Raw genomic sequence first — 57,671 nt, forward strand, 5'->3', positions numbered from 1 at the left:
CAGCATCGCTTCGCCGATCAATGTGAAAAATCTTCCCGCTGGAATCTACCTGGTGAAAATATCTTTCCAAAACGGGGCAGTCGAAAATCGTAAGGTGATTATTACCCGCTTATAAGGTAAATTTTATTAATGAAGCGAAACAGGACCTTTCCTACTTTTGGAAGGGTCCTGTTTCGCTTTCCATGGCATTGCAGCTCCACAGGAATTTACGCTCTTTAGCCCTGATTGTTAGCATGTGGTTGGATACCTAATTCATAAAAAACGTTGTGGATTCTTCAAGTGGATTAAGATTCAAGCTTATTTATTCGTTTTAAGCCATGATCACTTGGTTTAAGTAATAACAACAACGCTAACCGTTTTTACGATAAATAATTAATTATTTTCTTTCATTGATGTTGATGAAACGATACTTAATATTGCATCTCATATGATCAGTATTGTTCCATATCAGGCACATGTGCCATCTCAGTTCCGCGAGATCGCCGGTTCACTTCACGAAGCAACAAAAGCGCGGGATATATCCATTTGTCACATAGGCTCCACAGCTGAAATATGGGTCGCTTCCATTAATTGGTCACCTTCCCACACTGATCTGTAATGCAACTTCCTCCAACCGCCGCACTGGAACATCTGATCAAACATTTTCTCGTCATTGATGTGGACGACATTCCGTACCGAAACCTGAGGATGTTTTCGGATGGGAACACCGGGATGGTCTTCAATTATAAAGACCCTATTCTTATCCGGCAACATAACACACCGGCTGCAAGCCTTCCGTCTTCCTTTTTTTATGGTCCTTTTCACCATTTTCAGGACCTTACGGCCACAGGAAAAATCGGTATTCTGGTGGTCGTTTTTCATCCTTTCGCTATTTCTTCTTTGCTAAAAACGCAGGCCACTAGTCTTATTGATCAGGTTTTAGATCTGGAAGATATCTATTTTCAGGAAGCCGTCGATTTGTCGGACCAGATACATCATGCTCAAACCAACCTGACCAGAATCGCCTTGATCGAAGATTTTCTTCTGAAAAAGATGGCCGATTTTAAGCCCGCAAACAGCAATGCACTTCAAGCGGTGAGGCTTATTCAACAGGGCAATGGCGATATGCCCGTTCGGGTCATTTTATCCTCACTGCAAATCAGTGAAAGGAAGTTGGAGCGCGTTTTTCAGGAGTACGTGGGGTATTCGCCCAAGAAGTTTGCAGGCATTACCAGAATCCAGTATTTTCTGAAACTATTGCGTCAAAACCGACCTGCAAATTATACAGGCCTGGTGTATGAGGCAGGTTTTTTCGACCAGGCGCATTTGATCCGGACTATGAAAAATATTTCGGGTTTAACGCCGGGCGAGTATCTGGACCAGCCCAAGCTGCTCGCGGCCAATTTTTTGGAAATACCTTTATGACTTTTTCGCAATTGTCGGATTTGTACAATCAGAGAAGTTTGAGTGCTGGTAGCTTTGGGTATTCATTAAAATTGGACAGAATTTATGGAAAATTTGAAAGTCGCGACGGCGCAGTTTGAAAACCGTAGTGGAGACAAAACTTACAATCTCGAAATGATCGATACACTTTCGCGGCAGGCTGCGAAGGAAGGTGCGAGGGTAATCGCTTTTCACGAATGCTCGGTGACGGGTTATACATTCGCACGGAATTTGTCCGGGGAGCAGATGCTGGCCATTTCAGAAAGCATCCCCGACGGTCCCAGTGTACGGAAATTGACTGAGATTTCACACGCAAACAACATTACCATCCTGGCGGGTTTATTTGAAAAGGATGCAGAAAATAACATGTATAAAGCATATGTGTGTGTGAATGAAAATGGGCTGGTTGCCAAATTCCGCAAACTACATCCATTCATTAACCCGCACCTAAAGCCAGGCAATGAGTATGTGGTATTCGATTTGTTTGGATGGAAATGTGGAATTCTGATCTGTTATGACAACAATATCATCGAAAATGTGCGGGCAACAAAACTGCTTGGAGCTGACATTATTTTTATGCCTCACGTGACGATGTGCACGCCGTCTTCGCGCCCTGGTGCCGGTTTTGTCGACCCGGCTTTGTGGTTCAACAAAGAAAACGACCCCACCACCCTGCGACAGGAATTCGACGGACTCAAAGGGCGGAGCTGGCTGATGAAATGGCTCCCGGCCCGTGCCTACGACAATGCGATTTACGCCGTCTTTTCAAATCCAATCGGGATGGACGATGATCAGTTAAAGAATGGCTGCTCCATGATTGTAGATCCTTTCGGAGACGTTGTAGCAGAATGCCGCGCGCTGGGTAATGACATCGCGATTGCTACCCTGGTTCCTGAGAAGATAAAAGCAGCAGGCGGTACCAGATACCTTAACGCCCGCAAGCCGGCTTTATACAGTGAGATCATCGGTAAGGCACATGTCTCAGAACAGAAGGTGGTTTGGCTTTAAAGCTGGTCAGGTTAGGAGCCACATGCGCCTTTAATCTTATTTGGTGAGATCCTAACCGCAATCTGTCAGGTTCTTTGAACGAGCCTGACAGATATCTATTCCAAGATACACAACGCCATTATTTTTTGTGCCAATCATATCTTAACCAACCATAAAAACTTAATATAGTTTCAGACGGGAATAATTACTCATCTAAAAACAAACACCTTCCTGATCATGTCGGAAAGGTGTTTTTGTGAGTAACAGATGATTGGTATAAACAGCGATGATGCCATTTTTAACCTCACATTCTGTTATGATTCCTGTCTCAAAGCTATCTGCCGGAACTCACAGATTTTAGTTATTCTCCTGATGTGTACATACTGAAATGTCGATTTTCTGGCCGACTGGGGATATGGAACTGTCAGAAAAAAATAGGTTGTACACTAAATCGTGCAATTCAGCTTCGGTTAGTATCTTTTCGTCCGGAGCCTCTTTTTGACCAACATTTACTTTTAACACATCTTCTCCATGTGCATCCACTTCCGGTTGCCCGCCAATCTCGATGCCGGATTGGTGCAGGTGATGAGTCACGGCATCATTAATTATACTTTTTGATTCTTCCGAAAATGGAAATTGACCAAACTTTATCATGGTTAATAGTTTATGATTGCTGATGTTATGAAACTGAGCTGTGGATGCTTTTCGGCACCGTCAACTTTTAATGATATTATCCCGCGAGATGATTTAGGGAAATAAAATATCACATTTACTTATTCAAATACTTTCTCACCGCCGCTGCGGATGTACCCACTTCCCGCACAGCTTGTTCCAGCTCTTCCCTGGTAACATTCAGCGCATCGGTCCAGTAAGCAACCTCGTAATCTTCTTTTACATTGATACGGCTACTATCGGCCACTCCTTGTTTTGTTTTGTCGTCTGCCATGGCTTTTCACGGTTGGTTGATGTGATATTCATATCAAAATCCGTACCAGTGTAGCAGTACCAGCGGGTGAATCAAATAAAGCCCAATTCAGGGCTTTTCATACGTGAACCTGTATTCAGGATTGGGTATGTTTTTGGATTCAGAACAATTAATTCTGATGGTTAAGGAGCAACGGCCAGCAGATCTGCTCCCTTTTTATGCTGTAATTTCCAGGAAAACCTGGCGCTTACGGGATGGTGGTCGGAGAGTGGTTTTCCATTATCCAGAAATGAAAAATTTTCAAGATGATATTCAGAAACAGTGAATTGAATCAGTTCATTGCTGCGGTAAAAAATCTTGTCGATTGATTCGGCCTCTCCCGTAATTTTAAGAATATTACTTTCCGGCAATTTTTTGTCCGCAGCCGGTATGTGATTCTTGTTTTTCAGTTCCAGCCAGGCATCGTTAAACTCATTTTCTTTCAAAAACTGATGCACATTGTCATAATGATAACTGTAATGCGCATTAAAATCACCCATGATGATCACAGCCTGATCCTTTGAATTTTCCCTGATAAACTTTGATAGCTGAATCAGGTTTTCACGTCGTGCCCCGGCAGCTGACAAATGGTTGTAAGCATTTGCGTGAATATTGTACAGATGTATAAAGAGCTTATCTGCAATTTCAATCCTTGAAAAAGTGAAACCTTTCGGAGTGAGACAATCCGCACCGGTACAGTTGTTCCATGGAACGTGCCGAACCTGATGTACCGGAAATCTCGATAAAGTGTTCAAACCATCACCAAACGGAACGCCGCCTTTGGTCCTGGTGCGAAACGGGTGCGCATTACCCGAATGATAGAGTTGCCTGTTGTAATTAAAATCCTCCTGCACATTCACAATGTCGAAGTTGTTGAGTCTTCTTCCTATTTCCGCTATGCTTGGTGCGCGCCTTGTTGCAGCACTGGAAATGATCTGCGGCAAGCCAGCGATGTTGTATGTCAAAACAGAGAATTCTCCTGAATCCTGGCTCTTTAGATTTATACTGGTATGGTCGGTTTGCCTCAGTTCCGATTGCTGTTTTGAGAAATCCGGGAAGGCGGGAGAGAAAAAGAGGAGTGTGGCGAGCGCGGACTGTGCTGAGAACCGTCCAAGAAATCTTTTATTGTAAGGAGATTTCCGAATCATATGCTGAGGTTTTGTTTACCAAAATTACACCTGCATTATGACCCGTGAAGTGTACTTAGATTAACATTTTATTACCAATAAGAGAGGCGTTGTCAGGATTTCAAAACCAAAAATGGCGGTCATTTCTGACCGCCGGCAATCTGCAACAAAAAAGTGGGCGCATACACTGCAAGTACTTATTTGTGGTTGTAAAACCAACACAGGTTAATTCCTGATATTGCGCTGCGATCATCTTTTTGATAAATAGAATGTAGCAGATGTATACCTGCTGCGAATTTCATAACGTCGCGTTCCGATAATCGGATCCTGCAAAAAGAATGAAAGAGATTGCGCCATGAAGGTAAGGCAAAAGCGAAGCCAAAAAACAGAGGAAACACAATGATAATATTGGAGCCGGCGTGTGAAGAAAAGCGGAACAAATGCGATTGCCTAGTCCATCTTTTGCTTTTAATAAATGAATGGCACCGTTAAACGGATCTCTATTGCGGAGCTGTGAGGGAGAAATTAATTTGGTGCTGTTAAACTGATTATTGCACCCTGAACCGTGAGACAGGAAGTATTGACTGTACAGTTATCAAATCTTGGAATCAACCGCAATAGCTAATATGGACCAAATTGTTATTTTAGATCGGCAACCCATGCTACGTTTGGGATTAAAACTCCTGTTGAATGAGAAATATCAGGAGTTCAGTATTCGGGAAGCGCACAACTTTGACGAGTTCTGCGGGTGTCTGCAACCTGATAACGACGTGTCTATTTTTATCCTCGGGTTGGATCCGGAAAAGGAAAAGACTGATCTGCGGATAATCAGGAACATCAAAAGAAAATTCCCTGATGCCCGGATTGTACTGTATGCCGACAACATGGAATCTATGGCGCTCATGATGTGCTTCCGGGCAGGTATTGCCGCATACATACCTAAGCAAAGTACCGAAACGGAATTGATCGAATGTTTACAGTCCGTTCGCTGCAAAAAACGGTACTTGTCCTCTCAGATTTTAGTACAGCTTACAAAAGATCCCGGGCAATACCCGGGCTTCCTGCTCCCGCAGTCCGGTTTGCGGAGAGGGGACATTAAATACCGGCGGAAATAGAACAACGATTTTTATAATGAGGTCTTGATTTTGAATCAGAATTTGAAAGTCAATGCCAGTTGTACCGATCGTATTATCTGAAAACAAGCATGTAATGCAATAAAAATGACACGGCGGTTGATGAATTACTCCATCAGCCGCCGTTTCATTTGCCAGGATCCTGTTATCCTTTTTATTGGTAATTAGGATGTTGTTTCAAATTGGGATTAACGTCCAGCTCGTCCTGAGGTACCGGGAACGCGTAGCTTTTTTCAGTTGGCTTAAAAGTGGTAATTCGTTTGATAATGGCATTCTGCCGCTTCAAATCAAAGTACGCATGGCCTTCCTCACAAAGCTCCCAGGAACGCTCCTGAATGATGGCTTCTCTCAGCGATTCTTTTGTCATAGAGCCTGGTGTGAGCAAGGGGAGTCCTGCTCTTTCTCTCACCATGTTAATCCCTTTTACAGCTGCCGCGCTCGGTCCTTTTGCCTCGTTTTCTGCTTCTGAGTGCATCAGCAACACATCGGCATAGCGGGTAATTGGCAGGTTTGTAGCGTAGTCACCTGTGCCTGTTGCTTTGTTGTCATCCATATTGATGAATTTGTTAAAGTGAGGCAGAGTGATTGTTTTTGGATACTCATACACCGTTCCGTTTCCTCTGATATCACTGTAAGAAACGACAAACGTTTTGTTGCGTCTTTTATCTTTTGCATCCATAGAATCAAAGAATTTGGTCTCAGCTACCAGAGAAGACCAGCCATCCAGCCTCAGCTGGTTACCGCTGCGAATGCCGGTGAAAGTCGGAAAATCTTTTCCCAGGCCAATCCCGCTTTCCAGTTCCATGCTGAAAATATATTCTTTCGCATGTTCATTGGCGATGGTAAAAACATCACTGTAGTTGGCATGAAGGCCGTATCCATACGCAGTGTTGTTGATAATCTTGTTGGCTTCATCAGCAGCAAGAGCCCAATATTCCTGTTTGTTCCAGGGCTTTCCGGCTCTGGTCAGATAAGCCTTTGTGAGCATCGTTTGCGCAGCTCCGGCTGTTGCCCGACCAATATTTCTGCCCGTTTGTACAGGTGGTAAAACCGATAGCGCATATTTAAAATCGTCAATGATCAGTGCCCACACTTTTTCGTCTGTATCGGCATTGGAAGGATAAAGATCCTCATTGTTTTCAACCACTACGTAAGGCACATGATCGAAGAAACGCACCAGTGTCAGATAGGCGAGTCCACGGAGAAATCTTGTCTCCGCCACAATCTGCTCTTTGTTAGCCGGGTTAACATACGTGATCTGATCCGCATATTGGATGACCGTATTTGCGCGGTTAACCATTTTGTATAAACCACTCCATATTGTTTTGAAGCCGGTAGAACTTGGCGTCCAGGTGTATTGATCCAGCTCCGAACGCCACGCTTCACCCGAGTTGTTGGGCCACGATGACTCACCCGGATATTCGCCAGCAAGCCACACCTGCCTTCCCCAGCAATCGCCTGAGTGCATCGCATTGTAAACTGAAATAACACCCGCCTGCATGTCTGCTTCGGTTTTGTAAAAATTCAGGGGAGTAAGCGTATCGTACACTTTTTCTTCCAGGAAACTCTCGTGACAGCCGAACATGCTCGTCAGAAAGAGTGCTGAGGAAATCCATATTTTGAAATTCTTTTTCATCGTCATATTTTTTAATAGCATTTACATCTGATCAAAAACCAACATTAACACCAACCATGAAGGTACGTGCGGCAGGGTAGGCGTTGTAATCCACACCAAGCTGAAGATTACTGTTTCCCGGCGAATTCACCTCCGGATCAAATCCGGAATATTTGGTGAAAGTGAGCAGATTCTGGCCTGTCACATATATGCGGCACGAGCTGATACCTTTCGCAGGTTTGAAAGTGTAGCCAAGGGAAGCGGTTTTCACTCTTAGGAATGACCCGTCTTCGATCAGCCAGGACGATTGCAGCAGAAGCGGGTTAACTGTTACACGTGCACGCGGAATATCCGAAGTCGGGTTGGCTGGTGTCCAGCGATCTACTATTTCCTTTCTCTGATTTCCCCACGGACCGGATACGTTACTTTCTGCTCTTTGTACGTTCAGGATGTCATTTCCGTAAGTTCCCTGCATGTAAACCGACAAGTCAAATCTTTTGTATGAGAAGTTGTTCGACCAGCCAAATATAAAATCAGGATTGGGGTCACCAACAATCATTCTGTCTTCTGCCAGGTTGATGGATCCGTTTCCGTTGCGGTCAATGAATCGGGCATCTCCAAGTTTATCATTTGCTGCGGATCTTGGGCCTTTGTCATACTGCTCCTGATTTTGGAACACGCCATCATATTGAAGCAGGTTCCAGACACCGACCGGCAAGCCTGGTTCAAGCCAGCTTCCGTTTATTTTCAGGTGACCCGATATTTCTTCCTGGGTGGAAGGTGTGTAACCCGGGATCTCCAGAACTTTGTTCCTGTTTAATGACCAGTTGATCTGTGAGTTCCATTTGAAATCCTTCACCGAAATATCACCGCCAATGCTTAGTTCAAGTCCTTTGTTTTCGAGACTTCCGATGTTTCTGAAAATGGATGGGAAACCGGATGTTTGCGGAATGCTGACGTTCCAGAGCAGATCGGTCGTTTTCTTGTAGTAATAATCTGCTACAAATGTCAGACGGTTCCCAAAAAGATCGAGGTCAATACCAACGTCTGTGGTAGAGGTCGTTTCCCAGCGAAGGTCCGGATTGGCAATATTTCCTGGCGCCAAACCTGAAACGAGGGCACCGCTTAAATCGTAGTTGTAAACGTTCAGGCGCGCAAGAGAGCGGTAGCCCGCAATATTCTGATTACCTGTTTTTCCATAACTAGCCCGCACTTTCAGGTTACTGATCGCATCAATATTCTGTATGAACGACTCCTCGGACAACTTATAGGCAACGGCCACAGAAGGGAAAAAGGCCCATTTGTTGTTCGCACCAAATTTAGAACTACCATCCGAACGCCCTGTAACCGAAAGCAGGTATTTGTTATTGAATGTATAGTTGATCCGGCCCAGGTAAGAAACAAGCTGGCTTTGGTTCTTCCATGAAACAGGCGTGGTAAACACCGCACCTGCGTCCAGTTTGTCGGCTCCGTAAAGATCCGTCAGGAAATTACTTGAAGATGCACTAAACAGCTGATCTCTATCCATTTGTAATGTGTATCCAGCCACAACATTGAACAAATGTTTATCAAATGCTTTGTTGTAAGTAAGAATGTTTTCGTTCAGATAGGATAGGGAACGGCGGTTCGACTGGCCGGCTCTGCCGTTGGCATTGTAACCGTTCACAGTTTGACGGGGCTCATAGGTTTCCCTGTTGGCATGAGACATATCGGTACCCACCGAAACCTTCAAAGACAAATCCGTGATGATGTTCCAGGTAAGTGCCATGGTTCCCATCAGCCTGTCCACGTTCTGAAAATCTTTGTTAAACAGCACAATAGGAACAGGATTGTGTACCGTGGAGCCGCCGGGCGTTGGATTGAGTCTCGTGTAAGATCCATCCTGCTGAAATATAGGAACAGTTGGTGGCATAATAAGGGCAGCGTTAACCGTGTTCGCATTGCCGCCGCCATCACCTTCCGACCGGCCATTGTTTCCCCATACCTTGCTTGCAGTAAGGTTGGTGGTGAACATGAGATTTTTGTTCAGCTTGGTGTCAATGTTGGCTCTCACCGATGCCCGCTTAAAATCGGATCCTTTAAGAACTCCTTTTTGGTCAAAATAGCTGCCGGATACCGCAACTCTTGTAATGTCATTACCTCCCGAAATGTTTAAGGTGTGATTTTGAATAGCCGCAGAACGAAATATCTCATCCTGATAGTCAACACCTTCTCCCATGGTTGCCGGGTCAGGAAAATTGTAAAGATCAGCCGGATTTGGATAGGCAGGTGTAGCCACACCATCATTTGCTCTGGCCTCATTCACCAGTGTTGCAAATTCCCTAGCGTTCATCATATCCAGTTTTTTTATCACCTTCTGTACGCCATAATATCCGTCGTAGGTTACGGTAGTTTTTCCGGCTTTTCCGCGTTTGGTGGTCACCAACACAACACCGTTTGCTCCGCGTGAACCGTAAATCGCTGTGGCAGATGCATCCTTTAATATTTCCATGGAAGCGATATCACTCGGATTGATCGACGCAAGCGGATTCTGACCAGCTCCGTTCCCACCCGCAGTTCCGCCGGCGGTAATGGGGTAGCCATCAATGACATAAAGTGGTTCGTTACCGCTGCTTAATGAATTGCCGCCACGAATCCGGATGGAAACACGTCCGCCCGGAGCAGAGGAAGCCTGCGTCACCTGAACTCCCGCCGCACGGCCCTGAATTGCCTGATCGAAAGAAGTAGTCGGCAGTTTTTTAAGATCTTCCGCTTTTATGGAAGATATAGCTCCGGTCAGATCACTTTTTTTCTGCGTTCCGTAACCTACAACTACAACCTCTTCCAGTGCTTTGTCGTCTGTTTTAAGTTCCACATTCAGGCTGGTTCTGTTTCCTGCCGGAATTTCCTGCGTAAGGTAACCCACAAATGAAAACACCAGTATTGCATTCGCGTCCGGAACGTCTATCTGATATTCTCCGGAAATATTGGTGGTAGCACCTTTGGAAGTACCTTTTACAATGATGTTGACACCCGGCAGTCCTTCACCTTTTTCATCCGTTACTTTTCCGGTAAGAGACTGAAATGCTGCGGGCTTTTCCACAGGTGTCAGGACAGAGGATTCCTTCGCTTTTTCCTCTTTTTTAATGACAATATTTTTCTTAAAAATCTTGTAAGACAGTGGTAAATCCTGGAAAAGCTGATTCAAAGTCTGGTCAATGGTGGCATTTTTAATGTTGACAGACACGAGCCTTGACGTTGGCAAATCAAGCTTGTCGTACAGGAAAAGGTAATCAGTCTGGCTTTCAATGGCTTTGAAAGCTGCTTCGATCGAAACATTTCGTTTTTCCAGCGAAATTTTCTGGCTGTACCCGGTCGCGGTTACTTGCGATAGGGTCGCTATGAGCAGGAGCGTTACCAGTTTCATCGTCCTTAATAGTTTAGCAGGTATGGCCAGCCGCTGAGACTTTCCACGCCGTAGTAAAAGGTTTATTTCCATATATTTGTATGATTTAGGTAAGACAAAATTGCTTTGTGAAAAGAGTCAGATTGATGAGCCTGAGTTATGTTCAGGGGAAATGTTCGCAGCATTTTCCCTGTTTTTGTTTCAGGTCAAAAAGACAGTTAGCTCGGCGGTTTCAATAGTATTTTCATCATTCAGGGTTTAGATTGTTAGTGGGGAAATTTAACGTTCAGCTATATACGGTTAGGGGTTTAGGAAGAGACTATAATTTTTTTGTCTTCGATTTTACAGTTTACGCCGGCATATTTCAGCATTTGAAGCAACTCCGAGATGTTAACATCCATAGACACCTTTCCGGTAAATTTCCGGACGGGAATTGTGCCATCATAGCGGACGTCGATGTCATACCAGCGCGCAGCTTTCTTCATCACTTCCTGAATGCTCGCATCCTGAAAATAGAATAATCCTTTCTTCCAGGCTATCACTTCGTCAATGTCTGCTTCCTTTTTGGTCATTGTACCTGAAAGTGCAATGGACGCCTGTTGCCCCGGTTTCAGCATCATGTTGGCTTTTTTATTAGTCAGCGAAACGGAACCTTCTACCAAAGTGGTTCTGAAATCGGCTTCATCTGCGTACGCCATCACGTTAAAACTGGTACCCAGAACTTCAATTTCGGTTTCCCCGAATGATACCCGGAACGGGCTGCTTTTGTCTTTAACCACCTCGAAATAAACCTCACCCGTTACAGCGACTTTCCTTTCGTTTTTGGAAAAGACAGCCGGAAATTTTATCGATGAAGCAGAGTTAAGCCATACCTTGCTTCCGTCCGGCAACACAATTTGATATTGTCCGCCTTTGGGCGTTGACAGCATATTCATCTGAGCAGAAGGCTGAATATTCTGTTGACCGGATGCGTGGTAAACCAGCTGGCCGTTTTCCTTTTTGTTTACTTCCGTACCGCCCTGCCTGGCAAGAACGCCGTTTGAGGCACTGTCAAGTACGATGGTCGAGCCATCCGCAAGCGTGAGCATGGCGCGGTTGCCGCCAGGGGCGAAATCTGTTACAACGGACTTCTCAATGGCGACCTCTCGTACTGCGGATTTAGATTGAAACCTGTACAATACTCCGAATCCGATAATCAGGAAGATCGCCGCCGCCACATAACGCCACCAGTAAAAGACGGAGATCGTTGGTTGCTCTGGTGGTTGTTCTTCTTCCCCGCCTTCATTTGCTGGTCTTACGATACCATCAAAAATACGGTTGCTGTCTTCTTTGGTGAAAAAAGGATTTTCCAGTTCTGAGTTTTTCCAGGCTTCATGAAGCAACCCGGAAAGTTCCGCGTTGTTTTCCGCATCCTGTACAATCGACATAAACTCTCTGGTTTCAGCATCAGTTGCTTCTCCGGAGTAATACTGTTTGAACAGGTAAGCGAGCCGACTGGAAAAATCCTTCATATAACAACAATTATTTCCGCGTGATACAAAATGATGCGTTTGTATCTAAGACAGAAAAAGTGTTAAAAAAGGGGGTATTTAAATGTGATTATTTTTAAATAAAGTAGGATATAAATAAAATAAAACTGATAGTCAGCCTCTTACGAATGTAGCAGGTGATTGATTCGGTAGAGATTTGCAGGTACTTTTTCACCGTTTCGCGCGACAAACTGAGACGATCCGCTATTTCGGAGTATTTCAAACGTTCGTGCCGGCTGAGTAAATACACAAGCCGTTGCTGGGGTGGGAGGCGGTCAATTGCTTCATCGACAAGAAGATATCGCTCATGGTCTGCTTCGGGTTCTTCAATTTGCAGTTCGTAGCCTACTGCGCCGATCTCGGTGGTTAATGCTTTTTCACAGGCGATTCTTTTAAGACAGTTTAGCGCATGATTTTTAGAAATAACGAAGATATAAGCATCAAAATTGGTGACGGCAGACAGGGAATCTCGGTTAGTCCACAGTTTTAAAAATATGTCCTGCACCACTTCTTCCGCCAGCTCGTGGGATTTGGTGATTCTGAAAATGTAGGCTCCAATCCTATGGTGATACTCATTAAAAAGCCACCTGAATGCCCTCTCATCCCCGTTTGCAACGCGCGGCAAAATGTCCTTTTCGTCTATGGCAGGTGCTGAGTATGACATTTTCTAAATGGTCATTAAGGAAGACAGAAATCCGGATCATATTTTTCACTTAGGAAAACAAATGTAAAGGAAACCGGATTAATTCTAAATTATTTATAGTTAAAATAGTACTATAACTATTTCTATAATCTACCTGCGAGTTCTTAGCAGGTACAGATTCAGATGTAGCGTACTAATTACAAATACAGGATCAGCGGTTTTTTACCCGAAATTTCGAATTAAAGATTAACACTTTTCAAACCTTCCTAAAACAAAAATGAGATCCCGGATACTCAGGATCTCATTTTTGCTTGCTTTGAAAACTATTTTATATCTTTCAGTAATTCTTCGATGGCTTTTTCGAGCTGCTGGTCCTTGCCGGTTGCAATGAGTGCCGGATCATTTTTAACCTCAAAACCAGGTTTGGTTTCATTGTTTTCCAGCCATTCTCCTGCTTTGTTTTTGGCGCTGATCGGCACAGCTCCCCAACGTGTTCCGTCAGGTAATGCTTCCCAACCTGCAAAGCTGCAAGTTCCCGGAACCGGCATACCTACTGTTTTGCCAATTTTAAGATCGGTGTAACCGCATGAGAAACAGTGACCGTCGCTGTAATTGGCTTCGTTAAACATGGCAAGCGTTGGCTTTGTCCAGCGGAAAGTAGGTTCAAGACCAACCGAACGATCCGAAGTTGCGTAGGTCAGGAATTTATCGCCGGTAAAGAACATCGCCAGATCGGCAACGAGATCCCCTCCGCCGTTGAATCTTGTATCCACTACAACACCTTCTCGGTCTGCATATTTACCCATCATTTCTTCGTACACGCTTCTGTATTGTCCGTCGTTCATACCCGGAATGTGCACATAGCCCAATTTGCCTTTCGACAGGCTATCTACTTCCGCCTGGTTGCGCTTTACCCAGCGTTTGTAGAGCAACTGATTTTCTTCCCCAAGAGAAATGGGTTTCACCGTAATTTGTTCACGGTTTTTCGATTTCGGATCCAGAACTTCAAGCAAGGTGAATTTGCCTGCTTTGCGGTTCAGGTAACGGGCAATGTCGCGGTCGGCAACGATGGTTTCTCCGTCAATTTTTTCTATGATGTAACCCGGTTTTACAGTGAATCCTGCTTTATCCAATGGTCCTTGCTGCAATACTTCTGAGATAAGGATACCTGCGCCGGTATGGTTATAATCCATCAAAATGCCCAGTGAGGCCGTGGCGTCGGCTTCCGGTACAGTTCTGCTGTAACGGGCTCCTGCGTGAGAAACATTCAGCTCTCCGATGAGTTCTGACAGCAATTCCGCGAACTCGTAACTATTGCCAACGTGCGGCAACAGACCGATGTATTCTTTTTTCAGAGCTTCCCAATCCGCGCCGTGCATATCGGGTGTGTAGAACATTTTTTTAGTACGTAACCACACGTGCTCAAACATGTAGCTGCGTTCTGCTTCCGAATCAACAAACATATCGCCTTCGATCTGGATGGCTTCTTTTTTGTTTCCTTCCGGTGTAATCTTGGTAATTTTTCCGCCTGCCAGGAGGAACAGATTTTTTTGTTCTTTATCCCAGATCAAACTACCGCCGCTGCCTTCCAGCGACATTTCCATTTTGGTTTCCTTCGTTCTCAGATTGGTGCTCCAGAGGTTGGCGTTTTTCTCGAAACGGGCAAGGTAGTAAAGTTTCTCTCCATCTTTTGAAAGAACCGCGTCGCTCAGGCTGGATGAGTGAATGGTCAAACGTGCCTTGCGGTCGTAAATGCCATTCAGTTCAATGGTGATGGGTTCGACTTTTTTGTCCGTTTTGGTCGAGTCCTTTTTGTCTTTTCCTTTATCGCCTTCTTTCAGTTTTTCCAGTTCCTTAAAAAGGCTGTAATCGTCCTTGCTCAGGTTAAATTTGTCCCACGCATCTCTGGTCAAAAACATGGTATACACATCAGCTTGTGAACCACCACTTGAAGCGTGGTCTTTCATTCCGTGACGGTTACTAAACCAGAGGATCTGTTTTCCGTTATTTACCCATTTTGCGGCGTAATCGTTGTATCCACTTTTGGTCAGGTTGGTCATTTCTTTTTTACCTTCCGCATCAAGCAAAGTAACCTCGCCGTTCACCATGGTGGGTTTTACATTCGCAAGAATCCATTTGCTGTCGGGGCTCCATGTAAAATACTGGTCGCCATCCTGCATGTGATAAAGCTCTTTTGGAGTAAGCAATGTAATGGATTTATTGGAGCTGATGTCAAGAACTTTAAGGGAACGACGATCTTCAATATAGGCCAGTTTTTTTCCGTCCGGAGAAAATTGGGGCTGATAGTTGTCGCTCTTGTTTCCAACCAAAACACTTTCTTCGATGACTGTGGATGCATAAAAAAAAGGTTCTTCTTTACGGCTCTTTTTGGCCTGGAATATCTGCCAGCGGCCATCACGCTCGCTTGCATATACCAGTGATTTTCCATCTGGGGCAAACTCAACAAATCGTTCCTGTTCTGGGGTGTTGGTAATGCGTTTGGTGCTTTTCCCGTCCACAGAAGTAACAAACACTTCACCTCTTGCAGTAAACGCAACTTCTTTTCCATCTGGTGAAATTGAGAATTCACGAACTCCTCCGTTGATTGCCGCAAAGCTGTCTTTGTTCGATTTATCCTGGGTGTAAATACTTACATCGACCTTCTTAGGCGTTTCGCCTTCGCGCATTGTATACAACTCCCCTGCATAGGAAAAGCTTAACAAACCATTGTTGGAAGCACTCAGGAACCGAACCGGATGCGTTTTGAGTGAGGTGATTTTTGTGTTGGTTGCAGGACTAGCCAGCGCCAGTTTGTGAATGTTGAAATTGCCGCTCTCTTCACTTAAATAATAGATGTTCTTATCACCATTTGCCAGCACGGGCTGACGGTCTTCTCCGTAAAACGACGTGATTTTTGTATGTTTTTTGGATTTGATATCGTACGTCCAGATGTCACGCGCTATGGCGGATTTCTGGTGTTTTCTCCATTCATTTTCTCCGCCTTTTTTGTCATGATACAAAAGCGTTTTGCCGTCTTTGGTATACTGCACATATTCTGCCGGACTTGTCAATACCAGTTTGATACTTCCGCCGTGAACGGGTACGGAATACAATTCCGGTTGAGAAGCAATCGGATATTGGCGGTGCGAAGCGAGATCCTGACGTACACCTCCAAACAGAACCGACTGACCATCTGGTGTAAATGAAAAAGGTGTTTCGTCATTGGAATGGAAAGTAAGCCGTTTTGCTTCGCCACCCATGGCATTCATAACGAACAGGTCAAAATTGCCATAACGATCTGAGGCAAATGCAATTTGTTTTCCGTCAGGGCTCCATACAGGCTGATAATCGTGGGCTTCATGAAAAGTGAGCTGTGTTGCCTGTCCGCCGGATGTACCTACCTTGTAAAGATCACCTTTGTAAGTGAAAGCAATGGTACTTCCATCCGGAGATATAGAGGGATAGCGCACCCATTTAGGACTTGTCTGCGCCGTTGCAGCATAGGCGCAGAGCAGAAAAAGAGAAATAGTAATTCTACTAATCATGTAAAAATGAAGGATGAGTGATTCTTGGTGGCAAGAGTGATACAAATATACCGAAAGGGTGTTTCTGAATTTGCAGTGTTTGGAAGAAATTTAGACCGGGCTCTCTTTATTAAATACAATTTTCAAAAACTTCCATTGTGAAAATCGATTCTGATAAAAGTGTTTGATATGGAGAAAATGTATGTGGTTGTTTTTCAAATTAGTAGAAATTAAAATCAGATAAGAGTTTAGGGAATTGTCGGGCGCTGCCAGACATTTTAAACCAAATCTTGTACCAAATCCACCACATTTTACGCCAAATGGGTCTATTATTTGTAATAATTTGTCAATTTATACTAATTTTCAAAGCTATCTTCTCCTCGTAAAAGTTATATTATATCTTTGCGACCGTTAACTATTTAGTCTAGGTCTAAATTAAAATTGAGACTTTTCTCTTTTAAGGTTGAGACCGGATATGTTGGCAAACTATCATCTAACTAAATATAGGTTCTCCCTCCGTTTCAGAATATGAGACCAGTTTTTACTATTGTCCTAATTCTTTTTTCAGCTTCTTTATCCTTTGCACAAAACGGCATCATTCGCGGTCGGGTAACATCTGACGGAAAAACAGCGGTGAGTTTTGCTACGATCCATGTGGCGAAGAGTTCACTGGCTGCTACCACCGACGAAGCAGGGCGTTACGAAATCAAAAATGTTCCTTTTGGCCATCATACACTTGTGGTCTCTTCTCTCGAAATACACCTTCATGAGTCGAAGCTGCATGTGCAGAAAGCGGAACAAACGCACAATATCAGTGTAAAACTGAAAGACGCAAATAATCTTCTGGAAGTGCAGGTGGTTGGTAAAACAGAGAAAAAAGAGCTTGAAACACAGGGCTTTGCAGTAACAATTATTGAGACCAAAGAAGCCTCACTCAGAAACCTGACTACCAATGAACTGCTGGACAGATCGGTGGGAGTTCGTGTTCGCCAAAATGGTGGGGTAGGATCCCGCGTGGAATATAACCTGAACGGGATGTCGGGAAGTGCGGTAGGGTTGTTTCTGGACGGAATTGAGATTTCTACTTATGGATCTTCATTCAACCTGAACAACATTCCTCCGGCCATGATCGAGCGCATCGAAGTATACAAAGGTGTGCTTCCGTCTCATCTTACAGGAGATTATGTAGGTGGGGCTATCAACGTGATACTGAAAAAAGATGCTTCTCAAAACAACATTACCGCTGCCGCTTCTTACGGCTCTTTCAACACATTTCAATCCGATTTATCAGGTATTTACAGGAATAAAAATACAGGTTTGACGGCAAGAGCTTCGGGTTTTTACACTTATACCGACAACAGCTACACGACCTGGGGGAAGTTCTCCAAGTTTGTACATCCCGACCGTACTTTGGAACGCTATTACCGTGCAAAAAGATTCAACAATGCTTACAGAACAGTAGGAGGACGATTTGAGGTAGGCTTTACGAACGTGAAATGGGCTGATCAGTTTTTCCTTGGATACAATGTATCAGACACTTATCAGGAGATTCCTCACGGAACCACCATGGCAAGACCGTACGTGGGAAGGGTGGCAGAATACAATGCCAACGTGTTCAGCTTAAACTACAACAAGAACAATTTCCTGGTAAAAGGAATGGCGCTGAACGTAAATGCGGTTCGCAGCCAGCGCGGCACTGCTGTGCGGGATACCGTTGGGCAGGTGTACAATTGGGACGGAAAACCACGGATGCTTATCAGAAACGGCGTTGAAATACCTGTTCCCCCGACTCCGGGAATGGGACAGCAGGGCGCGAAGAGCATAACGGAAGTGAACCGTAAGATCACGAACATGCGTTCCAATCTGGCTTATACGGTAATTCCGGGACACAGGTTATCTGTAAACCATAAACTGGAAACAACCGACAGAAACGACAGAAACTTGTTGAATCCTGTGGATCAGAACATGGTGACGGTCAGCAACATCATGAACAATATTTTCGCAGCCAACTACGAATCCCAGATATTTAACAATAAACTAAAAACCAATATTCTTGGTAAAATAACCTCCAACCGCACCATCCAGACCCGGCCGGAATTGATTACCCGTGAGGGAGTGACAACGGTAAACAGGGTAAGAAATAAAACAGTAAATACCAATAAAGGTTATGGCGCTACGGTTTCCTACAACGTCATTCCTAAAACCTACATCATCGGTTCCACCGAAAACTCTTATGTAGTAGCTACGGAAAACCAGCTGTACGGTGATCCTGAAAACAACATTCTTGAAAGCCCTAATCTGATACCGGAAAAAAACGTAAACTACAATATTGGTTTCCGTTATGCCTCGGCGGGTGAAGGAAAGCACAAATTCTCGGTTTATGCCAATACCTTCTGGCGCAATGGCTACAACAAAATAGCACTACAGGCTGTGGCAGATCAGGTGATCCCGGGAAGGGAGAGCGATGGAGATATTGAAGTGACCAAATACGTAAACCTGTCAGCAACGCAGTCGAGAGGCTTCGAAGCGGAGATCACCTACATATATAACAACCGCCTGAACGCACTGTTCAATTTCTCCAAGTTCAATTCGCTTTTCAAGCAGAAAACGGATGAACAGGGAAGACCGCATGACTTGTACAATTTGCAATTGCCCAATGAGCCTTTCTTTACCATGAACGGTAGCGTGCAATATCGTTTGAACGATAAATTTCAGAAAAAATCTATTCTCAACCTGTATTACAATGCTGCTTACGTAGCGCCTTTCCAGACAGTTTGGATGGAATCGGAATGGTTTACCACACCTACCCAGCTATACCATGACATTGGTGCCAGTTACCGTTTCCCGAATGGAAAAATGGTGATAAGTGCGGACTGTAAAAACCTGCTTAATGCTGAAATGTATGACAATTTTGGTGTGCAGAAACCGGGCAGAAATATCTCTTTAAAACTCAATTATACAATCAGTAAATTTTTATAAACTACGTCTAACTATGAAAAGAATGTTTTTCAAAGCATCGTTGCTTTGCACGGCACTAGTGATTGGTACCTTAACGGGTTGTGATAACGACCCGTCAAGCCCGGGACCAGGAGTTGAAAATCCTGCGGATGGCCGCGAATTTATTTCTCTGACTGCCTCTATACCTGATGCTGAGGGAACAGCGGGAAATGGAGGAACAAGGGCTTATGCGATAACACATGCACAGGCAATTGATCCAAACTTTTCGCTCAATATCTACGATAACGGATATCCTCTTCGGTCGGCCCGTACTGCTCGTGTACAAGCATCAGAAAACGGAACCGAGCTTTATAACATACAGTACACAGGCGAGGATGGTGGTGTGTTCAACAAATACATAGTGAAAGGTCAGAAAGATTATCAGGATTCGGGAAAGGAACTTGATGTATCAGACATGATTGGAACGTCGCCACGCTGGGTAAAAGCCGCTGAAAACATTGGGATTGGTGTAAATCTTCTTGCAGGCGATATTCAAAAGGAAGGTGCAGCTCCAAATCACGTTTACAAATACAGAAGAGGAAAAGTGAGGATTGCTCACATCGAACTGGACAAGGTAGCTGTTCGTAATTCTACTGAATTCGATTTCCCTTTCACGGCAGAACTTGAAGCACAGGGATATTATGTAGGCCGTGTGGATGTACCCGTATTGAATGAGGCGCAAAACAAGATATACATCGGATGCAACGTAAGTAAAATAGATCCTAAAAAATTGTCTTACAACGCAGCCGGAGAGCCGGTTTGGGCGAATGATGCTGCTGGTAGAACGATCGGGACAGTAACTCTTGTTGTAGATTTTCCATCGTTGGGAAATCCAAAGTTGATCTACTCAACCTTGTCTAAAACCAACAATCACTCATACCGTACAATGACGCAGTATGTGGGTGCAGATGGTCACGTGTATCAGGCAACGGCTACGGGAGGAAAAGACATCCTGCGTATCGACAAAAATACCAATGATTACGATGCAGCTTACCATTTCAATCTGGATCAGGCTTTGGCTGTTACCGATGCCCGTATCCAGGCTTTCAGATATGTAAAAGACGGAGTTGGTGTTGTGCTTTACAACATCGCAGGAAAAGGCGGATACATTGCGCTTGTAGATCTGAACGCCAAAACGGCGACGAAACTTGCAAATGACTATGAGGCGGGACTTGATTTTGGTCAGTACCAAAACATTGCAGTAGACGGCGATCACGTATATGTACCACTTACACCAACAGGCGAAGCTGGAAAACTGTATGTGATCAACTGGAAAACCAAAGCTGTGATTAAAGGAGCGACGTTGACTGGCAAGTCAGGATCGAGCTACATCGGATCTTACTAAGATTCGCTTCATAGTAAAGTAATTTCATTTGAAAGGACTGCCCGGTGGGTGGTCCTTTTTTGGTGTGTGCAGATTTAATTTTATCAGGTGCGGCAACAAAGTTAACCGAAACATGGTATGGTAAAATTATACACTCAGTAACTTATAATGCGGCATAACCATCTCAACCATGTTTGCAAATAACCTCAAAGTTGCTTTTCGGAATATCAGGAAACATAAAGTCTTTTCCTTTATCAATATTTTTGGTCTGGGTGTAGGCATGGCCGCTTCTTTTATCATTCTGCAATACGTCGTTCACGAGCTGAGTTATGACAGATTTCATGAGAATGGTGACCGCATCTTTCAGATCCAGAGTTATAATCCGGCAGAAGATCACGATTTTGTCTGGACACAGTTTGAGCCCGAATTTGCCCCATATCTTAAAGAAACGGATCCGGCAATTGTTAATTACGTGAGGGTACGTGGGGGAAATGAAGCGCTAATAAAAAATGCAACGAAACCGGATGGACCTCAAAAGAAACAAACCATTGCATTTGCAGATACCTCATTCTTTTCTGTCTTCACCTTCCCGCTGGTGAGAGGAAATCCGGTCACGGTACTCTCCAAACCTATGACAGTGGTTATATCAGAGCGAATTGCAGAGCAGTATTTTGGTGATCAGGATCCTGTGGGTCAAAAGCTGGCGTACAAAGGGAAGGATTTATACTATTACGACGAGGGAAAGAATGACGAGCCATCTGTTAAAGGGCAAACGGCATTGCTGGAAGTTTCAGGCGTGATGAAAAATATGGTTTCCAATTCTTCCATAGAATATGACCTGATAAGCTCCGTTGCAACGGGATTAAAACTAGACACTACAATCGCATTACCCAATTATGACATTTATCTGATGTTAGGGCCAGGGAAATCTCCTGAAAACGTATTGAAAAAGTTGCCCGCTGCCCGCAAATTTTTAAGCGGAGGTAAAGAATCGTATATGTTTTACAATGCGGAAGATAAATATAAACTTCAATCACTGTACAAATTACACATCGGTGAATCCGGATCAAACAACACCACAGTTAAAGTTTTTTTTGGAATCGCAATAGCGGTGCTGTTACTGGCACTATTCAATTACATCAATCTTACAACGGCCCGGGCTGTGGTAAGGGCAAAGGAGGTAGGTTTGCGCAAAACACTTGGTGTAAGCAGGCTTTCGCTGTTTGGGCAGTTTTTTAGTGAATCGCTGCTCATTACCATGCTGGCCTTTTTATTAGCCGCGGTTCTCACCATCGCAGGCCGGAAATCTTTCAATGGGCTGCTTGGTTTTGACATCAGTATTTCTATTTTCAAAGATGGCTACTTCATTTCGTCCGTCATTCTGGTGCTTATTGGCACGGCCCTGCTTGCAGGCATTTATCCTTCGTTCGTCCTCGCAAGTTTTTCCCCTGCCAAGGTTTTAAGGGGCAATCTTGCGTTTGGTAATAACAGCTCGCTAATACGGCGCGCATTCATTATTGTCCAGTTTGCCATTTCCACATCACTCATTCTAGGCAGCGTGGTTGTTAACAAACAAGTCACGTATATGAAGAACAAAAACCCCGGATATAACAAAGAGCAGCTCGTCAACATCAATCTGGTGGGAAAAGTATCCAGAAAGAGCAGCATTATAAAGCAGGACTTGAAGAGTCGTTATGGATTTGAAAATGTAAGTACATCCGCTAATCCATTGCTACTCTATTTCAATGGGGTTTCTCACTATAACCCTGTCAAAAAAGTGCAGGTGACTATGTTTACCAATTGGGTGGACGAAGATTTTATAGAGAATGTGGGCATGAAGATGGTCGTGCCGCTAGACAGGAACGTGGCAGCTACCAACGGGTACTATTATGTAGTGAATGAAACCGCCATAAAAGAACTGGGTTTAACAAAGGAGAATGCTGTCGGGAAGCAGTTGTTTTCAACTAAGAATGTTCCCATGGGTAAAATAGCGGGTGTAATACAAAACTATGATTTTATGGGGCCTAAGGTGAAGTCAGGCATATTCATGTTTCAGGTGCATGACGGAAAACAAACAAGAAATCTAATGTCATCCCTGCAGGTACGATTAAATCCTGAGGACAACAAACAAGAAAAAATAGCTCTGCTTGAAAAGATATACAAGCAGTACGAACCGGAAAAAGCATTCAGCTATTCATTTGTGGATGAAGATTTCAATACTTTGTTTCACGAAGACCTGCGCACGTCAAAGCTCATTACGGTATTTATGGGAATAGGCGTTTTCCTTGCCTGTCTTGGTTTGTTTGGCCTGGTAACCTTTATAACCCAAACACGCGTGAAAGAAATTGGAATCCGGAAAGTGCTTGGAGCGAGTGTGTTAAGTGTTGTTGGTATGTTGTCGTTTGAGTTTGCCAAATTGGTTTTCATTGCAATTGTGATCGGTCTGGCTTTGTCCTATTATGCCACAGATCAATGGCTGCAAGACTTTGTGTATCGGACTCAAATTGGTTGGCCCGTTTATTTTTTAGTGGGACTGATTTCCATTTTCATTGCGCTGCTGACTGTGAGCATTCAAAGCCTGAGGGCAGCATTGCTGAACCCGGTGAAATCTTTGAAGAGTGATTAGGGAGGAATACTGGCTGAATTATTTCTGTTTACAAATTACCGTTATCAAGGCAAGGTCTCCAATTGGTATCCTAATGACCAAAATTAATGTTCAAGACATTCTTCATTTTAGCTCAATATGATGAATTGATATTAATTTGCACTAAAATATTTACACTGATTGTGATATTTATTATATTTCGAAGTCCCTTAACTCAAAGAAGATGAAGTTACTATTATCACTGCTTATTATCTGCGCTTGTTTTGTTCTTTCGACTCAGGCGCAGGGTATTCGAACAACCCTCAACCGGGGTGCCAATAGTTCAGAAGTTATTGTTTCAATTCGTAATAATGGATCGGCCACATATTCGGGAAACCTGACTAAATTTTTGATGAACTTTCGCGTATCACAGTGGCAACCGGCATCGCCAAAGGATATTCAAACTTTGCCTAATTCAGAGGGGAATTTTTCAAGTAGTCAGGTCAACTCTTTTGGGTCAATCTATAATGTTACCACTTGGACAGGCTCTAAAGCAATTTCACTCGCTCCAAATCAGGAAATTAATATTTTCAAATTTAATCTTTATTTGTATCACTATGTTGGCATGCCTGAGGACGAAAAATTGGTAGATGTTAGCCTGGTGGACGGCAATTGGGAGCAAAATTTTACCCATTCCATAATGATAGATAATATTGAGGTTAAAGATCTTAATAATACCTTTTACAATGGTGTTGCATCTGTGGCATCCAATAGTGAAATAAGAAGCTCAGTAGAGTTGAATGACGTGAAAACAATAGATATGCTGGTCTATTTACCGGTCAAACTTGCCCATTTTGGCGCTCAAGCCTCTGAACAGATTGTAAAGCTGGATTGGAGTACCGTAGCAGAAGCAAACAGCAGGGAGTTTGAAGTTCAGCATTCAATCGATTCAAAAAATTGGAGCAAGATTGCAGTTATTAATGCAAATGGTGAAAGTAATAGCTTGAAGAAATACCTATACGATCATGGTAGTCCAATAAGAGGAACCAATTATTATCGACTAAAAATGGTGGACAATGACGATACATTTGCATTTAGTAAAATTGTCTCTGTTAACATATCCGCTGTGGATAACGTCTATCCTAATCCAGTGGCAGGCGTGCTCACTATTCCACAGACGTTCGGCTCAAAAGTCCAATCAACCAGCATATATAACAGTGCCGGACGAGAGTTCAAGCTAACCTTGAAAGATGATAATACGATAGATATGAAAGGGTTGAACTCGGGTCATTACGTTTTGAAAGTTCTTTACCAGAATGGACAGTACTCGAACTTTCGTTTCTCTGTGGTAAAGTGAGATAGTAATCTATTGGTGTTTAAGTTTATTGAGGGAATTGAATATATCAGACCAGAATTGGCTAGATAAACTATCCAATTACATAATTATTTCCATATCATTCGAACTACTCGTTTTGAGTTTTCATAATTTGAAAGTAGTCTTGCGAAATTCAGTTTAGTGCTTTATAAAATGGAGTTTGCAGAGTAGTGTCTGTTTTCATCATAACCAATTGGCTATGTTTTGAAATTTCACATAATTTCCAAACATACTTTTGTAATCCAATAAACTATGAAGACGAAAAAAATATGGGCCAACCTGGGTGTTGCTGACTTGGAGAGAACTACCAGATTTTACACCGAAATAGGATTTAAGTTCAACGGTACAGCCAAAGACCTAACCAGCTTTACCATTGGAGATGACAATTTCGTGATCAATTTTTTTCTCAATGCCGCGCTTAAACCTGCCTTAAAAGGTGAGTTGGCGGATCTGCAAAAAGGAAATGAGATTATATTCACGCTAGGTGCTCAAAGCAAAAAAGAAGTTGACTCTTGGGAACAAGAGATTAGCAGGGCAGGAGGAAACATTATTTCCCGGCCGGAAGAATTTGGGGAAGGCTACTACGGTTTTGTCTTTTCCGACCCGGATGGGCATAAGTATAATGTCTTTTTTATGGAAGGGATATAGGGATAGACAGTCAAAAACGGACTGATAAAACACCAATCCGTTTTTACTTTCTTTCAATAATATGTTTTACCTGATGCGGTTTTGCTTCTGCCTATTCCACTTTCAGTGATTTTGCCGGGTTGAGCAAAGCCGCACGAATGGACTGGTAACTTACCGTCAGGATCGCGATCACAATGGAGGCAACACCTGCCACTACAAAAATCCAGATGGAAATATCCACCCGGTAGGCAAAGTCTTCCAGCCACTTTTTCATGAGCCAATAGGCAATAGGAGAGGCGATGACAATGCTCAAAACAACCAGCCTTAAAAAATCTTTGGATAGAAGGCCTACGATCTGATAAATGGTGGAGCCCAATACTTTACGGATTCCTATTTCTTTGGTCCGTTGCTGCGTAACAAAAGCAGCCAGACCGAACAATCCCATACATGAAATCAAAATGGCAATGCCCGTGGCTGTGTTCAAAATCTGAGCCTGGCGTGCTTCTTTTTCGTAGAATTTGGCAAGCGTATCATCAAAAAACGAAGGCGAAAAATCCTGCTCGCTTGTTGAATACACCTCCTTGTAAGTTTTTTCCATTTTTGCCAGAACTGCCTTAAACTCGGCAGCCGATTTTCCATTGCTCCGGATTTTAACACTGACTGCCCGTTCGTACTTATTTTCCGATAACAGATAGAGCGGCTGGATCGAAGTACGTAAAGATTGCAGGTGGAAGTCTGCGATTACTCCCACGATTGGTAATTTTAAGTCTCCCTTTCCGCTGGAATAAGTCAGCAGTTTTCCAACTGCATCTTCCGGTTTTTTGAAACCCAACTTCTTGGCATACGTTTCATTGATTACGAATTCTTTGGCTGTATCACTGTTTGTGATGTTTCGGCCTGCAACCAGTTTTAACCCAAACAATGGTATGTAGTCATCATCTACCGCTCGTCTGTGTACGTCTAGTTTAATCTCTTTTTTGCCATCAAAATAACTGATGCGATTGGTGGAATAGCCGTTTCGTGCAGGAGTGGAGCCGATGCTGACACGCTCAATTTCGGGAAACTGCCGCAGCTTACTTAAAAGGATTTCTTTTTTATCAAGCTCAGAATCGTGCCAGTCGGTATAAAAATGGATAATGGCGTCCTTTTTGAAACCCAGATCTTTATTGAGCATAAAGCGAGACTGAGCAGCCATGATAATTGTCCCCAGAATAAAGATCTGCGAAGCTGCAAATTGAAAAGTAATCAGCGACTTGCGAAGCAAAACAGTGCGGCTTTGTCCTGCTGAAATCTGACTTTTCAGTGAAGAAACCGGCGTGTACGACGAGATAACCCAGGCAGGATATAAACCAGACAGTAAGCTGGTAAGAAAAGCGATGAGCGCTACGAATCCCAGCAGTTCAGGGTCGAAAATGTTAAAAATGAATTGCTTTGGAACAAATGCTTCAAACATGTTCAGTATAGGATGTACAAAACAAACCGAGAGAAGCACGGCAACCATGGTAATGATAAAGGTCTCGCAAAGAAATTGAAGAATGAGGCTTTTTCTGCTGCTACCCAGAACTTTCCGTACCCCAATTTCTTTGACTCGGGTAATGGATTGAGCCGTTGCCAAATTAATGAAGTTGATGGCGGCAATCAGCAGCAGAAACACAGCGATACCCATCAGCGCGTACAAGGAAGGCAAGTGCGCCTGTCTGGAAAAATTATCCTGGATATCCTTATTAAAATGAATGTCGGCAAGCGGTTGTAAGCTCAGTGATCTTCCTACGTTCCACTCATCTTTTTGGTCAAGATGCTTTTTCAGGAAAATCGGTAACTGCCTGTTGATCTGGCTTGCAGTGGTATTCTTTGCAACTTTCACGAAAGCCATGGAGCTCGAATTTGTGTTCGTCCATTCATCCAGCTGGAATTCCTTACGCCAGTTGCCGCCCTCAATACTTTTAAAAGAAATGAAATTTTTGAACCTGAAATCTGAGTTAGCAGGTAAATCTTTAACGACTCCGGTGACTGTAGTAACCAACGAATCACTGAAATAAACCCGCTTTCCCAATACCTGTTGTAACGGCATTTTTCCAAAATACTTCTCTGCTTCCTGCTGAGTAAGGACCACCTCATTAGGCGTTTTTAGTGCGGTTCCGGCGCTGCCAACCAGCCAGTCGTATCTGAATATCTGAAAGTATTCCGGCTCGCAGATCAATATTTCCGCGTCATCATTTTTCCAGCTTCTGCGAATTTCTTTTTTATCTCCAATAGAAGTTACTGTTGCTTTGGCCGACCACACATGGCATGCTGCAAGACTCTCCAAAGCAGTAACGTCCTGCCTGATACTGGCCGGCATCGGTGCCGACAAACCCGCATTTTTGCTTTCAACACCTTCCGCATTTTGAAAACCAGAGGCAATCCGGTAAATCCTGTCCCGGTCTGCCTGGAAATTTTCGAAACTCAATTCGAAGTTGACCAAAAGATAAATGACAATGCAGGCACTTACGCCAATGGCAAGTCCAAAAATATTGATGGCAGAGTAACCCTTGTTTTTTACAACGTTCCGAATTCCAATTTTGAAGTAATTGCGTATCATATCGTGGCTAAATAAATAGGTTTTCTGATAGTCCTCTGATCTTTTCGTCCGAGCAAATGGTCTCAGTAATTTGAACACATTGCCAATGTATTTCCATCTGGCTTTCCGTTCACCCAGCGTTGCACGCCAGTACGCATACATTTCCAGCAGGTCTCCCTGAACTTCCTCCTGGGAGTCGGGATCCGATAATCGACTTAGTAATTTGGCGGCCCAGGCGGGAGGTCCGGGATTTTCATCCTTGCGTGCAGGTTCTTTGTCGCTCATTGTTTATTCGGTAATGTGATTTTCGCTCATTCACCCATCAGTTGAAGCATCGACGGCGGCAATGCATTCCAAAGTTCCTCCCGAACCTGCCTGGCTTCCTGTAAAGCCTTCCGGCCAAAAGCGGTTACGGTAAAAAAGCGTTTACGGCGCCCGCCTCTTTCTGCTGTGGCACCGCCCATTGTGGAAGAGAGAAATCCCTTTTCCTCCAAACGTTGCAAGGTGGTGTGTACGGCACTAAAACCAACAGTTCTTCCCGTTTTCTTTTCCAGTTCCTGGGTGACGGATACCGCATAGGCATCTTCATCCAAAACGGCAACCGTGAGTAAAATCACTTCTTCAAACTCTCCCAGAAAGGTTCGTTTCATATACGCTTCTATTTGTTCCGATAATGTAGAGCAAATGGCGTACCAATTCTTTAAACTAGACCCATTGTGTTTAAATGGCGTTTTTCTTAAAATGAAGTGTTCGATTTTGAACAGATGTTGAGCGGGTCCGAACAGTGGGTGGGGTGGTGGTAATTTGCGAAGTAGGGTGCTGAGCGTTACTTTAATCAAACTGAATGCTCCGTCTTTTACCTGTCTGTGTTTACAGTTTTCATGACCGCTCCTAATGCAGACTCAGAAATTAAATTCATGCCCCAGTCTTTGTCAACGTAGTTGTAATAAGCGATTACAATTTCTTTTTCCGGGTCTATGTATAAAGCCTGTCCGCCAAAACCGGTTTTCAACATAACGCCATCATGGGCCATATCCCATTGATATGCCCATTTTAAAGGACCAAATGGACTCTTGATGGGTTTGGCTGCAAAGATTTCCTGTACTTGTGCAAAGCTGATCAAGCTTTCTTTTTTCGCTTTTATTTCACTGTTTGTAAACATCATGCCAAACCTTGCCAGGTCACGTAATGTTGCCGACATCCCTCCATGTGGCCAGGCTATACCTTTGTCAGAAAGACATACATAAGCGTCGGAAGATGCGCCAATTGGTTTCCATACTCTTTCGGTTACCAAATCGGCGTATTTCTTACCTGTAATTTTTTCAGCAAGCCAGCCTAAGACAAAAGTGTTGATGTTGGAATATGCAGCTTCTGAGCCCGGAACCGTATCTTTTTTCATTGCAGCAATGTATTTGTAAACAGAAGACGGGGTATTGTCTGCTTTTGGCAAAATACCTAATGCTGATTCCAGCTGGTAATTTTTATGTTGAGGATTTGTAAATGGTCCCGTTTCAAAATCAATGGATCGAATATCCATACCCGACCGCATGTTCAGAATATCTTTTACAGAGATTCCACTCCAGTCGGAATCCTTTAATTCTGGGAGGTATTGGTCAATAGATTGGTTGAGGTCGATTTTCTTTTCATTTACTAAACCCGTAATGATGGAGGCCGTTATTACTTTGGTTACCGATTGAAGCGTATGCCGATCTTCCGGAAGCATGGAAAAATACTTCTCATAAACAACTGCGCCTTTTTGAACAACGATAAAACTCGCGACATGTAATTTTTTTAAATACGCTTCGAGAGAAAGTTTCTCCTTCCCGGATTTGATACTGATCGTGTCGAGAGATTTGATGGGATTATGTCGAAACTGATACGGCTGACTGGATTTATGAATAATGCCAGTCGGGAAAAACTCCGACATGTACCTGAAACTGTATTGCGACAAACGGCCTCCGACATCCCATCTGCTTTGGCTGATACTATCGTGAATACTTTCTGTTTCTTTGGCAGTATAATGGAATTGCTGCGCCGAGGAATAAGATTGCCAGATGACAAACGCCAGCGTTAAGAAATGCCGTGAAGTAATTTTCATATGATTGAAGTGTTGTGTGTATAGTGAAGCTCAACGTTGAAGGATTGTGCTATTTATTTTTCACCAGTTCTACCCTTCGGTTTTGTGTTTTGCCTTCTTCTGAATTGTTATCTGCAATTGGATTATTTTGCCCAAAACCTTCGGAAACCAGGCGTTTCGCATCTATACCGCTTTTTTCGAGTTCTGTTTTTACCGTTTTTGCTCTTTGTTTGGAAAGATCAAGATTGTGTTTTTCATCGCCTGTGTTATCGGTGTAGCCGTTAATGGCAATATTCAGTGTCTGATCGGCCGTTAGCGCTTTCACAATTTCGGCTACCGCTTCTCTGCCGTCGGCTTTTTAGGTCGCTTTATCGGTATCGAAATTGATGTACAGAACCGCTTTGCCTTTATCATTTAAGTCCTTTTGGATCTGGTCGGACTTTAATAAAGTGATTGTTTGCTTCAATGGGGCTTTTTGTAAAATCTGAAGTTCACCGCTGGAATTGTTACTGGAAATCTGCATATATACATCATCGCCATCTGCTCTCCGGATTAAATATGTCCTCACAGGATCGTTCCAGTAGTCTATTGATCCTTCTTCACCAAAATAAGTCGCCTGGTCTTTTATTCTGTCCAATTCCTCGCGGGAAACTTTTCCATCGAAAATCTTAACTCCCCCCACGGAAGTGATTGCATCATCATAGCTTTTCAGGAAATAAGCCGAAGACCAATTTTCCTCGCTGTCTTTCGTCTCTACAATATTACTTTTCCATACTTTTCCTTCGATTGGAGTCATTACGCCATCAATAGGGAAAAACAACATGTCAAAACTTCTTTTAACGGGCTTGTTCTGTTCCGCTACACCTTTTGGCAGACTAAAAAATGGAAATTCGCCCAAATCTTTGTCAGATACGGGAACAGAATTAATATCAAATTTTCCTGAATTATCTGGCTGTGTAGTGCTTAAGGTTTCGGTTTGTACGCTATCCTGCTTGCTTTCATCCTGCTTATTTTCGCTGCTATTGCACGAAATGACAAATAAAGCCAGTCCTGTTAGTACCAATTTTGTCCCTGAATTGATCATAATCTGAATTCTATTTATTGTACGTTGTTTGTTCAAAATACTTCATACAACTTCTGTATTGACGTAGTTATTGTACGTTGACACAAGACTACGGATTTGCAGGTGATATTCCAAATGCTGATAAATCTTACGCAACAAATTGATTTATAGGTAAATGTGTTTGTTCGTGCGATTGTATTCGATGTAAGAGAACTTCCAAATCTGAATACTTGGTGATTATAGAAAAGCTGGAAATTTGCTGTTGTAAGTGGGAAAAACGGTATTGTTGCGAAGCGATGCCTAAATCAGCTCCTTATGCTTATTACCCCAAAGTTCCAGTTGCATGATCACCGGCCTTAGATCATAACCAATTTCCGTTAGCTCGTACTCTACGCGTGGGGGAACTTCCGCATACACGGTTCTTTTCACAATCTTGTTTTCTTCCAGTTTTCTCAATTGAAGCGTAAGCATACGTTCGGTAATGTTGGGGAGCTTTTTCTTTAATTCTCCAAATCTCAGTTTCCCATTCAATAGCCAGGAACAGATTACCAGAGCCCATTGTCCGCCAATAATGAGGGCGGCATAAACCTCCGGGCACTCGTCTGCAAGTGCCTGTTTGTTGGCAAAATTGGTTGATGACTTCTTGATCGCGCTCATTACTTACATTTTTTATAGTACCTCACATTTGGTAGCTAATGTACACAATTAGAGGTAGCTCGTTTACTTTTGTCTTGAAGAAATTACAAATAAGGAGATGAAAACATTAGTAATTATTACCCATCCGAACATCGAAGAATCGGTAGTTAACAGAAGATGGCTTGAAGAGTTAACAAAATATCCCGATAAATATGTCATTCATCAGCTTCATAAGGTTTATTCGGATGAAAAGATTAATGTAAAAGCAGAACAGGGTCTGGTAGAGCAATACGATAAAATAGTATTTCAATTCCCCGTTTTCTGGTACAGTTGTCCATCGCTTCTCAAAAAATGGATTGATGAAGTTTTGATATCTGGATGGGCATATGGCAGTAAAAGTGGCTATAAAGTAGCTGGAAAGAAAATCGCTCTGGCGGTTTCTGCCGGATTAGAAGAATATGAGTACGGACCGGAGGAACAATACAAGTACACAATGGAAGAGCTACTGCGTCCTTTCGAACTTACTTTTGAGTATGTAAAAGCCGACTACAAGCCATTCTTTGCTTTTTACGGAATTGACCAAAATGCATCAAAGGAGTGGATTGAACAGAGCGTTCCGTCTTATCTGGATTTTTTGGAATCGCTTTGATGAACAGTGCCAAAAATCTGGTTCATAGTACATAATGGCCAGATTTGTAGTTGTTTACCAATCAAAAGGGCTGCCTTTACAGCAGTGCTTTTGATTGGTATGTAGCCTGAACGGAAATTTAGAGCCAGGTGGATTAGTACACCGGATTCTCTCATTTGATTTCCTTGATTCCCCCGTCGTTGGCAGCAAATGGATGAATTTCCTCATTCTTTTTCACGAAAAGAGATTTCAGAGTGGACAGAAGGGTATCTTTCTGTTGTTTCATCTCCGAAGTCGGTTCATATGGTACAATGGTTTTCTTTCCGATTTGCTTGTGAAAGGGCTGCTTTCTGAGATTTTTCTCAAAAACAACCATGGAATCATAGAATGTTATGCAATTAATATTTTGGGAAATCTCATCAATTCTCACCTTACTTTTGTCAATAACATGGTGATCATAGAGGGAATCGACAAGACCTTTTGATTTTTCAATAAAAGTCCCGGGATTTTTGAGCCCTCCATGAAACTCATCCCAGTAAGAAGTATGTGTGTCTTCAACAATGTACACACCACCTTCTTTCACTTTCATATACAACATTTCGAAAGACAGTATCTGCTGTTCCATAGTATGACCACCGTCATCAATAATAAAATCAACAGGGGGAATTTGGTCATACACATGCTTTAAGAATTCTTCATCAGTCTGTGATCCGATAAATATGGTCGTATTCTCTTCTTCCAGCTTCTTACAATCCGGATTTATGTCAATAGCATAGATATGAACATTTTCACCAAAGTATTTTTTCCAGAGTTGAAGTGATCCTCCGTGGGAAATACCGATTTCCAGGATGTTCACCTGCTTTCCCCGATAAGAAGAAAAATACTTTTCATAAACATCGAAATAATGATCCCATTTATGAATCAGGTTGCCCTGGTGGTTGTAAAATAGATCTCTTATGCTACCAGATTCCATAGTCTAAAACGCCTTGATTAAAGTAAGAGTAGGTTACAAAGGTATCATTTAAAGACGAAAATCGATATTTGGTTAACTAACAATGTAATATGGTTACAAAAATAGGGGGCGAATGAATTGAATAAGTGTTACTGGTTTTCGAATCCGGGCGGTGAGGCGTTCCTCATTTCAAATCACCTTCTGAATGGAATTCTTAAAATTGACTACAAATTGATCCCGCAGATCCGTTGATAACAAGCCGATGGACAAATACGGATTTAAATCTTCCAGCTCGACCAATAGCAAATCGCCGTTTGGCAACCGGCACGCATCCACGCGCTGTATACCATGTGAAAGGTTATTCCAGCCTATAAATTGCTTTGCAAAAGCTACATCATCTGCGGTTGCTTCATACTGTTCCAAATTCCATCGTTTGCTTTTATCCGGCGCATACAAGGAGTAATGCAAATCCTGATCAATGAAGTAAAATGAAACCTCGTACTCAAAATCGATAAACGGCTGAACGATTGATCCTGTCAGTTCCACCTCGTGTAATGCCTGAGAATCCACGACCTGCATCCCGATAGAATCCGCTCCGTTTTTCAGCTTTACCATGTATTTTTCAACATCCGGCAACCTGTGCAAATCTTTCAGGTTTTCAATCGTCGGGATCACCGGATAGCCCTCAGCAGTAAGCGTTAACAAATACTCCTTACCCATCTGGTCTGCTTTGCCGTTCATGGGGTTGTAGGACAAAAGACCAGAATTCACACGTTTTACAAAAGCGTCAAAATAGCGCTTGTAATTCATAACCGGGCCAGCGTTGCGGAATATAATCAGGTCAACCTGGGTCTCAAACTTCTCCGAGTCGCACGGATGACAAATTAATATCTCATAATCGTCCCTCAAAACGTTTGTCAGATATAAGTCTTCCTCATAATATCTTCTGCCTTTCGCTTCAAAGTATAAATCCGTTAAGTACAAAATCGATTTTTTCATGGATGGATTGGGGGTGGTGGGGGTAAAATTAGAAGGTTGTTTTTGAAAGTTGGATCTGAGGAGTGTCACAAACAATGTCGGCTCCGCTGTAACTGTGCAATGCAAAATTAGCAAAGTCAGCAGAACATTAGTTTCAGACCATTCCTTACATGAAAGAACTTCCAAATCCGAATTTAGGTAATTAAAGGTCGGCTGGGAATTTGCTGCCTGTATCTGCCCTGTGGGACATAGGCCACGGAAAGCAACGGAGTATCGCTGGTAATCGTCACCGCAGATCGTGAAACGGGCGGTTTGATCCCAGTTGTGCGAAGTGTTGCGAAGTTGTGCGGAGTGTCCACACTCCGCACTCAAGATACATTACCGTCTATGACGGTAAGTTACAGAAACTCAATGTCCAATAAACCTCTTTGGTTTTTCATGTAGTCACGTGCTGAGGAATAGCGATATTCCCAAGGATCATCTACCAAGCCAGCTTTTACAGGATTATCATGAATATATGCGAGTTTTTGGTCCATAAATTTATTGCTAAATATTTCAACGGGGTGATTCTCTTGCTGCCAGAATTGATAAATCTGATTTTTTGAATTATCCTGCCCAGCGGTGCGAAACAACCATAACATCCAATTCCTTCTGCTTTCAGGAAGCGTTTTATCTTCAATGGAGGTAATAATTTTCTTAGAAGTAAATTTTTTAAAGTCCCGCAAAAAGTCTGAGGGATGGTGTCCTAATTTTGTAGTAATTAACAAGTGCACATGGTTAGACATGATACACCAAGCATGTATTCTCAAACCTTTCTCTTTTTGGCAATATCTTAAACTGTCCAATACGATATCAACGTAAGTGCTTCTGGTAAATACGTCAACCCACTGTACGGTGGCAAAAGTGACAAAATACAGGGATTCTGGATCTCCAATTCTTCTCGCAAAAGCCATAGGTAATTTGATTTGTATTCCTAGGGACGAAAACTTTTCAAGACCGTCACAGACTGTTGATTATCCGGGCCGCGCAGGCTTGATTCGCAGTTTTTAAACTGCGAATAGCTGAGGGACTCAGGCTATGGAAAGAAACTATTTTTTTTTAGACAGATCCATCAAACCTTTGGAGAGAATCAATTAAATCCACAAAGAAAAGTTTTCTGCCGGATCAATTCATTTAATTTTTCATTTGCTTATTTCGATTTGGTAAGTACTCATCAGATTTCCGTTTACCAGATAACTTTTCAAAGCATTGTAGGAATCATTACACATAAATCCCGTATTGCAGTCTTCTTTTTTTGACACAAAATCGGAAATGGTGAAATTCTCCCCGGTACTGTTAAGTTTCACTATATAATCATAGTCAATTGTCAATCTTACAGGAAGTTGTATGTGTTGAAAATCTGATCCTTCCGAGAAATTGCTGGTTACCACAGTTATATCCTCCATAACAGTAGCAAAATTGCTATTCTTGCTGAATCGTTGTATAGTAATCGTATCCAGTTCGCTGTTTAGGAAGTTATTGAACTGAATATAATCCATGTCGTCAGAACCTATACAATATTTTTTTGTACAGCATGATCCTGCCAGAACGGTCATCAAAACAATTATCAATTTGGTTTTAAGGAGCATTTTATTTATCATGGTCGAGTTCTAAAAAATCAGGTATAAATACTGCTTTACGGACTTAATAATGCTAACACATCGATAGGTGACAAATCTTCCGGGTAATTATCATCGTTTTGGGAGGCTTGATGAATGTTTTTAATAGCCTATGTGTACTATAATACCCTCAAATTAAGGTTGCAATTATGTGTATTTAAACATTTTGGAACCTCGCTTAAATAATGTAGTTAAGGCAAGTCTGATAGATAATTACTTCTTCAATAATATAATATTCTTATAGTAAAAGCAATCACATGTCTGTTTTCAAAATATTAGATAATGTCAGTGCATTCCCCAAAGTAAAAAATAACAGTATTCTTATTTTTCTAATTCTTACGTTTATCTGGAGTTGGGGCAATTGGGGTATGGCATTGTACTTTCTAAGGAGTGGTTCTCATGAAAATGCCAATTATATATTCATGGTATTATTTTTCCTAGGTGTGTATGGGCCAACCTTAGCTTCAATAATCGTTACTGCCGCAACGGGGGGAGTAAATAGCGTTAATACACTAGTAAAAAAATATACCATATGGCAGGCCTCCTCAAAAATCTATATATTAATTTTTGCTTTACCCATACTGATTATGCTGATCGGCATTGGAATATTTCACCTCTCTGCCAAGCCTGTAGGACCTTTTAGCTTGCCGAAATTGGGATCTGTTTTATGGCTTGTAGGCTCTGGCCTATTTGCGGGCCCTTTAGGTGAAGAATTGGGATGGAGGGGTTATTTGCTACCCAAACTTCAAGAAAGATACTCTTCATTTAAGTGTGGTGTTTTAATCGGCTTGGTGTGGTTCTGCTGGCATATTCCTCTTTTCTTCGCACCTGTTGGAGCCTTGGTTGCAAATGGTGATATCACAGTATTGTATGTATCGGTCTACTTGATTGCAACAATGTGCCTATCTTTTCTATTTACATACCTATCAAACATTACCCAAGGCAGTGTTTTCGTTGCCATCCTAACCCATCTTTCTATCAATTCTGGCCTCGCAATAGTCTTTTTCCCAACGTTGATGTCTTCGGAGAACTACCTATCTGTTATCAGATTAGCTGTAATTCCCCTTGTTATTTTTACGATTTATATTGTATATAAAACCAAGTTTAGCTTAAAATAAAGCTATGCATTTTACCATTCGTTTTGTGAGACCTCTTCCGAAGTTAAAATCGATCTTGCTTTAAGTGTGAAACCCGCGTTGTGCGGAGTGTTCATACCGCGCCGCGTAGGCTCCGCAATCAGGCGACATTACCCTCTGTGCCAGTAATGTACATGAATTCTATCACCAATAAACCGCTTGGTTTTTCATGTAATCACGTTCTGAGAATAGCGATATTCCCAAGGATCATCTACCAAGCCTGCCTTTACAGGATTATCATGATTTAACGGAGAGCTACACGGGTTGATTGAAAGCTACGGACTTGTATTACGGTGCGCTGTACCTTATAATCCGCACTTCACATTTTTCTCTACAAATATTGCGGTGCTCTGCACCTGTCCGTGCGACAAAAGGTGCAGAGCACCGATAATAATTGTAGAAATCAGGATGCAGAGTTTTCAAAAGGTGCAGCGCACCGCAATAAATTTACCAGCCAAACTATAACATACCATCAATTACAATCTCCGTTAGCCAAAAGGTCTCCGGTTACGTCCGGTCATTCAACCTTCGAGCAATTTACAGCCCCCCCTCAAATCATCTCCCAATGCCCAATAATCTTCCCGTCACTCATTCTAAAAACCCGATACCCGTCAATAATTTCGGGCTGAATCTTGTCGTTCCCTTTGTCTGCAAGTAATGTGGTAACGATCCTGATCTTGCAGATCACCAATTCGTCCAGTGTGCTCAGTTGCAGGATTTCGGTGTTGTGATATACTTTTTTTGCCAACTCTTTCAGGTAAATCAACAGTCCTGATTTGTCTTGAAGGGAAGTGAATGGCAGGGAATGGTCTATGAAATCGTCATGAAGGTAATTTGAAATTTCAGCATGGTTGTTTTCATTCCAGATGGTTTTTATAAACCCCATCACACATTCAATTTCCGGTTGGGCCGTGTCGAAAATCCCTTGTTCCTGATGCATATTCTGGATCATCTTAAATACGGTTTGTAAAGAAAATGGATGGATTCTTAAGCGCAGCGTTGCGCCTGAAAGGAAGGTTTGAGGTAATCAACCTGCTTTGAAGCACTTTGGCCAAAGCAGGTTGATGTGTTTATGGTTCTATATGGATCATAGTGGATGATTATGTTTTAAGTAACGCGTTTCGAAGATCGGCCTTACGAAAATTAGGAAATTGGATTGTCCTGGGCTGTTAAAAACAAAAAACTGTCTGACGACGAAGGAGGAGTTTTTTTTGTTTAGGCACAGGATAATTCAATTTCCGTTAAAATTTTCGTACAGCCTTGACTTTTTTTGTTACTTTTTTGCGTCAAGGCAAAAAAGTAAAATCTCTCAAAATGCCATATGTCCATTTTTTTCTTGCCCACTACAAATCATATAGAGCATTCTTACTCCACACCACCGCCAAGCGCACGGTATAGGTCTGTTACTGCGTTCAGTTTTTCTAGTTGGATGCTGATGGCTTCGAGGTCGTTTTGCAGTCTGCTGTTTTGGGCTGTGATTACTTCGAGATATGTTGCCATGCCGCTTTTGTATAGCTTTTGGGCGTCGTCCGTGGCTTTGTTGAGCATTGCCGTTTTTTGCTGAACGAGTTCAAGTCGCTGCGATGCGCCGTTGGATCTTGCCATGGCGTCCGACACTTCGCCCACTGCCGTCATCAGGGTTTGTTTGAACTGGATCACCGCCTTTTCCTGCTCTACAATAGCTGTTTCGTGCGCTGTTCTCAGAGATCGTTTTCTGAAAATGGGCTGTGTGAGATTTACGGCAATGGTTTTTGCCATCGATCCGGGAAGGTCAAACCATTGGTTAAACTTGAACGAATTGGCTCCCACCTGAGGCGTCAAACTGAACGCCGGATACATGGCAGCTTTTGCCAGTCCGGTTCTTGCATTGGCATTCACCACCACATATTCCGCCGCTTTTACATCCGGACGGCGGCTTAGCAGTTGCGCGGGAACAGCCTTTGCAAATTGGTCCTCAGGCATCACTTCTGCCAGATCTCCGGCGCGGGAAATATTGTCAGGATATTCTCCGCACAAAATACTCAGCGCGTTTTCCTGTACCGCAATGTTTTGCATGGCTAAAGGTATCAGCAATTCAGCTGTTTTCTTTTGTGCTTCTGCCTGGTCCACAGCCAGGGAAGTGATCTGTCCCGCAGTGAATTGCAGGTGCATCATGTGTAACGTGCTGTCGCTGAGTGCGATGTTTCGCTGGGCGATAATCAGCTGCTCATCCAGACTGATCAGGTTGTAATAAGCCTGCGCAACCTGACTAATGATCCTCGTTTTCAGTGCCGAAAGGTTTTCCTTCTGCCCAAAATAATTGGCTATCGCTGCTTCCTTCTGCATTTTTGCCTTTCCCCAGATATCTACTTCCCAGGAAAGTTGCAATGTCGCATCGTAGTTATCCATATAAGATGTCCCTACAAACTGCTCGCTCAAAGAACCATTCAAAGAGTTTTTGGACAAAAATGCCCGACTTGCTCCCACGTTCAAATCCAGAGTTGGGAGCAGGCCAAGCCTGGCCTCTTTCACGGCAAGGTCCAGCTGCTGCATGTTTTTGACGGCAATGGCTACGTCATTGTTTTTGTTCAATGCCTTTTCGATCAGGCTCACCAGTTGCGGTTCTCTGAAAAAAGTCCGCCAGGGGAGTTGTATGCTGTCGGCCGTAAGTGGAACCTGGGCACGAAACTGTTCAGGAGCTTGCAGGTTGGCGCGTTCATATTTTTTGCCAACCGTACAGGAGGTGAGGCCCGCGGCCAGCGCGAGTATTGCAATTATATTTTTATTTATCGAATTCATTATTGTTCAGTTTCAGGTTAAAGAACCAAGGGAAACGTGTTTTAATATTATAGGCTTATAGTTGTTTGACAGTTAGACAAGTAAGCGGACCGTCCCGAAGAACCCACCCCGCCTGCGGCACCCCTCCAAGGAGGGGATTGGCGTCGGATTCCCCTCCTTGGAGGGACGGTCCGCCGCGCGGTGCCCGATAGGGCGGGGTGGGTTATTTGCAAGATTGCCAAACAAGCGGTGTTTTCTAACCTAAATCCGTTCGCCCTGCTCCATCACTACTTTTTTACTTCCCGATATCTTCTCTTGTAAATACTGGAACAGGATATACAGCAACGGAATTACAAATATCCCGAGGATTACTCCGCTCAGCATACCCATGGCTGCACCTGTGCTGATCGACCGGTTACCCGATGCGGAACCTCCGGTGGCGACCATGAGCGGGATCATACCAACAATGAATGCAAGCGATGTCATGATGATCGGGCGAAGCCTTGACTTGGAGCCTTCAATGGCAGATTCCACAATGGAAAGTCCTGCGGCACGGCGTTGCACGGCGAACTCGACGATCAGGATGGCGTTTTTGGCCAAAAGTCCTACCAGCATGATCAGCCCGACTTGTACATAAATGTTGTTGTCAAAACCGATGGCTTTGGTGGCTGCAAACGAACCGACAATACCGGTTGGGATTGAAAGCAACACCGCGAACGGTATCAGATAACTCTCAAACTGAGCCGCCAGAAGGAAGTATACAAACAGCAAGCAAAGTGCAAGGATGTACATCGTCTGGTTTCCCGCCGACTTTTCTTCCAGACTTAATCCCGTCCATTCGTAACCGTAGTCCGTTGGCAGTTTGTCAAATACATTCTTTTCCAGGTTCTCCATCATATCGCCATTGCTGATTCCGGGAAGTGCTACCACGGTAATGTTCAGGGCGTTGAAAAGGTTGTACCTGTCAACCGATTCCGGGCCATAAACCTTATGTAATTTGATCAGCGAATTCACAGGCACCATCTGGTTCTGATCATTTCGCACGAATATCTCATTGAAAGCCTGCTGATCCATTCTAAAAACCCCATCGGCTTTTACACTCACCCGGTAGAATTTACCAAAACGGGTAAAGTTCAGACTTTGGTCACCAGCGAAATACGTTTGAATGGCATTCATCATTCCACTCACACTCACACCCATTTGCTGCGCTTTGTCGTTGTCCACTTCCATTTCCAATTGAGGGAAATCGGTGCGGAAGGTTGTGTAAGCAAACTGTACGCCCGGTTGCTGCATGATCTGCCCGAGAACCTGATCCGACATCGCCTTCAAAGCAGTAGCACTTTTTCCGGTTTTGTCCTGCAACACCACTTCTGCGCCACTGGTAATTCCGTAACCTTCCACCGGCGGACTCCTGAAAGCCATGATCGTACCTTCTTTTACGGTAGCAAACTGCGCACTCATACCCGCCAGAATTTCGTCTATGTCCTGCACTGCTCCGCGTTTTTTCTTGTCTTTAAGTTTAATAAAACCAACTCCGTAAGCCGGACTGGCGCTATTGGACAAAATATTAAAACCCGTAATGATCGAGCTTGTTTCAACCGCTTCATTTCCCGACAATATTTTTTCAACCTTGTCTGCTGCTGCTGTAGTACGATCCAGCGCCGTTCCGGGAGGCATGGCCAAACTGAAAATGATGAAACTGTCATCTTCCATTGGTACAAAACTCTTCGGCGTGGTAACCATCAGCCAACCGGCTGCGGCAGTGATCGTGATCACCAAACCAGCTGCAAGCCATTTTCTGCCGATCAGGAATTTTAATCCGTTGATGTATTTTCCTGTAAGGTTATCAAACCCTGCGTTGAAAGCCGTAGAGAATCGTTTTCCAAAACCGTTGTTTGTCTTTTCGTCATGCCCTTCCGCATGTGTATTTTTCAAAAGCAAAGCACACAAAGCAGGTGTTAACGTCAAGGCGTTTACCGCTGAAATAATAATGGCGATGGCCAAAGTATAGGCAAACTGTTTATAGAAAATCCCGGACGAGCCCGTCATAAAACCAATCGGAATAAACACAGCCGACATCACCAAAGTAATGGAAATAACCGCACCGGTAATTTCACTCATGGCACTGTGCGTAGCTTCCCGTCCGCTCATGTTGGAGCCTTCCATTTTGCTGTGCACCGCCTCGACGACCACAATCGCATCATCGACGACAATACCAATGGCAAGTACCAAAGCAAAAAGCGTCAGTACGTTGATCGTAAAGCCAAAAACCAAAAGAAAGAAGAACGTACCGATAATTGCGACCGGAACCGCAATGGCCGGAATGATGGTCGAGCGGAAATCCTGCAAGAAGATAAACACTACAATAAATACCAGAATAAAGGCTTCGATCAAAGTTGATTTTACCTGAGTCGTCGCTTCATCCAGACGTTCTTTGGTACTCATCAAACTGGTGTATTCAATGCCTGGAGGAAAAGTTTTGGAGGCTTTTTTCAACACATCCTGCACACCGATTTCAATCGCATTCGCGTTGGAACCTGTCGTTTGAAGGATGGCGATCGTGACAGCGCTTTTACCGTTGGAGGTTGTATTTCCACCATAATTTATAGAGCCAAATTCAATTCGTGCAACATCTTTCAGGCGAACCAGATCGGCACCATTCCTTTTCACAACAATGTTTTCATACTCGGTAGTCTGGTTCTTTTTGCCTTTGTAGCGCATCACATATTCCAGTGCTGCATGCGATTCCTGGCCCAATTTACCCGGAGCCGATTCAAGACTCTGGTCAGAAATAGCCTGGTTTACATCGGCGGGGATCAGGCCGTAACTCGCCATTTTCTGTGGATTGAGCCACACACGCATCGAATAATCCTTTGCACCAAACGATTGCGCCTGACCAACACCTGGTACACGTTTGATCTGGGGGATGAGGTTGATGTTCGTGTAATTTTGAAGGAACAGCTCGTCGTATTTACTGTTATCCGTTGTAAATACATTGAAAATCATGATCATACTATTCTGCTGCTTGGAAGTTGTCAATCCCATCTGGATCACTTCCTGTGGCAAAATTGGCGTGGCCTGCTGCACCCGGTTTTGCACGTTCACAGCCGCCTGGTCAGGATTTACACCTTGTTTGAAAATAACAGTAATCGAGAAAGAGCCGTCATTACTGGCAGTAGATTTGATGTACTGCATATTCTCCACACCATTGATCTGTTCTTCGAGCGGCGTCACCACCGAACGAATTACAGCTTCACTATTACCTCCGGGATAGCTACCGGAAACCATGACGGTCGGTGGCGAAATATCCGGGAAACGGGTTACGGGCAACCTGGTCAGACCAATGATACCCAGGATCACCAATACGACAGAGATCACCGTAGCCGTTACGGGCTTGTCAATTATATTTTTTAACATGAGAATTTTTTGTCTTTGAATTACTTGGAAAGCGAGTCTGCTGAAACTGATTTGGGAGCTACCACCGTCCCTTCATTGAGGGCGTCAATGCGGTTAACAGCTATTTTATCGCCACTTTGAATGCCCGATTTTACCAGATAATTGTTTCCCGATGTGCCCGCAATCTCAATCGGAGTCATCGCCACCTTGTTGCTGTCTGCAAGTTTGAATACAAAATATTTGTTCTGAATATCCTTCACAGCAGCCATTGGCAAATTGAGTACATCGCCCAGCACACGGTGGATCACAACCCTTCCTGCACCGCCTGAGCGTAACAATTTATCAGGATTCGGGAATACCGCTTTCATACTCATGCTGCCCGTGGTGCGGTCAATATTTCCACTTGCACTTTCCAGTTTACCCTTGTGTGCATACGCAGAACCATCCGCCATGATCAACTCCACGGTTTCTTCTTTGCCGGTTGTTGCTTTTTTAAACGTAATAAAATCGGCTTCGCTCATGGAGAAATACACAAATACCGTATTGATATCCGAAAGCGTTGTAAGCGGCATGGCATCAGAAGGCATCACCAGATTTCCGATCCGATTGGGAATACGGCCAATGTAGCCGCTCACCGGTGCTTTGATCAGTGCAAAACCCGCGTTGATTTTCGAAGAACCCAATGCTGCTTTCGCCTGGGCAACCTGTGCTGTGGCCGCATCGTAGCTCGCCTGAGCCGCACGAAGCTGCATGTCGGATACTACCTTTCCTTCCACCAATGGTTTGATTTTTTCTACTTCCAGACTGGCATTAGCCTGAGCAGCCAGCGCCGATTTTAAACCTGCATCACTGTTATTGACCTGCTCATTGAAAACCTCACTTTTGATTTTAAAAAGCGACTGTCCTTTTTGAACGTAGTCGCCTTCTTTTACATAAATCGTTTCAAGATAGCCACTTACCTGTGCTTTTACATCCACATTTACGCTTCCTTCAATGGCGCCTGGATAGGTGGTTTCTACTGGCGCATTGCCACTGTTCAGTGTTATAAAATCCGTTTCCTGTGGCGGGGTCTCACCGTAACCGCCCTGATCTGCCTGAGTACTGCAAGAAGTAAATATGGCCGTTGCGGTTAATAACCACAGTCCGGTAATAATTTGTTTTGACTTAGAAATTGACTTAAACATTGTACATAGATTATATTATTCTATGCAAATAAACCTTCTTCATGCAGCTGTTTGAACGTTTTTTTGACTGAACCGTAGTTTTTGGCGACTGAAACGAACAATTTTTTTGCCTGAATCAAATTGTGTCAGGAGTGTGTAGGGGCCACTTTTTCTGAATAATACGGTGTGCCCGGACATGAAGGTTTAAAAAAAAATTGCTTTTAAAATATACTTTTTGGTATATTTGTATCAAGATTTATAACCAGCAACTACCATGCTTACCAAGGCTGAAAAAACAAAACAATTTATACTGGAAACCGCCGGTCCGCTTTACAATGAGAAGGGGATTTCTGGTGTAAGTATAGATGATGTGCTTGCAGCAACCCGGTTGACGAAAGGATGTTTGTACGGACATTTTGAGAACAAAGAAGATCTTTCCGTTCAGGTTGTCGATTTACTTCTGAAGAAAATATCGGATAAAATTCACTTGGCTGTGGCTGATAAAAAAACGGCAAAAGCAAAAATATTCGCTTTTCTGGATTTTTACAGGGATCCTATTGATACCTATATATCAGGTGGTTGTCCTATTTTTAATACTGCTGTGGAGGCAGACGACAATTACCCCGTTATCAAACAAAAGATAGCAGGCGTGTTCCGAGCCGGCCAGCAGGATCTTATCAATGTACTTACAGAAGGGATTAATAACGGGGAATTTTCTCCAAATCTCGACGCTACGGTATTTGCTTTTAAACTAATGGCATCCATAGAAGGTGGTATCGTGATGTGCAGAACAATGGATACCGCAAAGCCAATGCAATCGCTGATCAAAAGCCTGAAAACTGAACTGGAACAATACGTTATCTAAATTTTTTTGACAAAAAATAGACCAAAAAGTATATTTTATAATTTATAAACAATGAAAATAGACATGAATAAGGAAACAATATTTGACGCTTACAAACTCAGCGAAGCCGAATTGCAAAACCGCATGGTGATGGCGCCGATGACACGTTCCCGTTCCAATAACATCGGTAATGTAGCAACGGAACTAACCGCAAAGTACTATCAGCAAAGGTCATCAGCCGGGCTGATTGTTACTGAAGGCACGTTTATCAGCGAAGAGGGAATCGGGGTGATTAATGTTCCGGGTGTCTATACTGCGGAACAGATTGAGGGCTGGAAACTGACGACCGAAGCGGTTCATCAGGAAGGTGGGAAGATTTTCGCTCAGCTGTGGCATACCGGCGCGTATTCTCATCCGGATTTGCACAATGGCAAAAAGCCGCTGGCGCCATCTGATGTAAATCCGAACCAACAGGTATTTACAGCCGAAGGACTTAAACCATCCGAAGCTCCGCAGCCAATGACTATTGACGATATCAAAAGGACCATTGCAGATTTTAAGCAGGCAGCCATGAATGCTTTTGAAGCCGGGTTTGACGGTGTGGAACTGCATGGTGCCAACGGATACCTGCTACAACAGTTTTTCTCCAAAAACACAAATCTTCGGGAAGATGAATACGGAGGAACGATTGAAAACCGTCCCCGAATCCTGTTTGAAATCCTGGACGAATTGAAGGGAGCGGTGGATATCAATCGCGTAGCCGTTCGGCTGAACCCTTCGCTCAATGGCATTATGGGTATTCTGGTTGACGATGAAACGATTGCTTTATACGATTATATTGTCGGCAGATTGAATGAGTACGGACTGGCTTATATCCACCTGATAGAACCCTTCACCGACGTTACCGGAAATCAGCACGCAATACAGGAAGTGGCCAAACATTTCCGTAAAATCTACAACGGTACCATCATCATCAACAGGGCATTTACCAAAGAAACTGCAAATCTGGTATTGAATGCAGGCGACGCAGACCTGGTATCCTTCGGTGTTCCTTTCCTGGCCAATCCCGATCTGGTAGCGCGTTTCAAAGCCGATGCTCCGCTCAATCATCCAGATCAATCCACTTTTTATACTCCGGGAGAAAAAGGATATACTGATTACCCAATATTAAATAATTAACACAATAACATTTTAAATTAATCTGTAATGAAAACATCATCGAATACCGTATTCATCAGTGGCGGAAGTGCCGGAATCGGTTTGGCTATTGCTAAAAAATTAAGTGCAGCAGGTAACAAAGTCATCATCAACGGACGTAACGAAGAGCGACTTCAAAATGCATTGAAAGAACTGGATAACGCTGTTGCGATTCGGGGCGATCTTTCTGTTGAAGCGGAACGCATCCGCATTGCCGACGAACTGGCAGCAAAACACCCGGACCTGAATATCATCATCAACAATGCCGGCGCTGCGTTTATGAATGATCTTAGCGTTGCCGGGAACAGTGCCGCCGAAAAAGCTCACCAGGAAATGAACACCAACTACATCAGCGTAATTCATTTCACCTCATTGGTATTACCGCAGCTTTTGCGACAGGATGAGGCCGCTGTTGTGAATGTATCCTCCATAGCGGTGTATCGCTCCAATAAATATGTGCCTACTTACTCTGCGAGCAAGGCAGCGCTGCATAGCTACACGCAGGGATTGCGCGACACATTTGCAGAAAACGAAAAGTTGCATGTATTTGAAGTATATCCGCCTTTGGTCAATACGGAATTTTCGGCAGAGATTGGTGGTGCCAGCGGCATTCCTGCATCCGAGGTTGCTGATGAATTTTTGGCAGCTTTGGAATTAAATCAGGTTGAAGTACCGGTGGGTGATACCAAACAAATTCATGCGCTGATAAATCCAATCATCGAACAACTTCCTCACTGATTCATTCCCGCATTTTTAGCACAAAAATGATATGAAAGTAACGGGTAAAACAATTCTGATCACCGGCGGAGCATCAGGAATAGGTTTGGAAGCTGCCAAGCAGTTTCTGGATCTTGGAGCCAGGGTGATTATTACAGGTAGAAATCAGCAGAAACTGGATACGGCTAAAAAGCGGTATCCGAAATTGACTGCGATCAAAAGTGATGCAGGCAATGCCGCAGATGCTGCATTACTTTATGAACAGGTTAAAGCGTTGGGAGGCATTGACATTCTGTATAACAATGCAGCTGTGCTTGTTCCGCCGTCGAATCTGGGCATGTTAAGTGACAAACATGCCGAGGGGGCAGCCTATGAAATGGAAGTGAATTATGTGGGTGTGATCAGACTGAACAATCTCTTTTTGGGCATGTTGCAATCAAGGAAAGAGGCTGCGATCATCAACACGACATCGATATTGAGCCTGGCTCCGTCGTTGATTGAAGCGACTTATTCATCGTCGAAAACTGCGCTGGCATTCTACACCAGGTCACTCCGTGAACACTTGAAGATTATAGGTGGCAACGTAAAAATAATTGAACTGATTCCGCCGCTTGTTGCAACGGAAATGACGGCGGACAGGAACGATAAAAAAATATCAGCTGAGGATATGGTCAAGGGCCTGATTGACGGTTTGCTGAAAGAGCACGATACAATTCGGGTAGGCGACGCGAAGATCTTCAATCTGCTTAACAGGTTTTTTCCGAAGTTCGCTTTTGGAATGGTTAACCCAAAGAAGAGTCATGAGCTCTTGAGGAATTGAAAATTGATGCGCACCACAGAACTTCCGTTACCAAAAACATGAAAGCATTTCTCATAAAAAAATACGACAAAAAGGCAAAGCTCTTATTGGAAGAGGTAGCAACGCCTGCCATTAAAGACGATGAGGTGCTGGTAGAAATACACGCCAGCGGCTTAAATCTACTGGACTCCAAAATTAAGTCCGGGGAGTTTAAACTGATATTACCCTACAAATTCCCGTTGATTCTGGGACATGATGCCGCGGGGATAATCACGCAGGTTGGCAAAAAAGTAAAGCACTTCAAAGTGGGCGACGAGGTTTACGCACGTCCGGCAGATTTCCACATCGGAACATTTGCAGAATACATTGCCATCAAAGAAAACGATCTTGCATTAAAACCGAAGAACATTTCGATGGAAGAAGCGGCCTCTGTTCCGCTCGTAGCACTAACCGCCTGGCAGGCATTGGTTGAAGTTGGCAACGTGCAAAAAGGTCAGAAAGTCTTTATCCAGGCTGGTTCCGGTGGTGTGGGTACCATTGCGATTCAGCTCGCAAAACACCTGGGAGCAACTGTTGCCACAACGGCCAGTGAAAAGAGTTTTGATACACTCAAAAGTCTTGGTGCCGATGTGCTGATTGATTATAAAAAACAGGATTTTGAAAATGTGCTGAACGACTACGACCTGGTGCTGAACAGCCAGGATAAGACAACGCTGAAAAAGTCGCTGAATGTGCTAAAACCGGGAGGAAAGCTCATTTCGATTTCGGGACCGCCAACGCCGGATTTTGCGAATGCAATAAGTGCTCCCTGGTATATCAAAATGATTTTGTCGCTGATTAGCTCCGCTGTAAGGAAAAAAGCAAAAAAACTTGGTGTGCAATATTCCTTTCTGTTTATGAGGGCAGATGGAAAACAATTGCATGAGATCACAAAACTGATAGAATCAGCAGGCATTAAACCTGTTGTAGATAAGGAATTCGCATTCGAAAATACCAATGAGGCTTTGGAGTATGTGGAAAGCGGGCGGGCTAAGGGAAAAGTGGTTGTTAAAATCAGGTAGACCTCGCAAAAAGTGAATAAAGGTTGTGTAATACGTTTTGGGACCGAACTGTCTCCGGCTCAGTTTCTAATTTTGACGGTTCAGTAAATCTATCGGGTGGTGTGTGTATGTTGCTTTCTAATTTTGATCATAAATCGGGATGAGCGATTTAGACTTAACTTTGCCCGACGTTCACCACGAAATTACCACATATGGAAAAAACACGTAGCCAGTTAATAACAAGAAAAAGCAAGCTGATCATACTCGCCTGCTTGTCGTTTGTTATGTTTTACGTGTTCACCTACATGCTCAATCCGTACGACGTTTGGTGGGTTCAGTATTTTGCAAGACCAGTTACCGATATTTTCACAGAGTGGGCTTTGTCTTTAATATCATGTACACTAATAGCCGTGTCCAGCATTTCGATTCATGAGCAACTCAATCAAAAACTGCCCTGGATTGAGACGCCGCTCCGCCGCCTGGTGGTAGAAACCTCAATAAATGTGGGAAGTGTGGTTCTGTTGATTTTCAGTCAGTTAATTGTGATGTATTTGCTGGAAGAAGAGTGCACACAAATCTTTGGAGACAATAAGGAAAATCTCTGGTATTGGCAGTGGCTGACGGTTAGTATATTCATTGCCCTCACAATCAGCGCTATAAATACCGGTGATTACTTGATATTGAACTGGAAAAACGCGGCTCTGGAAGCGACCGAACACAAATTGAAATCGGCGCAGCACAAGCAGGCAGCAACAGAAGCAGAACTTGAAGCGCTGAAATTGCAGCTTGATCCGCATTTTGTTTTCAACAATCTCAGTGTGCTTTCGGAACTCATTCTCGAAGATCAGCAGCTTGGTTATCAGTATTCTGAGAATTTCTCCAAAGTATACAGGTATTTGTTATTGAATTCGAGGAAGGATCTGATCACGCTTGCAGATGAAATGAAGTTTTTAAGGGCCTATATTTTCCTGCTGAAACACCGTGCGGGAAGCGGAATTACATTTGAAATTAACATCGATCCGGCTCAATTGAATCTGCATCTCCCTCCGATGACGCTGCAACTTCTGATTGAAAACGCGATGAAGCACAACAAGTTCCTGAAATCAAATCCGTTACAAATTATAGTTACAAGCGGACCAAATGACGATCTGATCGTTTCCAACTCCATAATCCCCTTACAAAAGAAGAAGAACTCTCCCGGACTCGGGCTTCAAAATATTATACAACGTTATCTTTTGTTGACCGACCGGCGGCCTCAGATTACTACTACCGACGCTATGTTTACCGTGGAAATCCCTTTGATTAAATCATGATAAAGAATATACTGATCATTGAAGACGAAAAGCCGAATGCGGACAGACTTAAAAGAATGATTTCCGCGGTGAAACCCGATGCCCATATTCTTGGCGTTGTTGAAAGTGTTTGCGAAAGTGTCGACTGGCTTTTGAAAAATGACTGCCCGGACGTGATCATGATGGATGTGCGCCTGCCAGACGGGCTGAGCTTTGAGATTTTTGAAAAAGTGAAACCCGATTGTCCGGTGATATTTACCACAGCCTACGACGAATACGCCGTCCGTGCGTTTAAAGTTAATGGTGTGGATTACCTTTTGAAACCCGTTGAGCAGGACGAATTGGAGCATGCATTCCAAATGGCGGAAGAAAGGCAGCCGCATACCACGACTGTTTCACTCGAAAGCCTTTTGAACCACCTTAACAAAAAAGAATATCGGAGCCGATTTTTGCTGCCTTACCGGGATGGATACAAAACGGTGCTGGTAAGCGATATCGAATACCTGTATTCTGAACTGAAAATTACCAAAGCAAGACTGTTTGGTGGAAGTGAAGAAGCATTGTCGCAAACGTTGGAAGAGCTTGAACAACAGCTTGATCCCAAATTATTTTTTCGGGCCAACCGTCAGTTCATCGTACACATAGATGCCATCAAACACATCCATAACTACTTTAACGGAAAGCTTAAAATCGAACTAAGAAAAAGCCCGGATGTGGAAATTATCGTCAGCAGAGAAAAAGCTGTTGTGTTGAAGGGATGGATGGATTTTTGATTGTGTTGAAGTCAATTTTTTACCCCTCCGGCAGCCCTGTTTATTACCACCGGAGGAATATGAATGATTAGATCAGATCTTTACGATCTTGTAAGTTGAAGTGGCGCCATCCGCCTTGAGCACTTTTACAATGAGCATTCCGGACGGAAATTGATTGGCATCAATACCGTTTTCATCCACTTTTTCAGAGTGGAATAGTACATTACCCAGTACATCCTGAACCGTTATCCGGTGAATACCTTTCAGTTCAATTTCGGAAAGCCGAATACGATCTATAACCGGATTGGGATATACGTAGGATTTGGCAATTTGCTCCCCGTCGACCTGCACAATTCTGGAATAGGAAAAGGTATGATCTATATCCACTATTTTTAATCTGAAATAGTGGCGGCCCGCGGTCGAGGTAACCGGAAAGGAATAAGTTGTCGTTGCCGACTCGCTTCCCTTCGTTTTAACAGAACCTAGTGTTGTCCAGGTATTGCCGTTCCTGCTGTGTTCGATATCAAAATAACTGGCGTTTTCTTCGGAAGATGTAGCCCATTTTAATGAAGTGCTGGTCCCTTCCTTAGCAGCATTGAAGCTGATGAGGCGAACCGGAAGGGCTGTGAAATCGCAATTAATGTTATTGATAACCAGCTGAAAACGTGCACGCGACCCGTTGCTCGTTCCTAGTCCATATTTGCCAATATAAATTGGAGACCCTTGCGTTCGTACAAACCATGGCTCATTGTCCGGATATTCGTTAACGGGATTGTGAATGAAAAACACTTCCAGATATTTGGTGCCGGAATAAGCAAAAGGTGCATTAAAGGTAAAACTATAAGTTCCCTTGCCGTTGAAAGCTTTGGAACCACTAAAAACCTGGGTAAATCCGGCCGTTCCAGGGTAATTGCCATCTGAAAACTCTGTGTTGTCAACCTCTCTTACGTAAATACTGATACCGTCATAGGTGAATGATCCGGCGAACACGTTGTTGAGTTCAACGCTAAGTTGCGAGATGGTCTGGGCTCCGCCGAGCTGAGCAGGGCTGTAAAGGCTGGAAGACCATGATCTTCCTTCGCCTTCATCTGTGTTAAAAGGAAAATCGGGGGTGTTCAGACATTGAGCTAACAAAGCTCCGTGAACTAAAAAGAACAGGGTAAGGATTAAAAGTAACTTTTTCATACGATTGAATTTTAATGAAACAGGGTTTTTTTACTAGATTTTACAAACCAATATTACGGTTGAAAAATGAAAAGTACTACCCAATTTTTCATTAAATTCACTATCGGTTACATTTACTACAAGTATAAAAATTTCATGTAGGACTAGTGTTATTTGTGGTGAAAAAGTGTTGTGCGAGAATGCGAAAAATTACGACAGCCTTAGAACTTTACCCTTCATTTGCGTCTGTTTTTATACTAAAATACCCTTACTTGTTTTTCCTCATTGAAAACAATCTGGGGCACAAATTCAATGATGCCTTTCCGCAATGCTTCGATCAGCCTTGTTTTCACCTGCTCCCGGTTCACAACCAAACAAACCTCTCTTGCAGGCTCCGGGTATTGGAAATGACGAATGTGTTTTTTACGTTCCTCCGACAGCTCTTCAATGGCAAGTTGTGGTAAAATGGTGATGCCGCCGTTACGATCTACCATACGAACCAGGGTTTCGATACTACCCGACCGGTAATTAAAACTGCTGCCAAACTGACTGTTGCGGCTCAATTCACAAAGGCGTTGGATTTGAGTCCGGAAACAATGACCTTCTTCAAGCAGCCAGAGTTTATTCGGTTCTATGTCGCCGGGCAAAATGTATTGTTTGTTGTAAAGGTCTGTACTTTGAGACACGTAGGCATAAAACTTCTCCTTGTAAAGCGGGATTTCCTGCAAACTGCTTTCACCTGAAACGGTGGCAACAATACCAACATCGAGGTTACCCAGTTTCAGTTCGGACATGATTCTTTCCGTGATCATTTCGGACACATGAAGACTTATTTCCGGGTATGCTGCAATGAAGGGTTGTACAAAATGCGGTAGCAGGTAAGGAGCGATGGTGGGGATGATACCGATCCTTAATTCGCCTGACAGGTCGCCGTTGAAATGGCGCGCGAGCTCATGCATTCTTCCTGCCTCCCGAAGTATAGCTTTTGCCTGGTCAATAATCTGGCGGCCTATGCCGGTGGGAACGATGGGTTGTTTGGTTCGGTCAAAAATCTTGACGCCAAGTTCTTCTTCCAGTTTTCGGATCATCATGGACAGGGTAGGCTGCGTTACATTACAATGCTCTGCTGCCTGTACAAAATGCCTGTGATTGTCTACTGCTACGATATATTCGAGTTGCTGGATGTTCATTGTAATTGTCTGTGGAGCGTTGCTTAATAAATATGCTCTATGCAAAGTTAAAAACAATCAGTTTAATTGATCACGCGCCCTGAAATTATTGTGAATTGGTAAGCCGACAATATGTTTTTTTTAACCGCAAAAGGAACCAAGTTCACAAAAAGATCCTTTGATTTCTCTTGTTCCTTTTGTGGTTAAACTTTTTGGTGAGTTAGGAATGATAGAAAAATTACAACTGATAATGACTGCATTGGCAATAATTTCAATTCCATCATCGTATTTTTGTTTAATCATTAAAACACTCACTTTAAACTAACAGGAAATGAAAAAATTAAAAGTATTATTGGCTGCGGCGTTTTTAATTATTGCCGGAAATTCTTTCGCTCAAACCGCTCAGCCGGCAGCTACTCCTGCAACCAAAAAAGAAGTTAAAGCAAAACCTGCCAATGGCGCTGTTAAAACAAAAGCAGACGGAACGCCAGACAAACGTTACGCTGAAAATCAGAAACTGAAAGCGGATGGTACACCAGACAAACGCTACTCAGAAAATAAAAAATTAAAGGCTGACGGAACGCCTGATAAACGTTACAGCGATAATAAGAATCTGAAAAAAGACGGTACTCCCGACAAGAGATTTAAGGCGAAAACGGATACGACAAAAGCCGGGAAGAAAAAAAGTTAATTATTTTAAAAGAAAAAATTAGGGTAAGCGCCTGACTTGTTGTCATCCTGATGAACAACGAAGCCAGGCGCTTATTTTTGAAGTTACATCAACCGGTTTGTAATGAACGTAGCTGATATAGAAGGACAATATTTGAACAAGGACAGGGAAGAGGAATTTGAAATTGTATTTAAAAAACATTTCAAAAACCTTCATGCATATGCCTGTACAATCGTGCGTGACGAGGTAATGGCCGAGGAAATGGTACAGAATGTGTTTTGTCGTTTGTGGGAAAAAAGTGAGCAGATCGAAATCCGTGAGTCAGTCAGCGGGTATTTGTATCGGTCTGTTTACCATGAAAGTCTCAATTATCTCAAACATCTGAAAGTAAGGGAAGCGTATCAAACTTATGCGGTAAACCAAATGGAGAATACAAACAACACTTCACACAATCTGGAATTGAAAGAACTGGAAAATCGGCTGGAAATTGCTCTGAAGGAGCTTCCTGAAAAGTGCCGTACCATTTTTCAAATGAGCCGCTTTGAGGAACTGAAATATCAGGAAATAGCCGACCGGCTTGAATTACCCTTGAAAACGGTTGAAAATCAGATGGGTAAAGCTTTACGGTTACTACGTGTTAAACTGGTTGATTTTTTGCCTGCTTCTTTTCTATTATTTTTTCTCAATTAACAACAGAATGATCGTGAATACGGATTCGAATGATACAATGGATGATCTTCTGGTAAAATGTATGCTGGGAGAAGCAACGCAACCGGAGCGGGAGCAGGTTGATTTTTGGCTTAAAGAGAACAACGGGAACGCCCGATATTATGAACACTTTAAGCTGATATGGACCCAAAGCCGCGAACTTGCCGCACAGAGTAAAGTAAATGAACACGAAGCCTGGAATCGTTTTAAAACAAGAACGGAGAAAGAAACACCTGTGATCGAACTCACACCTAATCCATGGCGCTCGTGGATCAGAATCGCTGCCGCTATTCTGGTGCTGGCGGGCGTCGGCTGGGCAGTGTATTTTTCTACCTTGAAAAGTGGATCCGGCGAAATGGTTACAGTAAAATCAGGCTCCCTGGCGTTGATCGATACGCTTCCTGACGGTTCGGTGGTGACGTTGAACAGGCGGTCTTCTATCTCTTATCCGGAGCAATTTGCCCACGAAAAAACGAGGCAGATCACGCTGAATGGAGAAGCTTTTTTTGACGTGCAACCTGATAAAACCAAGCCATTTGTAATCACCGTAAATGACGTGACCGTGACGGTTCTTGGTACATCATTCAACATAAAAAGTACAGCCAAACAAACGGAGGTAATCGTAGAAACCGGGCTGGTGGAAGTGGTTAAAGCAGAGGAAAGAGTCAAGTTGCAGCCCAAAGAAAAGGTGATTGTTCAGGATGGAGAGGGTGAATTGATTAAGGAGAAAAATACGGATGAGTTCTATAAATATTACCGCACCAAAGAATTTGTTTGTAAAGATGTACCACTTCCCGAGCTTGTGGAAAAACTGAATGAGATATACCAGTCCCGGATTGTGATCGGCAATAAAAGACTGGAAAATTTAAGGATCAACACCACCTTTGAACAGAAGTCTTTATCAACGGATCTGCATGTGATCGGGCAGACTCTCGATATCAAAGTTGAATATGAGGGAGATTCGATCGTACTGAAATAGATCTTATCTTTCGGGATGAATTACTTTAAATTTATTTTGTTTAAAACCGTGCTGCCGGCTATCGTTTTGATGGCCGGTACTTTGTCGTTTTGTACAGCTCAAAAAATATTAAATAAACCTGTTAGTATTACTGCCAACAGGCAACCGGTTTCGGAGGTATTACAGACCATCGGCAAACAAGGTGACTTTTATTTTTCCTACAACACCGAAGTAATTCCGGGTGATAGTGTGGTCACTATATCCTTCCGTGACCTGCCACTGAAAACAGTTCTTGACAGACTGCTGGCCGGCAATTATCTCTACAAAGAAACCGGAGATTACATCATTATTCAGAAAGCACCCGCAGAAAAGTATGCCTATATATCGGGGAGTATCACCGATGACGAAACAGGTAAAGCGGTAGATTACGCCAGTGTTTATTCCAAAACGTTACTCGTATCGGCATTGAGCGGCGATGACGGTTCTTTCCGCTTGAAACTTCGCGATCGTTCGTTTCCGCTTGTTGTCAATATTAGCAAGATAGGTTATGCCGACACTTCTATTGTGGTGCAGTCGGAGCGGGATGGGAAGTTCGATGTTCGGTTAAGACCTCGTGCTATTGATCTGGATGAAGTAATGGTATACAATTCCGGTGCCGATCGGACCTGGCTTGCCAGGCTGTTTGTCTCGTCGAGACTCCGGGCCCAAAGCCGAAATATTGGGAGGTTTTTCGTTTCACTGCCATACCAGGCCTCCCTCACACCCGGACTTGGTACGCATGGACGCATGAGTTCACAGGTCACAAACAAATTCTCGTTGAATTTGCTTGGCGGCTACACAGCGGGTGTTAACGGTGTAGAACTCGCAGGAGCATTCAATATTTCAAAAAATGATGTGCGGGTTGCACAAGTTGCAGGCGTATTCAATGTCGTTTCCGGGCATGTCAAAGGTGTACAACTGGCAGGTCTTCACAACCATGTAATCGATTCGCTGAAAGGAGTACAGGTAGCAGGATTCAGTAATATCGTTGGTGAAAAAGTACAGGGCGTGCAGCTGGCAGGTTTTTTAAATAAAGCGAGCAGTGGTTTTAAGGGACTACAAATTGGTGGCGTGGGGAATTTGACAGACCAAATTTCAAATGGTGTACAAATTGCCGGATTTCTGAACCGTTCCGGTGATGATTTTAAAGGACTGCAAATTGCTGGTGCCATTAATTTGTCAAGAAAAGATATGGCTGCTACGCAGGTGAGCGGCCTATTGAATATCGGTAAATCAAACGTGAATGGCTTGCAACTGGGGACGATCAACTACGCTAAAAACCTGAAAGGCGTGCAGGTGGGTATTGTCAATATTGCGGATAGCTCATCGGGTTACAGCTTCGGAATTTTCAATATTATTAAAAATGGAAAAGGAAGCGTTTCTGTATTTGCCAACGAAATCGTTCCGTTCAATGTAGCCTGGAAAACGGGAACCAGAAGAATATACAGCATACTGACGATCGGAGCGTCGATGGGACCGGAGCAAAAAGCTTACACGGTTGGCTTCGGTTTTGGAAAGGATTTTCGTTTGAGCCGGAGTATGGGTTTCGCTGCTGAAATCATCAATCATACAGGATATACAGGTAGTTGGGAGAATACGCTTGGAATTTATCGTCTTCAAACTTTGCTTGATCTGCATTTGGGGAAACGCATTACTTTGTCCGCTGGGCCCTCTTTTGCAATCTTGAACGACAAGACAATAGAGCCTGCAAGTGGATTTAGAAGTTATCCCCCAAAAACTTACAGGAGCTTTGATATTGGTAAATCCGCTGTGGGATGGCTGGGTTGGCAAGCGGGGCTGAGCTGGAATTACGGGGCATTGTTGTAAGATCAGTGAAAAGTGAAACTTATCTGAAAGGTTGAGACAGACATTTTTTTTAAAATTTAATTTATTGATTTTTAATTACTTATCCCTGATTTAGATTTTTTCTTCTCAGAAAATTAGGGTAAGTCCTCAACATCTTGTCGGTACTGAGCATACAGGGAAACCGACGAGTTGTAGGCCTGCAATTTCTGGTTTTCCGGTATGTGTTTGAAAATCTTTATTTTAAATACAAACACAATGAAAAAGTACTCAGGAATT

At 43.3% G+C, this 57,671-nt stretch carries 48 protein-coding genes and 1 pseudogene (1 of these 49 running past the window's edge); 24 read left to right on the plus strand and 25 right to left on the minus strand.

The window, feature by feature from the left end:
* Window positions 1–22: 22 nt before the first annotated feature.
* The 4 genes from LZG71_RS30720 (at window position 23) to LZG71_RS22385 (ending at window position 2,430) form a co-directional block, all read left to right on the plus strand.
* Window positions 23–115 carry a hypothetical protein gene (locus LZG71_RS30720; protein WP_409013659.1) on the plus strand — a complete coding sequence of 31 codons (93 nt, stop codon included), beginning with the start codon at window positions 23–25 and terminating at the stop codon, window positions 113–115.
* A 312-nt stretch (window positions 116–427) separates the two neighbouring features.
* A complete protein-coding gene (locus LZG71_RS22375) occupies window positions 428–598 on the plus strand; it encodes a GrpB family protein (RefSeq protein WP_233824151.1) in 171 nt (56 codons plus the stop codon).
* Window positions 598–1,404: a helix-turn-helix domain-containing protein gene (locus tag LZG71_RS22380; protein ID WP_233824153.1), complete on the plus strand. Its 807-nt coding sequence runs from the start codon at window positions 598–600 to the stop codon at window positions 1,402–1,404. Before LZG71_RS22375 ends, LZG71_RS22380 begins: the two co-directional genes overlap by 1 nt.
* An 84-nt stretch (window positions 1,405–1,488) precedes the next feature.
* Window positions 1,489–2,430: a nitrilase family protein gene (locus LZG71_RS22385; protein ID WP_233824155.1), complete on the plus strand. Its 942-nt coding sequence runs from the start codon at window positions 1,489–1,491 to the stop codon at window positions 2,428–2,430.
* Window positions 2,431–2,766: 336 nt separating this feature from the next.
* On the opposite strand, the gene LZG71_RS22390 is transcribed toward LZG71_RS22385, so the two are convergent.
* The 3 genes from LZG71_RS22390 to LZG71_RS22400 all read right to left on the minus strand — a co-directional run bounded on the left by LZG71_RS22390 (window position 2,767) and on the right by LZG71_RS22400 (window position 4,521).
* Complete coding sequence (locus LZG71_RS22390) at window positions 2,767–3,063, minus strand: hypothetical protein (RefSeq protein WP_233824157.1); 297 nt, start codon at window positions 3,061–3,063, stop codon at window positions 2,767–2,769.
* Between the two features lie 115 nt (window positions 3,064–3,178).
* Window positions 3,179–3,355, minus strand: coding sequence for a DUF3606 domain-containing protein (locus LZG71_RS22395; RefSeq protein WP_233824159.1), 177 nt, complete (start codon window positions 3,353–3,355; stop codon window positions 3,179–3,181).
* A 161-nt stretch (window positions 3,356–3,516) separates the two neighbouring features.
* Window positions 3,517–4,521, minus strand: coding sequence for an endonuclease/exonuclease/phosphatase family protein (locus LZG71_RS22400; RefSeq protein ID WP_233824161.1), 1,005 nt, complete (start codon window positions 4,519–4,521; stop codon window positions 3,517–3,519).
* 605 nt (window positions 4,522–5,126) lie between these two features.
* Here LZG71_RS22400 and LZG71_RS22405 point away from each other — a divergent pair.
* Entirely contained in the window at window positions 5,127–5,615 is a 489-nt protein-coding gene (locus LZG71_RS22405) for a hypothetical protein (RefSeq protein WP_233824163.1), read from the plus strand.
* A gap of 172 nt (window positions 5,616–5,787) precedes the next feature.
* Here LZG71_RS22405 and LZG71_RS22410 read toward each other — a convergent pair whose 3' ends face one another.
* The 5 genes from LZG71_RS22410 to LZG71_RS22430 form a co-directional block, all read right to left on the minus strand.
* Window positions 5,788–7,269: a RagB/SusD family nutrient uptake outer membrane protein gene (locus tag LZG71_RS22410; RefSeq protein ID WP_233824165.1), complete on the minus strand. Its 1,482-nt coding sequence runs from the start codon at window positions 7,267–7,269 to the stop codon at window positions 5,788–5,790.
* Window positions 7,270–7,300: 31 nt separating this feature from the next.
* Entirely contained in the window at window positions 7,301–10,726 is a 3,426-nt protein-coding gene (locus tag LZG71_RS22415) for a TonB-dependent receptor (RefSeq protein ID WP_233824167.1), read from the minus strand.
* A 215-nt stretch (window positions 10,727–10,941) separates the two neighbouring features.
* Complete coding sequence (locus LZG71_RS22420) at window positions 10,942–12,144, minus strand: FecR family protein (RefSeq protein WP_233824169.1); 1,203 nt, start codon at window positions 12,142–12,144, stop codon at window positions 10,942–10,944.
* Between the two features lie 94 nt (window positions 12,145–12,238).
* Window positions 12,239–12,826, minus strand: coding sequence for an RNA polymerase sigma factor (locus LZG71_RS22425; protein ID WP_233824171.1), 588 nt, complete (start codon window positions 12,824–12,826; stop codon window positions 12,239–12,241).
* A gap of 302 nt (window positions 12,827–13,128) precedes the next feature.
* A complete protein-coding gene (locus LZG71_RS22430; RefSeq protein WP_233824173.1) occupies window positions 13,129–16,350 on the minus strand; it encodes a S41 family peptidase in 3,222 nt (1,073 codons plus the stop codon).
* A 507-nt stretch (window positions 16,351–16,857) separates the two neighbouring features.
* Between LZG71_RS22430 and LZG71_RS22435 the strand changes: the two genes are divergently transcribed.
* The 5 genes from LZG71_RS22435 to LZG71_RS22455 all read left to right on the plus strand — a co-directional run bounded on the left by LZG71_RS22435 (window position 16,858) and on the right by LZG71_RS22455 (window position 25,257).
* Complete coding sequence (locus tag LZG71_RS22435; protein ID WP_233824175.1) at window positions 16,858–19,308, plus strand: TonB-dependent receptor; 2,451 nt, start codon at window positions 16,858–16,860, stop codon at window positions 19,306–19,308.
* Between the two features lie 13 nt (window positions 19,309–19,321).
* Window positions 19,322–20,671 carry a hypothetical protein gene (locus LZG71_RS22440; protein WP_233824177.1) on the plus strand — a complete coding sequence of 450 codons (1,350 nt, stop codon included), beginning with the start codon at window positions 19,322–19,324 and terminating at the stop codon, window positions 20,669–20,671.
* A 169-nt stretch (window positions 20,672–20,840) separates the two neighbouring features.
* Window positions 20,841–23,276, plus strand: coding sequence for an FtsX-like permease family protein (locus tag LZG71_RS22445; RefSeq protein ID WP_233824179.1), 2,436 nt, complete (start codon window positions 20,841–20,843; stop codon window positions 23,274–23,276).
* 202 nt (window positions 23,277–23,478) lie between these two features.
* Window positions 23,479–24,591 (plus strand): T9SS type A sorting domain-containing protein, encoded by a 1,113-nt coding sequence (locus LZG71_RS22450; RefSeq protein WP_233824181.1) that lies wholly within the window; start codon window positions 23,479–23,481, stop codon window positions 24,589–24,591.
* A 270-nt stretch (window positions 24,592–24,861) separates the two neighbouring features.
* Entirely contained in the window at window positions 24,862–25,257 is a 396-nt protein-coding gene (locus LZG71_RS22455) for a VOC family protein (protein ID WP_233824183.1), read from the plus strand.
* Between the two features lie 91 nt (window positions 25,258–25,348).
* Here the strand turns inward: LZG71_RS22455 and LZG71_RS22460 are convergent, their stop codons facing one another.
* The 6 genes and pseudogenes from LZG71_RS22460 to LZG71_RS22485 form a co-directional block, all read right to left on the minus strand.
* Window positions 25,349–28,081, minus strand: coding sequence for an ABC transporter permease (locus LZG71_RS22460; RefSeq protein ID WP_233824185.1), 2,733 nt, complete (start codon window positions 28,079–28,081; stop codon window positions 25,349–25,351).
* A 26-nt stretch (window positions 28,082–28,107) separates the two neighbouring features.
* Window positions 28,108–28,446: a PadR family transcriptional regulator gene (locus LZG71_RS22465; RefSeq protein ID WP_233824187.1), complete on the minus strand. Its 339-nt coding sequence runs from the start codon at window positions 28,444–28,446 to the stop codon at window positions 28,108–28,110.
* A 206-nt stretch (window positions 28,447–28,652) separates the two neighbouring features.
* The gene (locus tag LZG71_RS22470) at window positions 28,653–29,894 is read right to left on the minus strand and encodes a serine hydrolase (protein ID WP_233824189.1); all 1,242 of its coding nucleotides are present in this window, start codon (window positions 29,892–29,894) and stop codon (window positions 28,653–28,655) included.
* Between the two features lie 49 nt (window positions 29,895–29,943).
* A pseudogene (locus LZG71_RS22475) lies at window positions 29,944–30,213 on the minus strand (OmpA family protein); the annotation flags it as partial.
* Window positions 30,214–30,231: 18 nt separating this feature from the next.
* On the minus strand, window positions 30,232–30,957 hold the full coding sequence (locus tag LZG71_RS22480) for a hypothetical protein (RefSeq protein ID WP_233824193.1): 726 nt from the start codon (window positions 30,955–30,957) through the stop codon (window positions 30,232–30,234).
* A 279-nt stretch (window positions 30,958–31,236) separates the two neighbouring features.
* On the minus strand, window positions 31,237–31,593 hold the full coding sequence (locus LZG71_RS22485; protein WP_233824195.1) for a helix-turn-helix domain-containing protein: 357 nt from the start codon (window positions 31,591–31,593) through the stop codon (window positions 31,237–31,239).
* A 97-nt stretch (window positions 31,594–31,690) separates the two neighbouring features.
* On the opposite strand from LZG71_RS22485, the gene LZG71_RS22490 reads away from it, so the two are divergent.
* Window positions 31,691–32,221, plus strand: coding sequence for an NAD(P)H-dependent oxidoreductase (locus LZG71_RS22490; protein WP_233824198.1), 531 nt, complete (start codon window positions 31,691–31,693; stop codon window positions 32,219–32,221).
* A 151-nt stretch (window positions 32,222–32,372) separates the two neighbouring features.
* Here the strand turns inward: LZG71_RS22490 and LZG71_RS22495 are convergent, their stop codons facing one another.
* The 4 genes from LZG71_RS22495 to LZG71_RS22510 all read right to left on the minus strand — a co-directional run bounded on the left by LZG71_RS22495 (window position 32,373) and on the right by LZG71_RS22510 (window position 35,758).
* Entirely contained in the window at window positions 32,373–33,173 is an 801-nt protein-coding gene (locus LZG71_RS22495) for a class I SAM-dependent methyltransferase (protein ID WP_233824200.1), read from the minus strand.
* A gap of 168 nt (window positions 33,174–33,341) precedes the next feature.
* The gene (locus LZG71_RS22500; RefSeq protein WP_233824202.1) at window positions 33,342–34,151 is read right to left on the minus strand and encodes a hypothetical protein; all 810 of its coding nucleotides are present in this window, start codon (window positions 34,149–34,151) and stop codon (window positions 33,342–33,344) included.
* Window positions 34,152–34,528: 377 nt separating this feature from the next.
* On the minus strand, window positions 34,529–35,083 hold the full coding sequence (locus LZG71_RS22505; RefSeq protein ID WP_233824204.1) for an REP-associated tyrosine transposase: 555 nt from the start codon (window positions 35,081–35,083) through the stop codon (window positions 34,529–34,531).
* 228 nt (window positions 35,084–35,311) lie between these two features.
* The gene (locus LZG71_RS22510) at window positions 35,312–35,758 is read right to left on the minus strand and encodes a hypothetical protein (RefSeq protein ID WP_233824206.1); all 447 of its coding nucleotides are present in this window, start codon (window positions 35,756–35,758) and stop codon (window positions 35,312–35,314) included.
* 287 nt (window positions 35,759–36,045) lie between these two features.
* Between LZG71_RS22510 and LZG71_RS22515 the strand changes: the two genes are divergently transcribed.
* Window positions 36,046–36,906, plus strand: a complete 861-nt coding sequence (locus LZG71_RS22515; protein WP_233824208.1) for a CPBP family intramembrane glutamic endopeptidase — start codon at window positions 36,046–36,048, stop codon at window positions 36,904–36,906.
* Window positions 36,907–37,474: 568 nt separating this feature from the next.
* Here the strand turns inward: LZG71_RS22515 and LZG71_RS22520 are convergent.
* The 4 genes from LZG71_RS22520 to LZG71_RS22535 all read right to left on the minus strand — a co-directional run bounded on the left by LZG71_RS22520 (window position 37,475) and on the right by LZG71_RS22535 (window position 44,261).
* Window positions 37,475–37,876: an ester cyclase gene (locus LZG71_RS22520; protein ID WP_233824210.1), complete on the minus strand. Its 402-nt coding sequence runs from the start codon at window positions 37,874–37,876 to the stop codon at window positions 37,475–37,477.
* A 413-nt stretch (window positions 37,877–38,289) separates the two neighbouring features.
* Entirely contained in the window at window positions 38,290–39,702 is a 1,413-nt protein-coding gene (locus tag LZG71_RS22525) for an efflux transporter outer membrane subunit (protein ID WP_233824212.1), read from the minus strand.
* Between the two features lie 240 nt (window positions 39,703–39,942).
* Entirely contained in the window at window positions 39,943–43,098 is a 3,156-nt protein-coding gene (locus LZG71_RS22530) for an efflux RND transporter permease subunit (protein WP_233824214.1), read from the minus strand.
* A gap of 20 nt (window positions 43,099–43,118) precedes the next feature.
* Entirely contained in the window at window positions 43,119–44,261 is a 1,143-nt protein-coding gene (locus LZG71_RS22535; protein WP_233824216.1) for an efflux RND transporter periplasmic adaptor subunit, read from the minus strand.
* A 253-nt stretch (window positions 44,262–44,514) separates the two neighbouring features.
* Between LZG71_RS22535 and LZG71_RS22540 the strand changes: the two genes are divergently transcribed.
* The 7 genes from LZG71_RS22540 to LZG71_RS22570 all read left to right on the plus strand — a co-directional run bounded on the left by LZG71_RS22540 (window position 44,515) and on the right by LZG71_RS22570 (window position 50,902).
* A complete protein-coding gene (locus LZG71_RS22540) occupies window positions 44,515–45,105 on the plus strand; it encodes a TetR/AcrR family transcriptional regulator (RefSeq protein WP_233824218.1) in 591 nt (196 codons plus the stop codon).
* Between the two features lie 63 nt (window positions 45,106–45,168).
* Window positions 45,169–46,263: an alkene reductase gene (locus LZG71_RS22545; RefSeq protein WP_233824220.1), complete on the plus strand. Its 1,095-nt coding sequence runs from the start codon at window positions 45,169–45,171 to the stop codon at window positions 46,261–46,263.
* A gap of 27 nt (window positions 46,264–46,290) precedes the next feature.
* Window positions 46,291–47,019 carry an SDR family oxidoreductase gene (locus tag LZG71_RS22550; protein WP_233824222.1) on the plus strand — a complete coding sequence of 243 codons (729 nt, stop codon included), beginning with the start codon at window positions 46,291–46,293 and terminating at the stop codon, window positions 47,017–47,019.
* Window positions 47,020–47,050: 31 nt separating this feature from the next.
* Window positions 47,051–47,818, plus strand: a complete 768-nt coding sequence (locus LZG71_RS22555; RefSeq protein ID WP_233824224.1) for an SDR family oxidoreductase — start codon at window positions 47,051–47,053, stop codon at window positions 47,816–47,818.
* A 38-nt stretch (window positions 47,819–47,856) separates the two neighbouring features.
* Window positions 47,857–48,858, plus strand: coding sequence for an NADP-dependent oxidoreductase (locus LZG71_RS22560; protein WP_233824226.1), 1,002 nt, complete (start codon window positions 47,857–47,859; stop codon window positions 48,856–48,858).
* 191 nt (window positions 48,859–49,049) lie between these two features.
* A complete protein-coding gene (locus LZG71_RS22565) occupies window positions 49,050–50,150 on the plus strand; it encodes a sensor histidine kinase (RefSeq protein ID WP_233824228.1) in 1,101 nt (366 codons plus the stop codon).
* Entirely contained in the window at window positions 50,147–50,902 is a 756-nt protein-coding gene (locus tag LZG71_RS22570; RefSeq protein WP_233824229.1) for a LytTR family DNA-binding domain-containing protein, read from the plus strand. Before LZG71_RS22565 ends, LZG71_RS22570 begins: the two co-directional genes overlap by 4 nt.
* A gap of 72 nt (window positions 50,903–50,974) precedes the next feature.
* Here the strand turns inward: LZG71_RS22570 and LZG71_RS22575 are convergent, their stop codons facing one another.
* The 3 genes from LZG71_RS22575 to LZG71_RS22585 form a co-directional block, all read right to left on the minus strand.
* Window positions 50,975–52,066, minus strand: coding sequence for a T9SS type A sorting domain-containing protein (locus tag LZG71_RS22575; RefSeq protein ID WP_233824230.1), 1,092 nt, complete (start codon window positions 52,064–52,066; stop codon window positions 50,975–50,977).
* A 236-nt stretch (window positions 52,067–52,302) separates the two neighbouring features.
* Window positions 52,303–53,235 (minus strand): hydrogen peroxide-inducible genes activator, encoded by a 933-nt coding sequence (locus LZG71_RS22580; protein ID WP_233824231.1) that lies wholly within the window; start codon window positions 53,233–53,235, stop codon window positions 52,303–52,305.
* A gap of 120 nt (window positions 53,236–53,355) precedes the next feature.
* A complete protein-coding gene (locus tag LZG71_RS22585) occupies window positions 53,356–53,517 on the minus strand; it encodes a hypothetical protein (RefSeq protein ID WP_233824232.1) in 162 nt (53 codons plus the stop codon).
* A 28-nt stretch (window positions 53,518–53,545) separates the two neighbouring features.
* Here LZG71_RS22585 and LZG71_RS22590 point away from each other — a divergent pair, with 28 nt between their 5' ends.
* From LZG71_RS22590 to LZG71_RS22610, 5 genes are all read left to right on the plus strand, one after another.
* Window positions 53,546–53,905: a hypothetical protein gene (locus LZG71_RS22590; protein ID WP_233824234.1), complete on the plus strand. Its 360-nt coding sequence runs from the start codon at window positions 53,546–53,548 to the stop codon at window positions 53,903–53,905.
* 102 nt (window positions 53,906–54,007) lie between these two features.
* The gene (locus tag LZG71_RS22595) at window positions 54,008–54,574 is read left to right on the plus strand and encodes an RNA polymerase sigma-70 factor (RefSeq protein ID WP_233824236.1); all 567 of its coding nucleotides are present in this window, start codon (window positions 54,008–54,010) and stop codon (window positions 54,572–54,574) included.
* A 7-nt stretch (window positions 54,575–54,581) separates the two neighbouring features.
* Window positions 54,582–55,571: a FecR domain-containing protein gene (locus LZG71_RS22600; RefSeq protein ID WP_233824238.1), complete on the plus strand. Its 990-nt coding sequence runs from the start codon at window positions 54,582–54,584 to the stop codon at window positions 55,569–55,571.
* A 15-nt stretch (window positions 55,572–55,586) separates the two neighbouring features.
* On the plus strand, window positions 55,587–57,416 hold the full coding sequence (locus LZG71_RS22605; protein ID WP_233824240.1) for an STN and carboxypeptidase regulatory-like domain-containing protein: 1,830 nt from the start codon (window positions 55,587–55,589) through the stop codon (window positions 57,414–57,416).
* A 234-nt stretch (window positions 57,417–57,650) separates the two neighbouring features.
* Window positions 57,651–57,671, plus strand: partial view of a hypothetical protein gene (locus LZG71_RS22610; RefSeq protein ID WP_233824242.1) — the beginning only. It continues 1,026 nt past the right edge of the window; the window shows 21 of its 1,047 coding nt (coding positions 1–21); the start codon lies at window positions 57,651–57,653; the stop codon falls past the right edge of the window.

The sequence above is a fragment of the Dyadobacter sp. CY312 genome (genome assembly GCF_021390535.1).
Lineage (GTDB): Bacteria > Bacteroidota > Bacteroidia > Cytophagales > Spirosomataceae > Dyadobacter.

Excerpts from the sequence above, each read along its gene's own strand:
- LZG71_RS22390 (WP_233824157.1), bottom strand. The coding sequence starts at position 3,063 with ATGATAAAGTTTGGTCAATTTCCATTTTCGGAAGAATCAAAAAGTATA.
- LZG71_RS22490 (WP_233824198.1), top strand. The coding sequence starts at position 31,691 with ATGAAAACATTAGTAATTATTACCCATCCGAACATCGAAGAATCGGTA.
- LZG71_RS22405 (WP_233824163.1), top strand. The coding sequence starts at position 5,127 with ATGGACCAAATTGTTATTTTAGATCGGCAACCCATGCTACGTTTGGGA.
- LZG71_RS22445 (WP_233824179.1), top strand. The coding sequence starts at position 20,841 with ATGTTTGCAAATAACCTCAAAGTTGCTTTTCGGAATATCAGGAAACAT.
- LZG71_RS22495 (WP_233824200.1), bottom strand. The coding sequence starts at position 33,173 with ATGGAATCTGGTAGCATAAGAGATCTATTTTACAACCACCAGGGCAAC.
- LZG71_RS22440 (WP_233824177.1), top strand. The coding sequence starts at position 19,322 with ATGAAAAGAATGTTTTTCAAAGCATCGTTGCTTTGCACGGCACTAGTG.
- LZG71_RS22425 (WP_233824171.1), bottom strand. The coding sequence starts at position 12,826 with ATGTCATACTCAGCACCTGCCATAGACGAAAAGGACATTTTGCCGCGC.
- LZG71_RS22485 (WP_233824195.1), bottom strand. The coding sequence starts at position 31,593 with ATGAGCGCGATCAAGAAGTCATCAACCAATTTTGCCAACAAACAGGCA.
- LZG71_RS22520 (WP_233824210.1), bottom strand. The coding sequence starts at position 37,876 with ATGATCCAGAATATGCATCAGGAACAAGGGATTTTCGACACGGCCCAA.
- LZG71_RS22460 (WP_233824185.1), bottom strand. The coding sequence starts at position 28,081 with ATGAGCGACAAAGAACCTGCACGCAAGGATGAAAATCCCGGACCTCCC.
- LZG71_RS22465 (WP_233824187.1), bottom strand. The coding sequence starts at position 28,446 with ATGAAACGAACCTTTCTGGGAGAGTTTGAAGAAGTGATTTTACTCACG.
- LZG71_RS22480 (WP_233824193.1), bottom strand. The coding sequence starts at position 30,957 with ATGATCAATTCAGGGACAAAATTGGTACTAACAGGACTGGCTTTATTT.
- LZG71_RS22540 (WP_233824218.1), top strand. The coding sequence starts at position 44,515 with ATGCTTACCAAGGCTGAAAAAACAAAACAATTTATACTGGAAACCGCC.
- LZG71_RS22410 (WP_233824165.1), bottom strand. The coding sequence starts at position 7,269 with ATGAAAAAGAATTTCAAAATATGGATTTCCTCAGCACTCTTTCTGACG.
- LZG71_RS22515 (WP_233824208.1), top strand. The coding sequence starts at position 36,046 with ATGTCTGTTTTCAAAATATTAGATAATGTCAGTGCATTCCCCAAAGTA.
- LZG71_RS22470 (WP_233824189.1), bottom strand. The coding sequence starts at position 29,894 with ATGAAAATTACTTCACGGCATTTCTTAACGCTGGCGTTTGTCATCTGG.
- LZG71_RS22535 (WP_233824216.1), bottom strand. The coding sequence starts at position 44,261 with ATGTTTAAGTCAATTTCTAAGTCAAAACAAATTATTACCGGACTGTGG.
- LZG71_RS22580 (WP_233824231.1), bottom strand. The coding sequence starts at position 53,235 with ATGAACATCCAGCAACTCGAATATATCGTAGCAGTAGACAATCACAGG.
- LZG71_RS22500 (WP_233824202.1), bottom strand. The coding sequence starts at position 34,151 with ATGAAAAAATCGATTTTGTACTTAACGGATTTATACTTTGAAGCGAAA.
- LZG71_RS22400 (WP_233824161.1), bottom strand. The coding sequence starts at position 4,521 with ATGATTCGGAAATCTCCTTACAATAAAAGATTTCTTGGACGGTTCTCA.
- LZG71_RS22430 (WP_233824173.1), bottom strand. The coding sequence starts at position 16,350 with ATGATTAGTAGAATTACTATTTCTCTTTTTCTGCTCTGCGCCTATGCT.
- LZG71_RS22450 (WP_233824181.1), top strand. The coding sequence starts at position 23,479 with ATGAAGTTACTATTATCACTGCTTATTATCTGCGCTTGTTTTGTTCTT.
- LZG71_RS22530 (WP_233824214.1), bottom strand. The coding sequence starts at position 43,098 with ATGTTAAAAAATATAATTGACAAGCCCGTAACGGCTACGGTGATCTCT.
- LZG71_RS22555 (WP_233824224.1), top strand. The coding sequence starts at position 47,051 with ATGAAAGTAACGGGTAAAACAATTCTGATCACCGGCGGAGCATCAGGA.
- LZG71_RS22605 (WP_233824240.1), top strand. The coding sequence starts at position 55,587 with ATGAATTACTTTAAATTTATTTTGTTTAAAACCGTGCTGCCGGCTATC.
- LZG71_RS22415 (WP_233824167.1), bottom strand. The coding sequence starts at position 10,726 with ATGGAAATAAACCTTTTACTACGGCGTGGAAAGTCTCAGCGGCTGGCC.
- LZG71_RS22525 (WP_233824212.1), bottom strand. The coding sequence starts at position 39,702 with ATGAATTCGATAAATAAAAATATAATTGCAATACTCGCGCTGGCCGCG.
- LZG71_RS22455 (WP_233824183.1), top strand. The coding sequence starts at position 24,862 with ATGAAGACGAAAAAAATATGGGCCAACCTGGGTGTTGCTGACTTGGAG.
- LZG71_RS22595 (WP_233824236.1), top strand. The coding sequence starts at position 54,008 with ATGAACGTAGCTGATATAGAAGGACAATATTTGAACAAGGACAGGGAA.
- LZG71_RS22380 (WP_233824153.1), top strand. The coding sequence starts at position 598 with ATGCAACTTCCTCCAACCGCCGCACTGGAACATCTGATCAAACATTTT.
- LZG71_RS22505 (WP_233824204.1), bottom strand. The coding sequence starts at position 35,083 with ATGGCTTTTGCGAGAAGAATTGGAGATCCAGAATCCCTGTATTTTGTC.
- LZG71_RS22600 (WP_233824238.1), top strand. The coding sequence starts at position 54,582 with ATGATCGTGAATACGGATTCGAATGATACAATGGATGATCTTCTGGTA.
- LZG71_RS22585 (WP_233824232.1), bottom strand. The coding sequence starts at position 53,517 with ATGATTAAACAAAAATACGATGATGGAATTGAAATTATTGCCAATGCA.
- LZG71_RS22575 (WP_233824230.1), bottom strand. The coding sequence starts at position 52,066 with ATGAAAAAGTTACTTTTAATCCTTACCCTGTTCTTTTTAGTTCACGGA.
- LZG71_RS22435 (WP_233824175.1), top strand. The coding sequence starts at position 16,858 with ATGAGACCAGTTTTTACTATTGTCCTAATTCTTTTTTCAGCTTCTTTA.
- LZG71_RS22385 (WP_233824155.1), top strand. The coding sequence starts at position 1,489 with ATGGAAAATTTGAAAGTCGCGACGGCGCAGTTTGAAAACCGTAGTGGA.
- LZG71_RS22510 (WP_233824206.1), bottom strand. The coding sequence starts at position 35,758 with ATGCTCCTTAAAACCAAATTGATAATTGTTTTGATGACCGTTCTGGCA.
- LZG71_RS22560 (WP_233824226.1), top strand. The coding sequence starts at position 47,857 with ATGAAAGCATTTCTCATAAAAAAATACGACAAAAAGGCAAAGCTCTTA.
- LZG71_RS22590 (WP_233824234.1), top strand. The coding sequence starts at position 53,546 with ATGAAAAAATTAAAAGTATTATTGGCTGCGGCGTTTTTAATTATTGCC.
- LZG71_RS22420 (WP_233824169.1), bottom strand. The coding sequence starts at position 12,144 with ATGAAGGATTTTTCCAGTCGGCTCGCTTACCTGTTCAAACAGTATTAC.
- LZG71_RS22550 (WP_233824222.1), top strand. The coding sequence starts at position 46,291 with ATGAAAACATCATCGAATACCGTATTCATCAGTGGCGGAAGTGCCGGA.
- LZG71_RS22375 (WP_233824151.1), top strand. The coding sequence starts at position 428 with ATGATCAGTATTGTTCCATATCAGGCACATGTGCCATCTCAGTTCCGC.
- LZG71_RS22545 (WP_233824220.1), top strand. The coding sequence starts at position 45,169 with ATGAATAAGGAAACAATATTTGACGCTTACAAACTCAGCGAAGCCGAA.
- LZG71_RS22570 (WP_233824229.1), top strand. The coding sequence starts at position 50,147 with ATGATAAAGAATATACTGATCATTGAAGACGAAAAGCCGAATGCGGAC.
- LZG71_RS22565 (WP_233824228.1), top strand. The coding sequence starts at position 49,050 with ATGGAAAAAACACGTAGCCAGTTAATAACAAGAAAAAGCAAGCTGATC.
- LZG71_RS22395 (WP_233824159.1), bottom strand. The coding sequence starts at position 3,355 with ATGGCAGACGACAAAACAAAACAAGGAGTGGCCGATAGTAGCCGTATC.